We start from the raw sequence: 57671 nt of genomic DNA on the forward strand, positions 1-57671 counted from the left end.
GGACCTCACCCTTATCAGGGGTGCGCTCTAACCACCTGAGCTAATAGCCCATGTCCCGACCTGATGTTAGTTTGAAAGCCTTTTTGTTTGACCTCGAACGACCTGGGATATGAGAGTTATGATTGGTGCGTTTGGACTCAATTCATCTCTCAGGTCTCCCTAAAAAGGAGGTGATCCAGCCACACCTTCCGGTACGGCTACCTTGTTACGACTTCACCCCAGTCATCAGCCCTGCCTTCGGCATCCTCCTCCCCGAGGGGTTAGAGTAATGACTTCGGGCATGGCCAACTTCCATGGTGTGACGGGCGGTGTGTACAAGGCCCGGGAACGTATTCACCGCAGTATGCTGACCTGCGATTACTAGCGATTCCTCCTTCATGCTCTCGAGTTGCAGAGAGCAATCTGAACTGAGGATGGGTTTATGGGATTAGCTGGCTCTTGCGAGTTCGCTGCCCTTTGTCCCACCCATTGTAGTACGTGTGTAGCCCAGGACGTAAGGGGCATGATGACTTGACGTCATCCCCACCTTCCTCCGGTTTATCACCGGCAGTCTCCCTAGAGTGCCCAACTGAATGATGGCAACTAAGAACGAGGGTTGCGCTCGTTGCGGGACTTAACCCAACATCTCACGACACGAGCTGACGACAGCCATGCACCACCTGTGTTCGCGCTCCCGAAGGCACCCTCACCTTTCAGCGAGGTTCGCGACATGTCAAGCCCTGGTAAGGTTTTTCGCGTTGCATCGAATTAAACCACATACTCCACCGCTTGTGCGGGCCCCCGTCAATTCCTTTGAGTTTCACACTTGCGTGCGTACTCCCCAGGCGGGATACTTATCGCGTTAGCTGCGGCACTGTCTGGGTCGATACAGACAACACCTAGTATCCATCGTTTACGGCTAGGACTACTGGGGTATCTAATCCCATTCGCTCCCCTAGCTTTCGTCCCTGAGTGTCAGTTGCAGTCCAGTAGAGCGCTTTCGCCACTGGTGTTCTTCCCGATCTCTACGCATTTCACCGCTACACCGGGAATTCCCTCTACCCCTACTGCCCTCTAGTGGTGCAGTTTCCACGGCCTTTCTGGAGTTAAGCCCCAGTCTTTAACCGCCGACTTGCCCCACCACCTACGGACGCTTTACGCCCAATAATTCCGGATAACGCTTGCCTCCTCCGTATTACCGCGGCTGCTGGCACGGAGTTAGCCGAGGCTGATTCCTCAGGTACCGTCAGAACTTCTTCCCTGAGAAAAGGGGTTTACAACCCAAGAGCCTTCCTCCCCCACGCGGTCTTGCTCCGTCAGGCTTGCGCCCATTGCGGAAAATTCCCCACTGCTGCCTCCCGTAGGAGTCTGGGCCGTGTCTCAGTCCCAGTGTGGCTGCTCATCCTCTCAGACCAGCTACCGATCGCCGTCTTGGTAGGCCATTACCCCACCAACTAACTAATCGGCCGCGAGCTCATTCTCAGGCGATAAATCTTTTACCTTTCGGCACATTGGGTATTAGCAGCAGTTTCCCGCTGTTGTCCCCATCCTGAGTGCAGATTCTCACGTGTTACTCACCCGTCCGCCACTAAATCCCGAAGGATTCCGTTCGACTTGCATGTGTTAAGCAGACCGCCAGCGTTCATCCTGAGCCAGGATCAAACTCTCCATGTTGAAGAGGTTTGATGTGAGTTCTTTACCTCAAAAATTTTTGAGGGGAACTCGTGAAAAAAGGATTAACTTGACGAGATCCAACAAAATGTGATAGGCTTTCAAACTATTGAGTTATCGAGGTGCGGGGTGCCGTGGGTTGTTTTGTCCGTCAGGCACTTTACTAATCTAACAAACCTAAATCGGTTTGTCAACCCCTTTGACCAAATTTTTTTGAAAAAAATTTTTTTATCCCCCAAAACCCTTGTCTGGTAAGCTTTTAGAGGAAAATAAAAATATTCTGCTAGATCGAGGAAAGTTGCGCGATGAATTTTCAGTCAGTGATTGCGACGTTAAATCAGTTTTGGGCTGATCGCGGTTGTTTGATTGCCCAGCCTTATGATACGGAGAAGGGGGCGGGTACTATGAGTCCTCATACATTTTTACGGGCGATCGGGCCTGAACCTTGGTCGGTGGCTTATGTGGAGCCTTGTCGCCGCCCTACCGATGGCCGCTATGGGGAAAATCCGAATCGCTACCAACACTATTATCAGTACCAAGTTTTGGTGAAGCCGTCACCGAACAATATTCAAGATATTTATTTGGACTCCCTGAGAGCTTTGGGGATTAATCCTGACGATCACGATATTCGGTTTGTGGAGGATAACTGGGAATCTCCGACTTTGGGCGCCTGGGGCGTTGGCTGGGAAGTTTGGCTGGATGGGATGGAAATTACCCAGTTTACTTATTTCCAACAATGTGGGGGGATTGATTGCCGTCCCGTCTGCATTGAGATTACTTATGGATTGGAACGGTTGACGATGTATCTCCAAGAGGTGGAGGCTTTTACGAAAATCCGCTGGAATGACCAGGTGAGTTATGGGGATGTTCACCTGCAAGGGGAGATTGAGCAATGTACTTATAATTTTGAGGCGTCTAATCCAGAGTTGCTGTTTAAGCTGTTTGGCTTGTATGAGCAGGAAGCAGAACAGTTAACCAAACGAGGGCTGGTGCTACCAAGTTTGGATTATGTGCTGAAGTGTTCTCACTCTTTTAATCTGTTGGATGCGAGAGGGGTGATTTCGGTGACAGAACGAACTCGTTATATTGCCCGGATTCGCAATTTGGCTCGCCTGGTGGCTCAGTTGTATTTGGAGCAGCGGGAGCAGTTGGGTTTTCCTTTGGGAGGGGTGGCTGTGCTCAGTGAGAAATCTGCCGCCTGAAATTGAGGAGTTTTGGCAATAAAATAACGTAGGACTGAAATAACGTGGGTCGGGTCAACGGGGCAACCATGCCCACCCTAAATTTAGGAAGGAGGTAAAACTGTGAATCTGAGTGAATTGCTAGAACCGATCGCCTCTCAATTTAGAGCGATGGGAATGCCTGAACCTATTGTCCACTGGGGACATCCTTTGATGATGGGCATTGTGGTGGTTGTGATGGGAACTTTTGCTGGGATAACCGGATGGCGTGGGCGCCTATTGACGCAAACGGAACCGGATGCAGCGATTAAAAATCGTAGCGATCACAGCAAGATTGCTCCATTGATGTTTCTGTTTATGGCTTTAGGTTATACCGGAGGATTATTATCTCTGGTGATGCAACACCATAATGTTTTGGAAAGCCCCCATTTCTGGACAGGTTCACTGGTGCTAATTTTATTAGGCTTGAATGGTTTAATTTCTGCGACTAAGTTTGGGGGTAATCAAGCAGCACTGCGGACGGCTCATGCTTATTTGGGCAGTTTGGCGCTGGTGGTGATGTTTTTACACGCAGTCCTAGGATTACAGTTGGGTTTCTCTATATAATCGGGATAATCGGGGACACTGCCCCTACCGTATAAACAGTAGGGTGGGCAAAGTTTTGCCCACCCTACGAGGATTAACATTAGTAGGGTGGGTAAGATTTTGCCTACCCTACGGGGATTAACATTAAATTTCTCTATATAATCTCTATATAATCTCTATATAAATTAAGCAGCAATTCCTGATGACTTCTGTCAGTCTAATTGTTATTTGTTTGGCTTATATCGTAGGTTTGCTGATGACCGCAGTGCCTTACGGTGGTTATGGCGTACTGGGTTTGGGTGTGGCGATCGCTGCTATTGTTTCCCTCCCTCTGCCAGTTCGGTTCCGCAACTTAAGAAATAATGTCAAACCGGCAATTTGGTTAACGGCAGGAGTTATGGGATTGGTGGCTAGTTTTTATTTGCAATGGCGAACGCCAACTCCCGCCCCTGATGATATTAGTAAGTTTTTATCCCTGGTCAATCCAGAAAATCAAGAGCAAGTAGCCGCGCCTTTAGCTACGGTCTCCGGCAAAGTGCTCGCTACACCCAGCTTAACTCGAAGCGAAAAAGTCCGGTTGTGGCTGAAACCAACTCATTTGCAAATCGTTGTGGCGGAAAAAGAGATTAATGATGAGCAAAACGATGAGCAAAACTCTGACCTGGACTCCTACTGTTCGGTTGCGGAGGAAGTTTCTGTAGAAGAACCAGACACCAAGTTATTGAAATACGATTGCCAAGTCAGCGGCAAGTTATATGTCACGGTTCCGTTATTGCAAGGAACTGGGCGATATCCGGGACAACTGCTAACAGTTACAGGTCAATTATATGAACCAAAAGCAGCAGCGAATCCGGGGGCTTTTGATTTTAAAGCTTATTTGGCCAAAGAAGGCTGTTTTGCTGGGTTAGCAGGACGTTATATTACGGCATCCCCAGAAACTGGGTTGCGGGAAGAAACCCGGTTTCCACAGCCAAGTTGGGGACTGTGGCAAGTCCGCCGCCGCATTGTCAAGTCTCAAACCCGTTGGTTGGGAGTGCCACACGGCCTTTTGGTGAGTGCAATGGTGTTGGGCCGGTTGGCGGTTGATTTACCATTTGATATTCGTGATGAGTTTATTCAAGTAGGTTTGGCCCATGTTTTGGCGGCTTCAGGATTTCACGTTGCCATAATTTTGAGTTTGGTGCAAGTTCTGACCAGCGGTTTTTCCGATCGCCTGAAGTTAGGGAATGGGACAACGGTTTTAATTGCTTATGTCTGTCTAACCGGGGGGTCGGCTTCGGTTTGGCGAGCGGCTTTTATGGGGTTTGCGGCATTGTTGGCGCCGGTGATGCAGCGGAGAGTGAATTCTTTGGGCTGTTTGCTGTTGGCGGCTTTTGTTTTGCTGCTGATAAATCCGCTGTGGATTTGGGATTTAGGTTTTCAGTTAAGTTTTTTGGCGACTTTGGGTTTGTTGGTGACATCCCCTGCGGTGATGAAAAGGTTGGATTGGTTGCCAACAGCGATCGCGTCTTTAATTGCGGTTCCCATTGCGGCCACAATTTGGGTATTGCCGCTGTTGCTTTATGTTTTTTCCCAGATATCAACTTATAGCATTTTGGTGAATATCATCACCAGTTTTTTGATTTCTTGGATTACAATGGGTGGTTTTATTAGTGCGGTTTTGGGTGCAGTTTGGCCAATAGCCGGAAGTGCCGTGGCATGGCTGTTGTACTATCCCCTGGAACTGCTGATTTTGATTGTCCGATTTTTCAGCCAATTACCGGGAAGTTTAATTTCTACCGGCACCCTTTCCCTGGTGCAAATGTTGATTCTTTATGGGTTGATTATCTTTTTGTGGTTGGTTCCTTGGTGGCATAAAGGGCGCCGCTGGGTGTGGGCTTTTTTGTTTGCGATCGCCTTATTAGTCGTTCCGGTGTGGCATCGTCAAACCACGGTTTTTCAAGTGACAGCTTTGCAAACCAACGGTCAGCCAGTCCTAGTGATTCAAGATCAAGGTAAAGTGACTTTAATTAATAGTGGCGATCAAAATACTGCTCGATACACGATTTTACCGTTTTTGCGACAACAGGCGATTAATCAAATCGATTGGGGCATTGCTACCAGTAGCCCTGGATCCAGAAGTGGCTGGTATTTGATTATGCAGCAAGTGAAGATAAAAAATTTTGCTTCTCCAGGGACGCTTAACGCCACCTTGACCAGTGTGGTACAAGACCGTAATGTCTCTTATCAAGTTTTACCCGTAGGAAAAATTCTCCCCGCTGCGGGTTCGACATCGGTAAAATTACTCCAGGATCAACCAGCGGTGGTAGAATTGACCATTGGCAATCAAACTTGGTTATGGCTCGAAGAGTTAAATCAGTCGGAACAAAGCCAGTTGTTGCAGAATAAATCGTTACTCAGACCGGAGGCAAAACCTTTACAGGTACTCTGGTGGTCGGGACAACCCCTGAAAGCTGATTTGCTGATAGCCCTAAAACCAGAGGTGGCGATCGCGACTTCGGAAAATGTTGATGAAGAAACGGCAGCTATATTGACTGAAGTCAATACTCCAATTTACTCTACGGAGAGAGATGGGGCATTGCAGTGGACACCGGATCAGGGGTTCTTTGGAGTAAGTGAAGATATAGATCGATCAGATTCTTTGTTCTAAATTTGTTCTGAATTTGCAAAAATGCAGTACAATGAGTCATAATGGAATATGGAGAGGTGGCAGAGCGGTTGAATGCGGTGGACTCGAAATCCATTAAGGTGTCACATCCTTCGGGGGTTCGAATCCCCCCCTCTCCGTTTTTGATCAACCTTTATAGGCTAAGACTTATAGGGATTTACTCAACGTATATCTGATATCGAGTTACTCAGTTTTAACTCAATATCACTATACCACATCTGTAAAATGAGTCAGTTTTTCTTGATGTAGCAGTCTAAAACTCATTTGATAGGACGTAGCGACACATTATTAAAAATCCTACCTAGCAATTGGGGAAAGCTAAGTAGGATAAAGCATTATAAAAAACGGAGAGGGAGGGATTCGAACCCTCGTTAGAGTTACCCCTAAACAGCATTTCCAGTGCTGCGCCTTCAACCGCTCGGCCACCTCTCCAGGGGACATGAATATTTAATTTGTCTACCGAAAATCTATTGTAGCAGCACCTACCCAGATTTTGTCAAGGGCTGAGAGAAATTTTTTTTTCGCGATCGCCCCATCCTGGATTCCAGGGGTGAAAAACATGAAGTAGAGGTCGATAAAACATTGATAGATCAATGATCCAGATTTGTCGTAATCTGGAATGGCAGGATGTTCTTGCTTGTGATGCCTGCATTTAATCTTGACACAGCCTTTTTGATCATGACTCGTTCCTACACTGTCAAAATTCACTATCGCCAAACCGGACAACATTACACCGTTGAAGTTCCGGAAGATCGCTACATCCTCCACACGGCAGAAGACCAAAATGCCGATTTACCTTTTTCCTGTCGGAATGGCGCCTGCACCAGTTGCGCCGTGCGGATAATTTCTGGGGAAGTTTATCAGCCGGAAGCAATGGGTTTATCCCCTCACTTAAGACAGGAAGGCTATGCGCTTTTATGTGTCAGTTATCCTCGGTCTGATTTAGTGGTGGAAACCCAAGACGAGGATGAAGTCTATGAACTGCAATTTGGCCGTTACTTTGGTAAGGGTAAAGTCAGGGCTGGATTACCTTTAGATGAAGATTAGCTTCCCGGAAGCCAAGTCGTTTAGCGAATTTAAGTGACAGATGAATGGGGAAATTCATCAAGATTTTTTTATTTTGCCTTATGACCCCGATCCTCGTGGGCTGTTCGACAACGGCCAACCGCCAAAAAATTTTAGTCAAGGTGGAAAGGGTCGTTAGTGGCCAAACGGTGGAAATTTATAGAGACAATGAGACGAAAAGACTGCGGTTAATTGGGATTGATGCTCCCGCGTGGTTGCCAAAGTGCCAGCAAGCCCCTTGGGAGGCGGAGGCAAAAAAACAGCTACAAGAAAAGCTGGAAGGTGAGTCGGTCTGGCTGGAATTCGATCGGCAGACGGAAGACAATTACGATCGCTACTTGGGCTATCTTTGGCAAGAGGAACTGTTGATTAATGAGTGGCTGGTGCAACAAGGACTGGTTTTAGCCAGTAGCCCTCGTGAACCAAATACCAAATATTCCCAACGGCTGGCTTATGCTCAGGAATGGGCAAGAATCATGGAGTTGGGGATTTGGAACTGGGAAAACCCGATGCGTCAAACTCCACAGGAGTTTCGCAATTTGGATTGTGAATTATAGGCAATTAACCTTTTTTAACTTTAATTTTTAACCTTAAACGTTTAAACGGAAAATAATGACTGAGCCAACCCGCGAACAATTACAAAGTTTTCTCGATGTGGCGATTCTCGCCGCCCAAGCCGCTGGAACTGTGCTGCAATCTTATTGGGGCAATTTAGAGCAAATTAGAGAAAAAGGCCGTTCTGGAGATTTAGTCACGGAAGCGGATCAAGCCTCAGAAGCGGTGATTTTAGATGTGCTGCGCCGTCACTTGCCGGATCATGGGATTCTGGCAGAGGAAAGTGGCAGTCTGGGCAATGCCAACAGCCAATATTTATGGGCGATCGACCCTTTGGACGGAACGACGAATTATGCTCATCAATACCCGTTCTCTTCGGCGTCGATCGGACTATTAATTAATGGTGTTCCTCATGTGGGGGCAGTGTTTGATCCATTTCATCAAGAGTTGTATTGTGCTGCTAAAGGCTTGGGGGCTACTTGCAACGGTCGTCCGATTAAAGTGTCGCAAATCTCCGAGTTAGAAAAAAGTTTGCTGGTGACGGGGTTTGCCTACGATCGCCGGGAAACCACGGATAATAACTATGCTGAATTTTGTCATTTTACCCACTTGACTCAAGGGGTAAGACGGTCGGGATCCGCTTCCATTGATTTAGCTCATGTGGCTTGCGGTCGCTTGGATGGGTACTGGGAAAGGGGACTGTCTCCCTGGGATCTGACCGCTGGGGTGGTTCTGGTACAAGAAGCTGGGGGAAAAGTTACGGCTTATGATGGGGGTGATTTACAGATTTATACAGGCCGAATTCTCGCCAGTAATGGTTTGATCCATGAGAGGATGAGTCAGGAGTTGGAGCAGGTGCGGCAGCAACGAGAAGCATCCATCACTGGGACTTCGTGAACCAAAGAAGTAAACTAGAAGTGAGCCAAAGAAAGTTAGTAAAAACAGGAATATCTAACGATGTCTTTTAAAATTACCCAGGGCTTATTTCAATTTGATTTTACCGATCACTATGCCGTTTTGGGCGTTCCGGTGGATGCACAGCCCAATCCAATTCGTAAACGCTATATGCAAATAGCCCGACGCCTTCATCCAGATAGTTGTAAAGCCGAGACTCCCGAAGACCAAAAGTTAGCCAGTGATTTACTGGCTAAGTTGGTGAGTCCCGCTTATAACCAGTTGACCAAAGATCGCGATCGCGCTGAATATACGGTGATTCTGAAAACGATGGCTAAACGCCTGGTTCAAGAAAAGGATCAACTTAAAATCAATAGTGAATCTGCTAAAAAATTATTAACGTCACAAAATTTTGACGAAGACTATAAAAAAGCCTTAGAAGAACTCGCTAATCAAGAATATGAATCTTTTAGCAAAACCCTGGAAATGATTGGTCAAATTAGCGAGTTAAATTTAGTCTATCTGCTGAGAAAACAAAGTAGCGGTCAATCTTTAACCGGATCGCCACTGGCGGCTAAACCGGCGCCAAAGGCTGCGACTCCGACCACACCGACAGTCACTCCGACCGCAGCGGCAGTCACTCCAGTGGAGGAGAAAAAACCAGCGGCACCTAGTGTGGCAAAAAGTGCTTCAAAAATTGATAAATTGTACGATCGCGCTGGAGAATTTATGAAATTGGAGAATTTCACTGAGGCGGTGGTACAATTAAAAGAAGCCATCAAACTTGAACCAAAAAACAGTAAATGTCATGCTTTATTAGGCATGGTTTATTTGAAGCAAAATCAGGCAAGTATGGCTAAAGTTCACATTGGCCAAGCTTTGAAATTAAATCCTCAAGAACCAGTGGCTTTAAAAGCTAAAAAAGAACTAGAAAAACCAGCGGATCAAAGCAGCGGTAAATCAAAGGATAAAGCCGGTAAACAAGATAATTCCGGTGGCGGATTATTTGGTCTTTTTGGGAAGAAAAAATAATGATACATCAACCACCCAGCGGTGCGCGGGATCTACTGCCTCTAGATGTGGCGCAAAAACGTTGGATTGAAAAAAGATTGAGACCTGTGTTTCAACAATGGGGCTATCACCGGATTATTACTTCGACGGTGGAACGCTTGGATACGCTGATGGCTGGGGGTACGATTCAGCAGTCAACGGTGATTCAATTAGAAGACCGGGAAGATGATATCCCTTTGGGTTTACGTCCAGAGTTGACCGCTTCGATCGCCCGGGCAGCGGTGACTCGCATGGCCGAAAGCAGCTATCCCCTGCGGCTTTATTACAATGGCAACGTATTTCGGCGATCGCCCGAAGTCGGTCACGGGGGACAGCAAGAGTTCTTTCAAGCGGGGGTGGAATTACTCGGCGCCGGGGGATTACTGGCGGATGCGGAGATATTATTACTTCTGTTTAATTCTTTGCACAGTTTGGGCTTAAACCAGTGGCAAATTATTTTAGGTGAAGCGGGTTTAACTGCCTCATTGTTGTCACCGTTTCCCGAGCCCTTGCGCCGCAAAATTCGCGAGGCGATCGCCCATTTAGATCGCTTAACCTTGGAAACCCTGCCCATGTCCTCAGAACAGCGAGAACGGGCGTTATTGCTGTTCGATCTGCGGGGCAAACCGGAAGATGTGCTGCAAAAAGTGGCCAGTTTACCCCTCGATCCTGCCCAACAAACCAGCCTGGAAAACTTGAAATCCTTGGTGGATTTGCTCAAAGAATCTTCTAGCTGTAACCAAACCAGCGCCCCAGGAACGGATGCGTTAATTCTGGATTTAAGCTTAATTCGACCCTTTGACTATTACACGGGGATTATTTTTGAAGTGGTCAACAATACCCCCAGTGGACAACAAATCTTAGGGCAAGGGGGTCGCTACGACCAACTCTTAAGCCTCTATCACCCAGAAGGGACAATGATTCCGGGGATTGGATTTTGTTTCAATATTGAAGGACTGCACCGAGTCTTGCGGTCTACAGGTCAACTACCGCAACAAACACCCCCGACGCAATATCTGGTGGCGCCCAAAGTGCCTCAAGCCCAAGCAGCGGCTTTTACCTTCGCCCAAACCTTGCGGCAAAGCGGCGAAAACGGTCAAGTTGTCCGGGTGGAGATGAACCTGGAAGCTGGACAAACCGAGGAAACCGTGCGTGACTATGCCCGGAGTCGCCAGATCCGTCAAATTGCCTGGGTCAGTCCTGACTCCACCGCAGAACTGGAAACGGTATAACACAAAATCCGGTTTAATTTGTAGCTAAAACTGTAGCTAAAACTGTAGGTTGGGTTGAGGAACAAAACCCAACCTAAGAATACTTGCTACTACTCATTATTAGAAAGTTTCACGAGAGGAAACACAATGCCACATACGATTGTTACTAATACTTGCGAAGGAATTGCCGATTGTGTTGATGCTTGTCCCGTTGCCTGTATTCACGAAGGACCGGGAAAAAATAGCAAAGGAACTGACTGGTATTGGATTGATTTTGCCACTTGTATTGACTGTGGCATTTGTTTACAAGTCTGCCCCGTAGACGGCGCAATTATAGCGGAAGAACGCCCCGAATCACAGAAGACTCCAGGGTAAAGCTGCCGCAGAGGGGCAGGGGAGCAGAGGAGCCCGCCGTCGGCAGAGGGGCAGGGGGGATATGTAGAGACGCGATATATCGCGTCTCTATGTTTTTTGGCAAGATTTAAAGATTTTTTTTAGCATTTTTCAGATAAATCGAAAGATATAAGGGCGCAATATTTCGGGTAATTACAGCGGTTTTTAGATTGGTTTTTATACCATTTACAGTTCCTAGTCGGTTTTAACCGACTTGCGCTATGAGGCGGGGATTAAAATCCCCGCCTCATAGCGGGGTTACACAGAGACTTGTTGAGAATGGTGTAATATTTCAGTGAGAATTGGTGTAAATATTATCTTTTGCTCCGACTTCTCCGCACTACAGAACTACGAGGACGAGTGATTTTCGCGGGACGGGAGGATTGTTGGTTTCCGTTTTGGTTTCGGTTTTGGTTTCGGTGTGATAATTAATAGTAATATTGGGGCGGATTCGCAGTGTTTTCCGCCGATGGAAATTATCATCGTCATCATCGTCTCGGTTAATCGCAGCTTTCAGGGAATCAGAAGCCGTGGTGAGACTGTTCAGATCGGAAAGGGTTTCTAGTTTCTCTGCTTGAGTCGCCAACGCTTCAGCCTCTTCGATCCCCTTTCGTTGCGGCAACTCTACCCCGACCGCTATTCCACCTGTACCGAATGCGATCGCCACCAGACCAGCCCAAACCCCTCGATGAACCATAATCTTTTGCCAAAATAACTAATTATTAAGAAATAATAACATTTAATCCGGTAAATTCAGGGGCAGGCACGGGGGAGTAAATTCAGGGGCAGGCACGGGGACACTGCCCCTACTACTGTCTTAATTCTCAGAAACCCCAGAACCCAGTAACGGCAAAATATTGCCAGGGTTGTGGATTGAAATTACTCCCGCATTGAGGATTGCTTCGCGCATGGTTGCCACTATCCGCTAACCCAATTTTTTTGTTTTGTGAGCTTGTTTGGCAGTCAATGGCAAGGATGCCTTGGCGATCGCGCAACTGGGAAGGGGATGACCCTTGTGGGAAACTTATCGCTGGGGTGATAGAACTTCCTCCAACCACGGGCGAAAACTATCAATAATCAAGAAAAATCAAGAAAATCAAATCAAGAAAATCAAGAATTGCCCCCAATTACCAGGGACATTACCAGGGATTGCCAACCATGATAAAAGCAGACCAAAAATAGGGATGGGATAAATGTTCTGGGCGCAAATTCTTTAACTCTGGTGGCAGGACAATGCGAGAATTTGTCCCACGCAGTTCTCCGTTTTCAATATAAACTTTTCCCTGCAACATGGCGATTTGCGCTGCTCGCAATGCTTCGGCTTTAATTGGGGCTGTTTGTAAAGACTGATAAAACTCAGTCATCAAAGCTAAAGTGCCAATATCGCTGACATACCAAAGACTGGCTAACGCTGATTTTACCCCACTATTCACCGCTAAACCCGCAAAGCCTAATTCCACATCCTCATCCCCGATCGCCGTCTGGCAAGCACTCAGGACTAATAACTCTACCGGAGGCTGATTTAACTGGAGTTCTGCCATTTGATCTAAGGTCAATTTATCCTGCCAAAATTTAATATAAGAATTACTCGGATCTCCCGGTAAAAATTCCGCATGAGTAGCCAAGTGAATAATGGGAAATTGGTTGCTTTGATGCTGCGATCGCAAATTCGCGATCGTGAACTCTTCGTTTAAAAAATACTCCCCAAACCATAAATTTTGGGAAATCTGCTGTAACTCTAATGGCACCGCTGGCAACGGGGATAAATCTGCAAATTCTGAAGCCCCCATTGCCATCACTGGGGAATCTTTAATATCTTCATAAACGGTTTCCGTTAAATTAAACGCCGGAATCAATCCCAGACTATATTTTTCCACTAAAAACTGCTGCCCATCATGCAAAACCGCCCAAGGAAGAGTCCGCAAACCTGCCCCCACACAAAATACCAAAGTATTAATCCCTTGTGCTTGTAATTCTAACTCCACAGGAGCAATTATCCATTGATAAAGTTGTTGGGCTGATGCTAAATAAGTCCGGCTATTTCTTCTAATCGGATTAGTAATTTCTGACCGTAGCTGATTAGCTGTATTAACCAGCAATTCTTTTTGCGCTTCTGGGATACTTTGCCGAATCACTTGAAGATTCGGCAATACTAACAAAATCTCCAGTTGATTGGCGGTTGGCAACAAATAAATTAGGGCGGGAATTTGGCCAGTTTGCTCTCCCCGCACCGCCAGAGTATCCGCTATTTCATCAGCGTTCAGAGAAATCTCTGGTAATTCCTTTTGAAAATAATTGACATATTCATTCAACCACTGTTGCTCAATTGTTTGAACCGCATGAATAAAATCTCTTTCATCTAGGAGTTCTTCCATCGTGTGGGAATCATGGCCAGCGGCAATTTTTATGGGTTTTGTTTCTTCAAGCTTACCTGGAATATCGGCAAATACTACTGATTCTGTGTGGCCTAAACTGCCTGGAGCGATCGCGAAAAAAATGCCACTAACAAGGGCTAAATTTGCGATCGCAAATTTCCAGTTAGATACTTCTAACCAAGCTGGTGATAAAAATTGTGATAATAATCGATTATTTAGCATATTTTCTGTGTTTTTTGACTTAATAGCAAAAAATGAAAAGGGATGTTAGCCCTGGGGGTAAAATCAACCCTTTCACGGATTAAAAATCACCGTTTATTTTTGTTTAAAAGGGATTTTAATCCCTTTCTTGATCTTTTTTTGAATAACAAGTTAAATCTCCTTTATGTTTATCCACAATAATCTGCCGATTAATTTTTAATCCCAACCCGGTGCCTTTGCCTTTCGGTTTAGTGCTAAAGCCCGGTTCATAATGGCTTTAGACTTGTTCGCTCATGCCCAAGCCATTATCATAAATAAGAATCAGAGCAAATTTGTTGAGGTTAGACTTAGGGGCGATCGGGGCTAAATAACCGTGACCCAAGGCACCCGTTTCGGCTATCTGGGGTAAATTTTCCTCAAATAAGATTTCAGTTTACACTCTAATGATACTATCGTATAAAGTAGTTTTATCTGGGTTTTTGCGGTATTTTTGCTCTAGGGCATCAATGGAATTATGTAAGAGGTTAATAAATACTTGATTCACTTGTCCAGCATAGCATTCAATGGGGGGAAAATCTCCATATTCTTTAATAGCTTTAATCCCCGGTCGTCCAGCTTTGGCTTGCAAGCGATTTTGCAACAGCAGTAAGGTGCTATCGATTCCTTCTTGAATATCAAAGGCTTTTTTCTGAGACTGATCTACTTGGGAAAATGTTCTCAGGGAAAGCACAACTTGACGAATTCGGTCAGCCCCTAATTGCATAAACGATAAAATATTGGCAAAGTCTTGAGTAATAAAATAAAAGTCAATTTATTCTAACATTTCTTGAAGATCGGGATCCGAGAGACTCGTCTTTTTTTGGTAAATTTTAACCAATTCTATGATATCCTCGAAATATTGGCGAGCATAGCCGATATTACCATAAATAAAGCTGATAGAGTTATTCATTTCATGGGCTAGTCCAGCGACGACTTGCTCTAAAGAAAACATTTTTTCCGTATAAATTAATTGAGTTTGGGTTCGGTGCAGTTCTTCTAGGGTTTTTTCTAGTTCGATCGCTTGCTGCCTAGTTTGTTCTTCCGAGTGACGCAGTTCAGCTTCCATAAGTTTGCGATCGCTAATATCCAAACCCACAAACACGGCTTTTTGTCCTTGATGATATTTTTGCCCCACAATCAAATAATTGCGATAACCTTGAGCAAAAGAAATATTCACCTCTGTAGAGATAGTTGATTCAGATGTGGGATGTGGCAAAGAATTTTTGCACTAAGTCATAAAACTTAGTGCTATTTTCCATAAAGCCAATTTCTTGTCCGATAAAACTGTGTGATGGGAAATTAAAAGCGTTGGCTAAGTGCTGATTCACCCCAAGATAACGCAAATCCGCATTCACCCAAGAAACTAATCCAGGGACAGCATCTAACACGGCGTGAAGTTGCTCATTGGTCTCTTGTAAAGCTTGCGCCGCTTGTTTGCGATCGCTGATATCCCGGACAAATGCACAATAATATTTATCCCTTTGAAATGCCAGGTAATTGACTATAACTTCGACAAAGATAGTCGTACCCTGATTAGTATGATAGGTGGATTCAAAAGTTAACCGATGAGATTGCTTAAACGCTTGCCAATGTTGGGACTAAATCTGCGGGGAAAATCCCGGATCGATCTCGTAAATTGTTAAATCCAGCAGTTCTTCTTTGCGATAAACCAGCAAAAGACTAGCGGCTTCATTGGCATAACTTAACTGACCATTGGATTTAATCCAAAATATCGCATGAGCGGCTTAGTCCGTGGCAAATTGATGCAGAAATTCCGAATTTATAATTTATTTTGATTAGCGAGGATATGCTCTAGGCATTTATGTAAATTAATATTTTAAATATGATTAAATTTGTAAAAAATTTTGAAAAATATTTTTTATCAATTTTGATTGAATAACAAAAACTCAATTTATCTAAGGTGATCTGGCGGAAATAAAGAGATAAAGACGGAATATAAATTTAAAGTATTTATCAAATCAGCCAAGATATTTGAATATTAAAAAACAGCCACAAAGTCATCGAGTACAATTAATTAAATTTAATTGAAAAATAAAACCATAAGGCTAAATAATTATTATCATCAAAAAAAAAAATTTTTTTTTTGATTGACTAATTGGTAGTATAAAATATAATTAAGCTCAACCCCTTACTTCCCAGACAATGATCGTATTAGAGGCATTCACGTTTGCAACAGTGATGTGCGGTTTTTTCGGGATCATCCTGAAAAAGAACCTGATGATGAAGATCGTCTCAATGGATGTGATGAGTACCGGAGTGATTGGTTATTATGTGCTGATGGCATCGCGAGACGGCTTGGTGACACCCATTATTGGTAATGCCAAAAATAATGGGACTTACGCCGATCCAGTGCTGCAAGCGGTGATATTAACTGGGATTGTGATCGGCTTTTCGATTCAAGCGTTAATGCTGGTCGGCGTGATGAAGCTGGCTAAAAATAACCCCACCTTGGAAAGCAACGAAATCGAGAGAAATAATACCCCATGACTACCATCGCGCTGGCATCGTTCGCCCTTCCGTTGTTTATGGGGTTTAGCATTTATTTGCTCCCCAAATTTGACCGATACCTCGCCCTAGGAGTCGCGATTTTTTCTAGCGCCTACGGGTTTTACTTACTTTTGACCAAGTTGTCATTGGCTCCGCAATTACTGGATAATTTCGGGGTCACATTATTAGTTGATGAATTAAGCGGCTATTTTATTTTGACCAATGGGCTGGTGACAGCGGCAGTGGTTTGCTACTGTTGGCAGCAGAATAAAAGCGCTTTTTTTTATAGCCAAGCGATTGTTTTGCATGGCAGCGTCAATGCCACATTTATCTGTAACGATTTCATTAGTTTATATGTGGCTTTAGAGGTAATCGGTATTGCCTCTTGTCTTTTGGTTGCCTATGCTCGCACCGATCGCTCCATTTGGGTAGCTTTGCGCTATCTGTTTATCGGCAACACCGCGATGCTGTTTTATCTGGTGGGAGTAGCCCTGGTCTATCAAGCCCATCATTCTTTTGCCTTTACCGGGTTACGTGGGTCGCCCCCAGAAGCGATCGCCCTGATCTTAATGGCAATCCTGGCAAAAGCGGGAGTATTTATCCTGGGACTATGGCTGCCTTTAACCCACTCCGAAGCGGAAAGCCCCGTTTCTGCCTTACTGTCCGCCGTAGTCGTCAAAGCCGGGGTCTATCCCCTAGTGCGTTTTGCCCTGATGATGCCAGAAATCGATCCGCTCATTAGAATATTTGGGGTGGGCAGCGCAATTTTAGGCGTCATCTACGCCCTATTTGAGAAAGATACCAAGCGGACTCTGGCATTTAGCACCATTTCCCAACTAGGTTTTATCCTGGCGGCGCCCTTTGCCAGTGGTTTTTATGTGCTGAGTCACGGTCTGGTCAAATCCAGCTTGTTCTTGATCGCCGGTAAATTACCCAGCCGCAAATTCTCAGAACTCCAAAATCAAGGGATTTCACCAGCACTCTGGGTGCCCCTGGCGATCGCCGGTCTTTCCATCTCCGGTTTTCCCCTGTTAGCCGGCTTTGGGGCGAAAGTGGTAGCCATGAAAAATCTGTTGCCTTGGCAGGAGATCCCCATGAATGTGGCCGCCGTAGGCACGGCGATCTACTTTGCTAAGTTCATATTTCTGCCCCACCAAAGACAACTGGTGACAGATACAGGCCCGATCGCTCCCCAACTTTTGCACAAAGCCGAGGATCCGAAAGCCGGGAATCTCAAATCAAAGCAAGAATCGGAAATCCCCCTAGGATTCTGGTTCGCCATGCTCATTCTGATTGGCGGACTAATTTTAGGCAATGGTTTTGAATACAAAGCTTACACCTTGGCCAATATGGGCAAATCCTTAGTCACGGTCGGCATTGGCTGGGCGGCCTATTTAATCCTATTTAAACGAGTCGCGCTCAAACTGCCTCGGACTCTGGAGCAATTAGAGCATTTAGCCGGAGTAATGAGTCTGATGTTAATCGCTCTGTTTTGGATGGTTTTGGGAGTGGTAATGCCATGATTGGATATCTCGATATCATCTTGCGACTGACTATTTGGTTTTTGCTCACCGCCGATCTCAGTTCCGCCAATATCATTATTGGTGTCGCGCTCGCCCTGCTGTTACCACGCACGCACTTACACCCAGCCCCCTTGGGAGATTGGCTGCGGGCTCTTGGGGAGACATTGCGAGCCATTCCCCAGGCTTATATGGAGGCATTTGAAATGATCCTCCGCCCCCATAAGTACGAAGATATGACAATGGAACAAGTCAAACCAAACCGAACTCCCGGTCTGATCTTCCTAGATATCTTTTTAATTACCTTTACCCCGAAAACTATTGTTTTGAAATATCACCAAAATGGCTGGTATGAAGTGCATTGGGTGCGACGGAGGCCAAAATGATCGACCTGCTACTTTTGCTAATGATTTTAGCTCTGCTCATCCCGATCTATGAAGCTTGTCAAGATCATAATATCTGGCAAAAAATGCTGGCATTTGCCAGTAGTGCCACCAAGACTTCCATTATCATCTTAGTCATATCGGTGTTGCAGAATGATTGGATGATTGGTGTGGCCGGGGTGATCATTCTGAGTGTGGGTAATGCCGGGTTGATGCTGCTGGCTCAACTGCTCAAACGCATGAATGATGTTTTAATTGATTCAAGATTAAATCGATAAGCGATAAAAAGTTGAACCATGCTTGACCTGATTAGTTATGGCTTGATTGGTTTGGGAGTCTTCTTTTGGTTTTGGGGGACTTTTCCCCTAATCGGCGATCGCTCCGTATTGTTCAAACTCCATAGTCTTTCCATCGCCGATACCCTCGGATCTATGGCTATTGTGGTCGGACTACTACTGAAAATCCCCAGCGAATGGCCTTTACTACTCCTAGCCCTAATTTCTTTGGCAATTTGGAATACGGTACTGGGATATGTTTTGGCCTACTGTTCCTCCGATAACCATCCAGCACCTACTACAGGAGAAGATGATCGAGGGTAAAAATATAGCGGGTCAAAATACAAAGGGTCAAAATACAAAGGGTCAAAATACAAAGGGTCAAAATACAAAGGGTCAAAATACAAAGGGTGACGATTATGGAGCATGAAACTTATATCTATCTAATTACTGCTTTGATGCCTTTGACTGGTTGCATGGTAGTGTTTCAAGTCAATCCCTATCATGCTCTGGTGGTTCGCGGCATATTAGGTGGAGTATCCGCTTTAGTTTATGCCATGTTTGGGGCAGCAGATGTGGCTTTGACTGAAGCTTTAGTGGGAACAATGTTGGCAGTTACTCTTTATGCGGTGGCCGTGCGTTCTTCTCTGGTAATGCGTTTGGGGGTGCTTCAAGATGAATTAGCCAACGGGCAGGACTCTTTGGCCAAACTAATTGAAGAATTTCGGGCAATTTTTCGCCAACATTATATGCGTGTGGAACTCGTCCCTTATCAGGATCCAGAAGACTTACATCGGGCACTGATAGAAAAAGAAATTCATGCCACCTGTGTTCAACGATTAGAAGCCAAAGTAGAAGCCAAAGCAGAGGCAAAAGTAGAAGCCAAAGTAGAAGGAAAACTAGACCCAAAAGCAGATCAAGCAAAAAGTACAAATGCAGCGGAAACACCAGTCTATCAAACCACCATCCGACTGCAACGGCTGTATGAAATCATCCAAACTAAACTGGTTTCACCAACAACACTTTTAACCTATATTAATCCAGCAGAATCAGGGGAAAAACATTAATGAAATGGCTTTATATTGCCGCAGGGATCGCACTTTTTGTCAAAATGCTGTTGATCGACAATCCTTCTCCTAATTGGTCGGAGATTTCTGATTTGTCCATTGTGGAAGTGGTGGTTAAAGATACCGGCGTACCGAATGCGGTTTCTGGGATCATTTTTATGAATCGCCTGTATGACACCATCTTTGAAGTGGTCGTGTTTACGATCGCGATTATGGGTGCTAATTTTCTCCTCGCCAATGAACAACCTTTAGGTCACGTGAATCAATTCACCGATCAACCGTCCATTGTTTTAGCCCGTCTGGGTGCCACCATTTGCGCGTTCGTCGGCATTGAACTGGCCATTCGCGGCCACCTGAGTCCGGGGGGTGGTTTTGCTGCGGGAGTGGCCGGAGGAACGGCGATCGGGTTGATTGCCATTACCTCGTCCCCCGAATTGATGCAAAAAATCTATAAGCGTTGGAAAGCCGCTTTTTGGGAAAAAATTTCGGTTTTGATTTTTATTGTCTTGTCGGTCATTACTTTATCAGGAGTACAACTACCCCACGGAGAATTAGGTGCTTTGGTCAGTGGTGGAGCAATTCCCTTACTCAATATCATCGTCGCCCTCAAAGTGGCGTTGGGGTCTTGGGCTGCGGTCTTGATTTTTGTGCGTTATCGCGGATTATTGTAGCCTCGGTGAAAAATGCCTGGAAATGCCTGGAAAATTATTTCCGCCCAAAACTAGCACTTGATTGCGGCTGATTTCACCAATCTTTAGGGACGGCAGCGGCGGCATCGCTTCATCCAAAGTCGCCGCTAGTTTTGGCTTTGCACAGGCACCGTATGATTTAATCAGGAAGGGGGAAAGTTTTGTGTTTTAAATAATCAATAACAATCAATAACCAGCCGGAGATAAAGTTTTAACATTTCCAATGATTTTAAACAACATTTTTTCTGTGAAGGCGAGCCAAATAATGTCTTAAGCGAGTATTTTCTCCTTATAGTTGAGTCCTATAGCTATCCTAAATAATTTATGAAATATTATGCTTTCCTATCCCATGCATGAGCCGCCCCCGCCTTCGCGGTGGCAGGCGTCGGTTGGGGGTGAGGGCAAATTTTCTCCAATTAAAATAGGCAACGGATGGGGGCAGCGTCCCGGAGGCGATCGCTATTTGAAATTAAAATAGGCAACGGTAGTGAGGCGATCGTGATCGAGGTTAGAAACCGGGTTTCTTGAGTAAACCTCGGTGATCAAGCCAGCATATTGCTAGAAACCCGGTTTCTTGTCCCCTGGGCGATCGCGATCTTCGTTAGAAACCGGGTTTCTTGAGTAAACCTCGGTGATCAAGCCAGCATCTTGCTAGAAACCCGGTTTCTTGTCCCCTGGGCGATCGCGATCTTCGTTAGAAACCGGGTTTCTTGAGTAAACCTCGGTCATCAAGCCAGCATATTGCTAGAAACCCGGTTTCTTGTCCCCTGGGCGATCGCGATCTTCGTTAGAAACCGGGTTTCTTGAGTAAACCTCGGTGATCAAGCCAGCATATTGCTAGAAACCCGGTTTCTTGTCCCCTGGGCGATCGCTATTTGAAATTAAAATAGGCAACGGTAGTGAGGCGATCGCGATCTTCGTTAGAAACCGGGTTTCTTGAGTAAACCTCGGTCATCAAGCCAGCATATTGCTAGAAACCCGGTTTCTTGTCCCCTGGGCGATCGCGGTAAAATAGATATTTCTGTCATCAGCATCAAGCAATGGATTGTCCGATCTGCCAAACAACTAATATTGAAGAAACGCAAAAGGTTTGTCCTACTTGCGGCTACGATATCTCGCCCTATCCTCTCAGTCTAGTCGAAATTCCTCACACCTTGATTTCCAAGGAACAACAGCGCATCGCTTGGGCTAGGGAATTATGGAAACAGTTTCAAGCCCAAATTGCCCAGACCCAAGTTAAAATTGCTCGGACTGACGACGAGTTAGATCAAAGAGTTAAAGAAATTGAGCAGTTACAATTAATCGAAAATCAATCGCAATTCTCAGCCCCATTATCCGAGTCTATTCCCCCTGGTGTGGCGGCAAAGTTTTCTGAGTTAGAACAACGATTAGAAGCGATCGAATCTCAATTACCCGGTTTCTCAGCAAATCCTACATCTCAGCAGTCATCTGTAGGGGCGATATCCCCGTGTTCGCCCTCCGTGACCTCGTGTTCGCCTTTCGTTTCATCCCCCAGTCTGAACCTTGACCTGCCTTTAGAAACATTTTCCTTTGAAGTAGTGCAGGTCAACCCTGAAGGAGAAATCATCAGCCGTCAAAACCACCAAGCCCAATATTTCACCGAAAAACTGGGTAATAGTGGCGTCACCTTGGACATGGTTTATATCCCTGGGGGTGAATTTATCATGGGTTCATACGACAAACCAACATCAAAAAATCGAACAATACCACCACATCGGGTGACAGTACCCTCTTTTTTCATGGGCAAATATCCCGTCACCCAAACCCAGTGGAAAGCATTGATAGGAAATAACTCGTCAAAATTTAAAGGGGCAAATCGTCCGGTAGAACAAGCCCCCTGGCATCAGGCGAGGGAATTTTGCCATAAGTTATCGCAAATGACTGGAAGATACTATCGTTTGCCTTCGGAAGCAGAGTGGGAATATGCTTGTCGGGCTGGAACTACGACCCAGTTTTATTTTGGCGACACGATTACAACGCATTTAGCCAACTATAGCGGAAAAGAAACCACCGATGTCGGCAGTTTTCCTCCGAATGCTTTTGGACTATACGATATGCACGGTAATGTCTGGGAATGGTGCGCTGACTCTCACCATCCTGACTATGAGGGTGGGCCCACTGATGGCAGTGCTTGGATATCAGGGAATCAGAGTTACATGATGCGAGGCGGTGCCTGGAATAGCAATCCGTTATCGTGCGCTTCGGTTTCTCGGTATTGCTTAGGTCCACATTATAGGATAGATTTCCAGGAATATGGGTTCCGTGTTGTGTTCTCCTGTGCGAGCGTTTCTTGGTCGTGAGATATCTGATAAAATCCCTGGCTTTGTAGGCAGGGATAGTGAAGCGATCGCCTCTGTGTCTCTCTGTGTCTCTGTGGTGAAAACATCTGGCAGCGGATAGGGCGATCTATGATTATTTATAAAATTGGCAGCGGATGGGCGATCGCTATTTGAAATTAAAATAGGCAGTCGGTAGGGTGTGTTAGGCTGGGAAGTAATTTGAGAAAAAACAATTAACCTTTATTGCAGCCTAGACGCACCACAACAGCTTGGCAACGGATATAGGCGATCGCTATTTTCCATTAAAATAGGCAGCGGATAGAGGCGATCGCTATTTCAGTCAGTAGGGTGTGTTAGGCTGGCAAGTAATTTGAGAAAAAACAATTAACCTTGATTCCAGCCTAGACGCACCACAACAAGTTGGCAACGGATATAAATAGGCAGCAGATAGAGGCGATCGCTATTTGAAATTAAAATAGGCAACGGATAGAGGCGATCGCTATTTTCCATGAAAATAGGCAGCGGATAGGAGCGATCGCTATTTCAGGAAATTGGGCAACGGATCAAGTTTGTAGTTTTGACTTTAGTCTTTATTTATAAAATAGGCAACGGATTTCGTCAGAGAAAATGGTTGGTGGGCAGGGGTTCTTTACTGCGATCGCCATTTACTCTCAAGTCACCTGCCCACCCTACTAGCTTTAGTCTTTATTTATAAAATAGGCAACGGATTTCGTCAGAGAAGATGGTTGGTGGGCAGGGGTTCTTTACTGCGATCGCCATTTACTCTCAAGCAACCTGCCCACCCTACTAGCTCTGGCTTTATGGGGGCGATCGCGCTAAATTATAGAATTTTTTCGGCAATTTCAATAAATTTTTGACTTTGTAAAATTAATATTTTTACATCGTCTGCACTCAACTGAACATCATCATCAATACCGTAATCTCCTTGAGTTCTTTTGTCTTGGGCATCAATCAGATAGCGGTGAAATTCAGGCGGAACAATTCCTGTTTTGGCAATTTCCCGACCAAAGGCTCCAATCACAGCAGAGTGACTTGAAAAACTCAAGCCTTTTTCCCAAAGGAATGCTTCCGCAATATAAAACATCGTGTAATAAGCCCTGGAACCAGCAAAGTTATAGAGCTTGCGCTCGGCTAGAACTTGAGATGCCAGCAGACTTTCCTTGGCTTTCTGAATCAATTTTTGCTGTTCTATTTTCATAGGTATATTCCTTCTTTTTTTACATTGTGTATGAAGGGAGTATTGGTAGTCTCAAAGTTTTCTGCTGAAATAAAGTGTCGAGAAATTAATACATCATATTCTTGGCATATTTCATAAATTATATTGCTGGTTTTATCGATTTCTTGATACGGATTTATCTGCCGTTTTAAAATCACTAAAATATCAATGTCAGAAAATTCTTTAGCATCGCCTCTCGCTTGAGATCCATATAAAATAATTGCCTCAAGCTTGTCTTGATATAGGCCGAATAATGACTGCTTTAATTTTTGCAAAATTGGTTTAAGTTGTGAAGAATTCATAATTTTTGATTACAATTATCATTGTAAATCTAATAAAATTTGGTATCAATCGATTAAAACGAGACGGATTTTATCAGAGAAAATGTTTGGTGGGCAGGGGTTCTTTACTGCGATCGCCATTTACTCTCAAGCAACCTGCCCACCCTACTAGCGGGGCGATCGCTATGATTTAAGGAAGCCAATCTCGATCGATTAACTGTTCCAGGGTGTAAGGACAATCTTCAGGAAAGCTAACCATCATGCCGGTCTTTTTCCTAACATACTTTAACGCTTTTTGATAAACTTTTGACTGGTTTTCCTCTAAATGATTACGCAAATTTTGGGTTAAATATTCGTTAATTTGAGTTCTAAAACTGATAATTTCCGCTTGCCAATGATTAGCATTATACTCATATTCTGCTTGCCAATACTGCAAAAGGAGTAAATGCCGAATAATTTGTTCAAGGAAACTTTCAACAGTTAATCTATCTCGACGCCCCACAGATTCTAATTCCTCAATTAAATGCTCTAAATCGAGAGATTCTAGGTTTTTTGCCTTCAACAGTTTAAGGGTTTGCTCTAACCATTGCTCATTATCCGTCTCATAAAGAGAACTCAATTCGCTGATTTTAATCATTGCCTGATTCCAATTACTGACTCGTTACGCACTGATAACATGGTTATCGGTGATATATTTTATCAAAATTTCTCATGCCAACCGTCATCCGCTGCCCATCCCTTCAATGGCATGAGGGCGAAGCATTCGGATCGTAAGTTGCTGATTTATCCCATAAATTGTCTGTCCGAATGCTTCGCCCCTACGAAAATACATCCTAATCCGTGGCATGAGGGCGAAGCATTCGGATCGTAAGTTGCTGATTTATCCCATAGATTGTCTGTCCGAATGCTTCGCCCCTACGAAAATACATCCTATCCGCCGCCCATCCATATCCGTTGCCACCCTGTAAAATAATTCAGGCTAATGAAAACACAGGCTATCTGAATTATGTGGATTTCTATCAAGTGGTTACGGGAACTGGTGGATATTAACCAATCCCCAGAAGAATTAGCGGAAACCCTGACAATGGCGGGGTTTGAGGTGGAAGAAATCGAAAATCGTGCATCCTGGGCTGATGGGGTAGTGGTGGGAAAGGTGCTGAAACGCGATCGCCACCCAGACGCCGATAAACTCAGTGTTTGCACCGTAGACGTTGGGGCAGAGGAACCGTTAAATATTGTCTGCGGAGCACAGAATGTCCGGGCAGATATTTATGTCCCGGTGGCAACAGTGGGCACCTATTTGCCGAAAGTGAATCTAACCATCAAACCAGCCAAACTCCGGGGTGTGCCTTCGTCCGGGATGATTTGTTCTTTGGCGGAATTGGGTTTAGCCAAAGAGTCGGAAGGGATTCATATTTTTTCTGGGGATAACCTGCAAGTAGGCAGTGACGCCCGTCCGTTGTTAGGACTCGATGATGTGCTGCTGGACTTGACCGCCACCGCAAACCGGGCGGATGCCTTGAGTATGGTTGGGGTAGCGCGGGAAGTGGCCGCCCTGACCGGGGCAACGGTGCGCTTGCCAAAAGCGAAAACCGTTTCAGTGGTGAAACCCGCAGGGCCAAGTCTGAAGCTGAATATCCAAGAATCTCAAGGCTGTCCCGCGTATATTGGCACTTTGATTTCTGGGGTAAAAATTGGCCCGTCTCCCGCTTGGTTGCAGCAACGGCTGGAAGGGTCGCGCATTCGCCCGATTAATAATGTGGTGGATGTGACTAATTATGTGTTGCTGGAATGGGGACAACCCCTTCATGCTTTTGATGCGGATAAGTTGAAAGCGGTGGCAGGAGGCGATCGCCTTACGGTGGGGGTGCGTTTTGCCCAACCAGGGGAAACTATGAAAACCTTGGATAGCCAAAATCGCCAACTCCAAGCAGAAACTTTATTAATTACCGCCAACGATCGCCCCGTAGCCCTCGGTGGGGTGATGGGGGGAGAGTCCACGGAAGTGGATGGGGAAACCCAGAATATTCTATTAGAAGCGGCGCTATTTGATTCGGCCACAATTCGCAGATCCGCGCGATCGCAGGGACTCCGCAGCGAATCTTCCAATCGCTATGAACGGGGAGTTAACCAAGCGGGTGTAGAGGAAGCTTGCCGACGCGCGATCGCCCTGATTCTGGAATTAGCTGGGGGCGAGGCAATGGGTCAGGAGATGGTGGATAAGCGAACGGGCTTAACCCCTCAACCCATTGATTTACGGCTTGACCGTGTGAATCAAGTATTAGGCCCAACCAAAGCAGAATTGAACGCATTAAAAGGCACCGGCAGCCTCCAACCGAATGACATTGAACGCATTCTCAACGCTTTGGGCTGTCAAATTTCTCCTACCAAGCAAAAGAATGTGTGGAGTGTCACCGTACCTCCCTATCGGGCAAAAGATTTAGAACGGGAAATTGACCTAATCGAGGAAATTGCCCGATTATACGGTTACGATAACTTCTGCGAAACTTTGCCCAGCAAAACCGCAGCCGGTGGTTTGTCCGTGGAACAGCAAACCCTGCGGAATTTACGGGCAGCTTTTCGCGGCGCCGGGTTAACAGAATTGATGCATTATTCTTTGGTGAAACCAGGGGAAACCAATCAAATAGAATTAGCTAATCCTTTGTTTGCCGAATATTCCGCCCTGCGGACGCAAATGTTGTCCGGTTTAATTGATGCTTTCCAACAAAATCAAGACCAAGGTAATGGGGCACTAAACGGTTTTGAAATTGGTCAGATTTTCTGGAAAGAAGGGGAAGCCCTGAAGGAAAAAGAGGCGATCGCGGGTATCATGGGCGGCGATCCAACAGTCAATCGTTGGGTACGCAGTGGCAAAGAACAACGGATCACCTGGTATGAAGCCAAAGGATTACTAGATAGTATCTTTGAACGAATGGGAATTGGGGTGGAATATCGCCCCTGGGGTAAAGAAATCGCCAAGGGTCAAAGTGATGGAGAAGCTACGGCATTATGCGCTGAATTTGCCAGTGCCACATTGCATCCCGGACGCACTGCTTCCTTATGGTTATGGGGCAAATGTTTGGGAGTTTTTGGTCAATTGCATCCCCAATTACGCCAACAACGGGAATTAATTGATGAGGTCTATATCTTCCAATTAGACTTAGGATTATTGGTGCAAGCAGCCAGCAAAAATACCATTCAAAAATTTGCTGCTTATTCCACTTTCCCCGCTTCTGACCGCGATTTAGCCTTCTTCTCTCCGGTGGATTTGTCCGTGGCAGACCTGCAAAAGGTGATGTTAAAAGCCGGGGGCAAATTGTTAGAATCGGTGCAATTATTTGATGAGTATCAAGGCAAAAATGTGCCGGAAGGACAGCGGAGTTTAGCATTTCGTTTAGTCTATCGGGTGGGCGATCGTACCCTCACCGACCAAGACATCGAACCTATTCATAATAAAGTCCGCGATGCTTTGGTGAAACAATTTAACTTAACCCTGAGAAGTTAGCATAAAAGAAACCCGTTTTCTTGAAGAAACCGGGTTTCTGGAACGTTCTGTAACAACATTTTTATTTTAGGCAGGTGAGATGATGACTCTTCAAGAAATTATTGATTCCCTGGACAGTTTATCTGTTGAAGAACAGGATTATTTAGTTGAGTTAATTCGGCAGCGACACGAACAAAAGCCTGGTGCGGATTTTTGGGAAGGTTTCCAAAAATTTAGAGCCACTATTGAAAAGGAAGGAATCATCTTTGATGATGAAGATTTTGCTAATTTGCGCGATCGCACAAAACTGATTCCTTAAGGCGATCGCATATAATCACCTTTTTAATATTTTCCCAGGTTTAGGACACAGAGGACACAGCATGGCTGTGTCCCTACGGGGGGTTTTTGGGGAATGCGATCGCGTTTTCGCCCTTGGGGGAAAACGCGATCGCCTATTTACTGACTACTTTTTATCTGATGTTCAACATAAGAACGCAGCACAGCATTCATCAGAGATTGATAACCTTTTCCTTGGCTTTTGAACCAATCCAATACATCGGGATCGACCCTTAAAGAAATCGCTTGTTTGGTCAGAGGCTTCACCAGTTTTGCGTTTGACCAAAAATTCGCATCTAATTCAGGAATATCAGATGTATCAATGGCAGATTCTGGAATATTTTCTAATTCTTTAAGTCGCTTGGGTGAGATAGTCATAGTAAGTATTTTTCTCCTGACGAGTGGCTTTTCTGGCAGAGATGATGCGGATAACTCTATTTCTTTCAGTATGCAGTGACGATAACGACACCTTGTATGGCACCAATACTGATTTCTCGAATTTCTCCGTAGTCGAAACGCTCATCAATGGCGGTAAAAACGATTCCGTCAAAGATTTCTTGAGCTTCCTCAAAGCTAATGCCATGTTTTTTGAGATTTTGGGCGTTTTTATTTTCATCCCATTCAAACTGCATGATTATGTATATACAAAATGTATTTTTTTATTATGATGTAGCATAAATAAAGGCGATCGAGGCAATGGGGCGATCGCATATCATCGCATTCTTAATATTTTCCCAGGTTTAGGACACAAAGGACACAGCAATGCGGTGTCCCTACGGGGGGTTTTTGGGGGGTTTTTGGGCAATGCGATATAACAGATGAGCGATCGCTCATCAATCCGCCAAGCTGATTGCCAAAATTTTTTTCTATCTTTATAATAGAGTCAACCACAAAAGAACTAAGCAGAGAGTCTATGCCTACATATAACGAGGTACTTACTCAAGTTGAAAATCTAACGAGAGTCGAGAAAATCCGCTTATTAAAAGACCTCAATAATCTCCTGAATTTTGGAGGCGAATTAGACGGGGATAATCAGATAATTCCGCCGGATGAAATCGCAGAAAAATCAGCAGCGTGGCCAGATGATTTAGGCGAACAATCTTCGGTAATCGCTTCTCAAGAACTTAAATCAAAAATAGATCGCTTATCTCCTGAACGGCTGCTGGTTGCGGCTGATTTCTTAGCTTATTTAGCAGAACGGGAAAGCAACGATGCTACAGAAGAATTATTGAAAATTCCTGGTTTTCTAGAAGTCTTTAATCAAGCTAAAAAAAATGTAGTAGCAGGGAAGGTGACAACCGTTGACAAACTCAAACGAAAATACTGATGCAAACCTTGATTTTTATTCAGTTTTGCTAAGTTTTGATGCTCGGGATTTTTTTGAAGAATCTGATGCGCCTTTGCAACGCAAGCTAGACCGATGTTTTGAGAGATTGAAAGTCGATCCTCGCAGTCATCCTAACATTAAATCACTCAAAGGAGACTTAGCCGGATACTATCGCTATCGCGTTGGAGATTATCGAGTTGTCTATTGCATTGACGAGGGGACAAAGCAGGTAATTGTTACTGCGATCGCTCATCGCAGTGAGGTATATTAAAGCGATCGCATTTTCCGTCTTGGGATTAGGAAAAAAGGGCGATTCCGCTTTGATCGGAGGGCGAAGCATTCGCGCCGATAATTTTTCGGTTAAAAGTGAAGATATATCCGCGAATGCTTCGCCCAAGGCCATCGTGTTTTACAACCAACTCTTTAATCACTAGATGATGTACACATAAATAGCATTTGGCCATCGCCTCCCTTCTCCGCAGCCATACAACAAACTAATGTTTCATTACCGTGTTCAGGCTCGGTAGGAGGAGATATCTCTACTTGGTAGATAAAATGCTGGCTTTCCGGTTGTAAACCCAATAATTCTAGAGCATTGGTAAACCGATGATTTTCCGTATAAAATACTAGCTGTTTTTTCTGGCAATCATTAATATTAAGAATTGCTTCTACTTGTTTTGCTTTTTTTATTGAATTAAACATTGTCACTATAGAAATAGTGGAGAGAATGCCGATAATAATTATCACAAACAACAGTTCTACCAGAGTAAAACCTGAGTTCGGCTTGCGATCGAGAAAGCCAAAATAACTAAAAATGGATTTCATGGATGTTTATAATAAAAATTGAAATCAACTATTCAATTTAATTAACAAGACTTCGTGATAGCCACCAACCTATGTTCGTAGCCATCACGAAGTGTGCCTGATTAATAGTGGTGTATATCTTGAATGACTACCCAGAATCAGAATTTTAGTCACCATAAGAGGGTAGTAAAAAAATTACTGCCAAAACCATCGCCAACGGTAACAATCTGTCTGCCATACACCTGGTCGCGACGAACTAACAGCCTTGCCCCATACATTGTTATTACCGTACTTCCATTGACAGAGCTTATTCCGATCGACAGGAGGTGTCCCAGATGGTATTCCTCCTTTCTGCTGCCAATAATTCATATTATCTGCTGTAGTTAGACGACCTAAGCGTTCGTCTCTTGTAAACCACCAAGCATCGGCTGGCTGGGCGTGAGAAAAAAGAACTACACCAGCAACTAAGGCCGCTATTGGTATTTTCCTAAATTGTGCTGATTTTACCATGACTTATTCTCTCCTATTTTAACGCTTAAATTTCTCTGAGGAGGATTTATATACAATTATCTTCTTAAGTTTCGATAAATGGAACTGACACCGTGTCAGAATATGTAATCAATTTAATGTCATTCAATGTCAGGTGTGATGACATAAGTCATCTCTTGTCAGATTATTTGTGATAAAATCATAAAAAAATACCAATCACAGCAATGGACATCGATGTATTAAAGTTTACAGATAGTTTATTTTTTTCCGAGACGGGTCAACATATAAATCGTCTCCAAAAGGTGATTTTGACAGGAACACTGCATGGTCATAAATATAGCGAAATAGCCAAAGCGGAAAACTGTACCGAAGGTCATGTGAGAAATGTTGCGTCACAATTATGGCAAGTTCTCTCCAATGCTTTAGAGCAAGAAGTGAATAAATCTAATTTGTCTGATATATTACATCGTTATAATTTTTCGATTATTATTTCATCAGAATTTGTGAATATTAATCAGATGACTTTGTGCAATAATATACAGAAATTAGAAGTCATCAATAATTGCTCGCCCGTTCCCCCTTCCCCTCCAGCCCCAGCAAATCCTCCTCCACTATATATAGACTTAGGTGACGCCCCAGAAATCTTCACCTTTTACGATTCGCCTAGGGGTGATTTCGGTTCACGCACCACCGAACTCGCCACCCTAGAACAATGGATCTCAAACGACGGGTTTAACAGGGGCGATATTCTTCCTTCCCGCACAAAAATCGCCGCAATTTTAGGCATGAGTGGCATTGGCAAAACTGCCTTGGCTATCCGCTTAATAGACAGAATCAAAACCCAATTTAATTACGTTATCTATCGGAGTCTCCGGTTTTCACCCCCCCTGGAAACCATGCTGACAAACCTGCTACAAATTTTCTCCGAATCAGCAGAAAATTCCCCGCCCGTTTGGGGCAAGCAGGGAATCGCTAATAGTCAAATTTTTAACTACTTACGGCAGCATCGTTGCTTAATCGTATTCGATGACTTAGAAGCACTTTTTAGTGACGGTAAGCTTGCCGGACAATATAAACCAGGTCATGAAGATTATCAGCGATCTTTACAACAAGTTACCGAAGTAAATCATCATAGTTGTTTCATTTTAATTAGTTCCGAACAACCTAGAGAAATTGCCGAATTAGAAAAATCAAACTATCCGATTCATTCCTTAGTTTTAGGCGGTATAGGCATCGCGGCGAAAGATATTTTAACCGGGCATCAGTTATCCGATGAATCAATGTGGGAAACCCTGATTAATCTGTATCAAGGCAATCCTCTCTGGTTAAATATAACGGCGACTCTAATTGCCGAATTATTTGGCGGCAGTGTAGCTGATTTTTTGCAATACGATATGCCCATGTTAGATGAATCATTACGCTGGCGATTAGAGCAACAATTTCAGCGATTAACCGAGCCCGAAATTGCGGTAATTACTCAGCTTGCCTACTCAACAGAAGCCGTGGCATTATCGCAACTGTTAAACGAATTAACATTATCTCCTACCGAGTTAATCAATGCTGTGCGATCGCTGGTGAGGCGATTTATTGTGGAAACAGAAGAACGGGGCAAAATAACTTGTTTTACGTTAAATCCGGTGGTAGCGCAATATGTGAAAACTAGGCAATAGAATAGAGAAACCCGGTTTCTTGAAGAAACCGGGTTTCTAACTAACCGTCTAACTGCTGGGAAAGCAACTGATTGGTTAACTTCGGATCGGCCCGTCCGCCACTTTTCTTGATCACTTGACCGACAAAAAAGCCTTTTAGTTGCTTCTTGCCGCCACGATATTTTGCCAACTCATCAGGATGGGCGGCCAAAACTTCAGCAATCATGACTTCTAAAGCCCCGGTATCAGAAATTTGGATTAATCCCTTACTTTCCACCAGGGCTTTCGGAGAACCGCCAGCGGTGAGTAATTCTGGCAGAATATCCTTGGCAATTTTGCCGCTAATCGTGCCTGCTTGAATTAAAGAAATCAGTTCGCTGAGTTCCGCAGGCTTTAGGGCAATTTGATCGATAGTCAGTTTCTCGTTTTTCAAATAGCCGGTGATATCGCCCATAATCCAGTTAGCGGCTAGTTTGGCATCGGCACCAGCTTGTAAAGTGGCTTCAAAATATTCGGCAACGCTGCGATCGTCCGTCAGCACGCGAGTATCGTAAGCAGAAAGGCCGATATTATTCTCATAACGATGCCGTTTGGCCGCAGGAAGTTCGGGTAGTTGGGACTTCCACTCTTCTAACTGGTATGCAGGTATCTCGATTGGGCCGAGATCCGGTTCGGGGAAATAACGATAGTCACTAGAACCCTCTTTGGAACGCATACTAATCGTGCGTTGACTGCCTTCTTCCCAGAGACGGGTTTCTTGGAAAATCTTTTCCCCGGATTCTAGGGCTTCAATTTGCCGCTCAATTTCATAGTCGATCGCCCGTTGAATAGCGCTAAAGGAGTTCATATTCTTGATTTCTACCTTAACGCCAAACTCTTTTTGTCCCACGGGACGAATGGAAATATTCACATCACAGCGTAAAGAACCTTCCTGCATATTGCCATCGCTGACCCCCAGGTAGCGGACAATGCGCTGGAGTTCTTGGCCATATTCCGCTGCTTCAGCCCCGGAACGGATATCTGGTTCCGAGACAATTTCCATCAACGGCACCCCAGTGCGGTTGAAGTCTACCAAGGAGTGAGTCGAACCCGCGAGGCGATCGCTCCCTCCATGCACTAACTTACCCGCATCCTCTTCCATGTGTAAGCGAGTAATGCCGATTTTCTTGCGGGCAGCATTGCCGTCATCATCAATTAATTCAATTTCCAGATAACCATGTTCCGCGATCGGCAAGTCATACTGAGAAATTTGATAATTTTTCGGCAAATCGGGATAAAAATACTGTTTTCGGTCAAATTTACTGTACTTGGCAATCTGGCAGTTAAGAGCTAATCCGGTTTTCACCGCATATTCCAGCACTCGCTCATTGAGTACGGGCAACACTCCGGGCATTCCCATACACACGGGACAAACATTCGTGTTGGGAGGAGTGCCAAATTCCGTAGAACAATGACAAAAAATCTTAGTGTCAGACTTTACCTGGCAGTGAGTTTCCAGACCAATAATGGCTTCGTACTTCGTTTTAACTGGTGTAGCTGTGGTCATGGGCCAACAATTTGCGACTAAGCGATAATTCGCTTCTATTTTAGCGGTCTATTGCCCCGAAGCGTTGCGTTAATCGTTGACCAGGGGTGTGGGGAGCGGAGGAGCAGGGGAGCGGAGGAGCAGGGGTGGAAACAGTCAACAGTCTGTAGGGGCGAATGGCCATTCGCCCCTACCAGTCAACCATTAACAAACAACAAACAACAAACAACAATTTCCTAAAACAACAAACAACCAAAGAATCCCTACCCAAAGAATCCCTACCCAAAGAATCCCTACCCAAAGAATCCCTACCCAAAGAATCCCTACCCAACAACTAACAACCAACAAAAGAATCCCTACCCAACAACAAAAGAATCCCTAACAACCAACAAAAGAATCCCTACCCACCAACAACCAACAACAGTTCCCCACCTATTAATCCTAATAACAATACCGGCCATTTTTGGGCTTAGAATTTTCCTGTCCTTGCCGCAAAGCCCCCAACAAAGTAGACACAAAAACGCACCGTTTTTTCTTGCCACTATCCCGCAGCGCCACCGTGACTCTGCCTAACTGACCATTGGCATGACCTTTATGATTAAACTGTACTCGCCAAACTCCTGTGGCAGGATGCTTATACAAAGTCGTCTCCGCTGCATCAATTTTTACTGAGGGATTTAAATCATGCCAACCCGCATCCAATGGGTTTATCGTCACTGGATGAACCGCCCATTGTGCAGTATTATTTTGCTCTCGAAAACTGACTTGATAAATCACTTTTTGTTCGGTGGCTTTGCTCTTGGCTTGGAGCATTGCTGAATATAAGGTACTCTGAGCATTATTCACTCGAGTAGTATTTAGCAATGATAGCCAACTAGGAATCGCGATCGCGCCTAAAAGACTGATAATAAAAACCACCAGCAAAAGCTCTAGAAGCGTAAAGCCACTGGACGGAAGAAAATTATTCGCTCCATTTCTAGCATTGCTCGCATTTCTCCAAGAAGAAACCGGGTTTCTGCTATGAATATCAGCAGTTAACTGTGGGATGCGAAGAAGAAACCCGGTTTCTGTGATTCGCGAATCACCCCTACATCGATCTGGGCGATCGGTAAATCCTGAATCAGAAATTTTTCCGGCTTTTCTTAACCGGAAAACTTTCCCTAATCTTTCCCCCCTTTCAAAGGGGAGCGAGGGGGGATAATCCGCTAAATGCCGCAGTAAATGCAACTTTTCTGATGGTTTAGTTAAATCAGACATAATTACTTGACTCTGGATCAATCAAGGGAAAATGAACTTCCCCGTATTTTACTTGGACTCGATAGCCCAGAACACTTGGCTGAACATCATTTCCATTGCCCTCTTTACCATTCCAAGCCACTGTATTCGTTCCCACTGTTGCAATACCAATAACCAAAGAATCCCTACCCAAAGAATCCCTACCCAAAGAATCCCTACCCAAAGAATCCCTACCCAACAACCAATAACTAATAGCTAATTGTTACACTTATCTCCCTCAGCGGTTTTCAGCGCGCCCAAAGTAGTCTTGACAAAAACACATTTTTTCCGCCCACCGCCATTGCCAATAACTACAGTAATTTTTTTACCTTGATCAGTAACCTTGACTTCACCTTTGTAGTCAAATTGGACTGACCATGACTCGCCAATTTTATTCATATCTGTCAGTGCTGTATCGACTTGAACTCCTGGACTACTAATAGTTCGCCATATTGGGCTACCACTGGCTGAGTTCACTGACCACTGGATCGCAGGGTTACCATTGGCATTTTGGCCATTTTTAAACCGCGCTTCCCAAGTAGTCTTTCTCACCTTGGCTTTGCTTTGGGCATCCCGCATGGCTTGGAATACTTCTGATTGAGCATTACTAATTTTGTTATTGTTGACTAGGGAGATCCAACTGGGAATTCCCAGGGCAGCCAGAATTCCGATCATGACTACGACCACTAATAACTCTAATAGGGTAAAGCCAGATGTATTAGAGTGGTGCTTCAGCCAATTTTTCCTAGTTGGTAGATTAATCATAGTATTGGGTAGGGATTCTTTTGTTATTGGGTAGGGATTCTTTTGTTATTGGGTAGGGATTCTTTGGTTGTTTGTTGTTGGGTAGGGATTATGCATGTTGTTGGTTGTTGCCCGCCCTTTGAGGGGGGGTTGGGGGGGTTGTTTGTTGGACAAATGACCAAGGACAAATGGCCAAGAACAAATGACCAAGGACAAATAACAAATAACCAATAACCATATTAATTATTCTGAAGGCTCTGGTGGTGTTCGGTTTAATAAAGTACCCGCTTTGACTCGTCTGCTGATGCTTGGTAAATAAGCAGGGTTTTGTGACTTGGGTTCTTCTCCAGCGCGGGCGGCGGCATTGCCCCGCATAAAGATTACGGCATCTTGATAACCACCGGAACCACCGGGACTGGAAACACAAGCGTAGAAACCATCAGGGGTATTTGCAGCCGGACTGAGGCTATATGTAGTGTTCACATATTTATTTTGATCACAAATGGCCTGAGTTCCTCCGGTACTTTGATTCTTATCGTCATCGATTAAGTCTACGAGTACATCATCGTTGTATTGAGTAATTTTTTTGGGGGAACAAGGTGAGTTAGTACAAGGCCATTTTTGAAATGTTGTAGTTTCCGGGTCTTGGTTATTGATGAGATATTCAGCGGTTTTGGTTAAATTTTTTAAATCATCGGTTTTATATTTCCGCATTTGATAGCGGGTGATTCTGGCTGGGCCATCCCAAGTATCATTAGTGTCAGTTCGGAGTCCATAGACGACCAAGGTGTAGCTACTTCGACTATTTTTTATGCCATAACATTCTTCTTGTAAATTAATAGGCGTAGTAGGCATATTTAAACATGATACAGGCAATGCTTCATTGCTGTTAGTGGCAGTATTATAAGGAACGGCTTCTAATTTCCAAAAAGCCAGGACAGGAGTCAACCCAGAGGGAAATGTAATAATATTGCTTAATCCTGGGCAATATTCATCTCCATTGACGGGATTTCCATCAGACTGTCTCCCACCGCCTAAGCATGAGCTTTCATAAATATAAGCGGCTTGTTCAATTTCTGAAGCAATGTAATCGATCGCTTGGCCGATTTCGATTTGAGTTTGGGTTTTGGCGGTTTCTCTTTTTTCTGTTTCCAATAAGCTGACCACTAAGGAAAGCATGGCATAGACAACGACACTAGAAACCGTGATCGCCATTAATACTTCGAGCAGGGTAAATCCGCTATCTTTGGTTTGACTTAGATAGGATCGACATCTTTTGTAAATAATTTGAATATGATTTAATTTACTCATAATTCTTATCTTTGTTATTTGTTGTTAGTTGTTGGTTATTTGTTGTTGGTTATTTGTTGTTTGTCTTGCTCAATTATGAATAACAAATAACCAATAACCAGCAACCAGTAACTTACTTTAAAAGCGCTTTGTAAACTTCGGCAGACTCATCCAAATCACTCCGAACTATTGGAGTGTAAATGGCCACCAGGGGGGCAGCGCTGGAGGTGGTGATGGCGGAAAATCCGAGAGACATGGGTTCTTTGCTTAGGGCTTGTTTGCTATTTATGGCGGCAATGGGGTAAACCCGGACCCCCATCATCAAGCCAATGGGGGTTTGGCTTTTGCTGTCTGGTGAAATGTCCTTTAATGCTGTAGTTTTGGTACGGAATGTCTGCACAGCAAACTCCTCATTTTTCAGGGTGACTCGGCACCATTGATTAGAGTTGCTGGCCGTTGGTTTGGGGGTGCTGGCGGTGGTTTTACAGGCTGTATCCTCGGCAGTCGGTGCCCCGAATGCTGCGGCTTCCCCACCCCCCGCATTCGGCGGCAGCAAGGGGGTTAGTTGGGCGAGAGATAAATCCCCCCGTTCGAGAATCAGTCGGACGCGATCGATTTCTCCTTGGGCAATTTGCATGGCCTGTTGTACTCGGTATGCCCGGACACGAGTGGCCATGGCCAACATGATGGGTGAAGTGATGGCGGTAATGGACAGACCAAAGATCACAATTGCCGCCAAGCATTCCACGAGGGTAAGTCCTTTTTCAGAAGAAGCCGGGTTTCTTTTTCGCGATAAACAGATAACTTTTGAAACAAACAGCAGAAACCCGGTTTTTTTGATGGTTAAGCGGTGCATCTGGAAGCACATTTGGCCCTCCTATTAATTACAAGCAAAACCAAGGGCGGTTCTGAGTAGGCAAATGTATGGGTCATCCCCTTTCGGTTCCCGGTAAAATTCACTGCGTTCATTACCGGGAACGAGGATCCGTCGAGCAACCGGACCGGCGGGAAGGTACTGCAAACCCACATCGTAACCCCAAACCCGGTTAGGTCGGAGGTAATAGAAAATGCGTTCGTTGCTATCCGAGGCGATTCCCGGTTCCCAGGCGTCTTGATCAAATGGCCCTGTGGCATATTGACTAAAGTTTAATTGCATGAATGACCCACGAATTGTCAGGGTTTTATCTTGACTTCCTCCATCTACACGCCAGTTTTCCAGCATTCGGGGAAAGTTAATTAAACCGCCATTTCCTTGGTTAGTTTGTGCCGGAACCACGCCATTAACCATGGTGAGATTTGCTTTCGTGTCGATCGCTCTGCCTATGTAGCTGCTGGATGCATTAAAGTCACGAGCGCTAAAGGCATTATATTGCTGGTCATATGCTTTCTGATTTTTGATATAGGGGCCGGTGGTGCTTGTCACCCTGTCAGTAATTAAAACTTCACCATTCCAGTTAATCACAATGGGAGATTTTGGAGAATTGCTGGTGGTTGGATGAGCTTCCCAGGGATTTGATAACACCCAAGATTGGGTACTAATGGAAGTTTGTGGGAATAATTGCACTGTTGGGCGATTTTGGTTGGAGTATGAAGTCCGTTGGGGTGTATTGTTTAGGCAACCATACTTCTTCTGAGTATTAGCATCGTCAATGACAGTGGTCATCGGGTCAGTGTTTAAATACCCTTCTTGAATGCTGCCATCACAGAAGTTATTAGAAATGACAGTAATCGCATCTCCAAGAACTTCTGTCGGTCGCCAATAGTCCACCTCTGGGTTGGCAAAGTTGGAGTCTACGACACGTTTTGTTGACAGACCCGTCAACTCTGTAAGGGTGTCACTGCCGTTGGAGGTATGCAGGTTAAAATCACCCTGGATGTACACTGGGTTGTCGGAGACTAGAGTTAAGCCTCGGAGAATTGACTTATTCAGCGATCCACCGGGTTTACGTCGGAGGTCTTGGCCATTTTTCAAGCGGAAGCCATAAGGACGGCGATCCGGATCGGCGTAGTAGTCGATCGCCTTGGTACTCATGCCATTGGCGTCTAATGTCGGGTCTGTGGGAGTAGAAGCATTCATTTGCGATCCTCCTGGACGGGCGATCGCATCTTCCCGGACGGCATCTTCCCGGAACACATACATAATCCCACTCTTGGGGAGCCAAGTTTCAGTGTTGTCGTTCGGGGGCGAAACAGACCGCAACATATCCACGTCCAGGTTGAGTACCCGCACATTCATTTCTTCCCGACCATTGAATAAGGCAGAATCTTTAATCGCTACCCGGCGGTTTGTAGAGTTTGTACCGTTAACAATTTGAATCACTTCTCTCTGACTATTGTTTGGTGCTGCCTGACTCTCCTCAATCTCCGTGAAAGTTATGGTACTCTGAGGCAGAACCCAATCGGTCAGATCCGCCTTTTTCGGGTTAATCTTAATGGTAGCGATATCGGCATTATCTAAGGCTTTGTATCGGTCACTTCCACTATTAATAGTGGTGATGTCAGCATCCCTAATATAAGGTTCGTCATTTGGTTGTGCATGGTCGCCTGTTCCCGCGTGACCGTGGTTCACTTTCGGGAAAATATAGTACAGGGATGGGAATTTAGGATATTTGGAGCAAAGGCGAGAGAGGCCGATAAATTGCTTTTCTGTATCAGCAGTAGGAGTACCCAAACCAAAATAATTGTTACCTGAAGTCGCGCTAATATCACAAGCACTATTGATTTGAACTGTACTGTTCACCCAAGTAGCAATACCATCAGTGGGATTATAGGTGCTGCTATTATTAGGATGATTATCTGCACTAACGTTAAAGCCATAGGTGCGATCGCGTTCTACTTGCTCCTTAGTCATCACCAACCGAGCAAGTTTAATCACATCATCGGTAATGTTTAGCTTAGTTGGATCTTTATCTCTTTCTAGCGCTGCGATATAGGCATCTGGTGGTAGATTATAATTGATTGCCGCTGGCGAGGGAATAGCAGCAAGATCGATCACCTCACCATTCGTAGAATCCTGATCTTGTAACTTCCAAAGAGCCTCACCTAGCTTTGCTATACCGCCACCTAAACCAGAGGTTTTACTATTTGCATAATTATAACTTTGCAAATAATCAATGTTATAAGCCAACATTCCTAAATTTGCGGATGCGGTTTGCAGGGTGGTTAAATCCGCAAGGCTAATATTACCAGGCGTTCCCGCTTTGGGCAAAGTAATACTGGTATTTTGATCAAAAATTCGCCGGAGATTGGAAAAATTCCCCCACATAGTTAGCTGGGGTAAGGGATGCACTTTACCCGCCTCTTGTTTGGGTGGAAATGCTCCATCTGGGTCGCCCGCAAAATAGGCCAAATTTCTTAATGCTTTGCCCAAAGGGGCGGTAGACGACAGACTGGTGCTGGTGACAGTTGGCGGTGCAAATTCCCAGCCATTCGTGCCATATCCATTAAAAAAGTCGATCGCAATGGGTTTTTGTTCTGTTCCAGTCTTGTCTTTAAAAGCAATGGTTTCAAACTTCGCGCTTTCTTTGAGTGTATTCTCTGTTCCGGGGTGAACCGTCGTCGCCACCGCCGCCACCGGGTCATAACCTTTGCTTGTATCGGTGTAGTGATAGACCAAAGTAGATTGGACGGCTGCCAAGTTGTCATACTGCGTCCGACGTTGGCGCAGTTCATGCCGCCGACTATTCATATTTGTGTTGGCGATCGGATTCCTGGGCGGATTCAGGGGATCATCCCCACGTTTTTTATCTTCAGTCTCGGTAATTATGTCGTTTGGGGGACTTGACAAATCTTGTACCCAACCAAAAGCATTCCCCAACTCCAGGCGCTGTCCCACAATAATTCGAGTGCCTTGACCTCTGGCGCGGCGTTCCCAGTAGCCATCCAAGCCATAATCATCCGGTTGCAGCACAGGATCCGGTGGTTCATTGCGAATCACCTGCTCGACACTGGGAGTAACAGTATTGCAGCCGCTGCCACCCACAGCCTTACCCAGGACACATTCTGGAGTTGTCACCTTGCTGCTGTAGCCCACTTTTGGCCCATAGCGGTTATCGGCGCGATAAGTATCATCAATATACGGAGGCGCTTGACCACTTTGTAAAATCGAAACTCGTTTAGTGGCTAAATCACTATTGACCCAACTCGAATTTACCTGGTTTTCCCAAAATCCTTCGCCCCCCCGCGCCACTGACTTGTTTTGCAACAGAACTGCTTGAGGATTAATAGAAAGATCGATGGGACTGCCCGTGTACTTCGATGAGTCAGTGGCATTAGTCACGGGAGAGGGACTTGCATCAGGATAGAGTTCAAACTTGACTGCTCCACTAGACGTTTGATTTCTGGTCATTTCAGAATTGACCAAATGGCCACCAATGGTAATGTCTGAATTTTGCTTGGGATTGAGGAAACAAGATTCCTTCTCGCTAATTAACTTCCCGTTAAAATCTTTCTGACCCATGATATACAAACTGCCTTCCGTATGAATTGCGCCATTCCAATCAAAATTAGCCGCAGGGTTGATTTCGATATCAGTCCGGAACCAAGCCCCCCACTTATTCCCACGGTCGGCACTGCGGTCTTGCTGGTATTGGGCTGTAGAGATTACTGGATTACTCAGGTTGCCTTTGTTGTCAATGGGCAAACTAACGGCATAAACTTGAATATTTTTTTTCAGTACGGCATCACCGCCCCCCATTTGGAACCATCCCTCCGCATCGGTCTTGCTGGCACCGGTTGTTTCAGACTGGTATTTGGGCTGGCAAGAGGTACTACCGGAACTGGTCGCAGCAATTGGACCATTGCTGACCACAAATAATTTACTTCTGTCATTATCAGGATCATTATCAGGAATTACTTCATGAGTTGCGGGATTACTTTCTGCCAAGCGGTGATCTATTGTTTTGGTTTTATTGCCAACTTTCCGGGCGCTTCTGACCAAGATGGCATAAGCGGTTATGGTATCGTTGGTGCCATCCCCGTCACTGTCTGACTGAAATTTCCAAGCCGCAATCTTACCCCCATCCGGAGTTACGGTGATACCCAGGTTAGCCGGTGTTAGTCTGGTTTCTCCTGTCCAGGTGTAAGCAGCATCCCCTGCCAGCAATTCCTCCATTTCCGATTCTGAGGGAATACCTGATTTCTGACTATAGTACGCTCCTTCGGTTTCTGCTTCAGGAGCCAACAGCAGTTGGATCTTGGCTTTGGCTCGTTCGATCGCCGGGGTGGAGGTATTCTTGACTTGTTGCAACTGGTAATCCCCAATCACTTGCTCAGAGCGTTGAAATGCTCTAAACATCAAAGATGTCACCACCAACAACATCACCACAACCATCAGCATGGTGACGGGGAGGACAAAACCCGCTTGGGTGCGTTGACGATAAGCGACAAAAAAGTTGCGCCACAGACGATAAAAAGCTGGAACGCTCAAATAGCGCCCCAATTGACCAATGGTTTGCAGCAAATTAATAAAACTTTTGCCCAACTTATGCTGCATCAATCGGCGCCACCGTCGTGAAGAGTTTTGACGGTTTTGCCTTTCGGCTGAGGGCAGCAAAGATTGGTAGAAATTGCGGAAATTCTTTAAGTATTTGGTCAAATACCTAGTCAAATCATTTTCACCATCGCTTTTCTGACGGTGAACATATCCTTCAGATGTTGGCGGATTAATTTGGGATTTGCGACGATTAGAAAAATTAGTCAGGAGACCTGCGATTGTGGTTAGGAATTTGTTTCTCGCCATTGGTGCTGCTCCTCATGGTAGATGCAGACGGGGGTGCTTATTTTGGTTATAACGTTTAAGTGGAGTAAAACGCATCAGTAAATCTGCTGATTCTGGGCATTTTATGTGATTTTTGCGTGATTTTTGCCGATCGTCTTCAGCAGAAATATGGTTATTAGGGTGGGCAATGCCCACCCTACATCGGCATATTGATGCGAGTTTTAGCCTATATATTTTATATTTTAGCCTATATATTTTAGCCTATATTATTTTAGCCTATATATTTTGAGCTTACCCAGATTTTCATCAAAAGCGATCTGTTGTAAAAAAAATCTCCCAGGGTGACTGGGAGGGGAAGGGGAGAGGTCAAGAGAAGGGGACTTTACAGCTTGTTTAAGTCAATGCCTGCTTCTTTGGCAAAGGCTTGTAATCCTTTGCGGTCTAGGGTTTTGATGGCTGTGGTGGATAAGCGGAGTTTGATCCAACGGTTGCCTTGTGGCCACCAAATGCGCTTTTCTTGAAGGTTGACTTCTTGGCGCCGGTGGGTGCGTCGGTGTGAGTGGGATACCGACATGGCGTTGTTGGCTTTTTTGCCGGTTAGTTGGCATTTGCGTGACATGGCAATTCTCCGTGATGAGGTTAGACACAATCGACGATTATAACTTACTTTTTCGGAAAAATAATAATTTGTTTGTTATTTGTTATTAGTTGGTGGTTGGTGGTTGGTGGTTGGTGGTTGGTGGTTGATGGTTGGTGGTTGGTAAGGGCGAAGCATTCGCGCAGAGATATTGTCGTTTAAACCGGAATATTTCGGCGCGAATGCTTTGCCCCTACAGTCTGTTTAATTAACAATCAACAATCAACAATCAACAATCAACAATTGTTAAATTTTGGGCTAGGGCTAGGTTGAAATAGGTGGCGTTGTGGGTGTGACCCGCGATCGCGCTAAAGGGTTGGTTGGGTTCACCGAGATGATTGAGGATTAGGGTGGCGCCGGTAAAATCATCGTGTTGAGTGTAGTCGTTGACGGTGATTACGGTTTTTAGTCCAGAGGCGATCGCGGCTGCGAGACCTTGGGGAGAGTCTTCGATCGCCAGACAATCTTTTGGGGATAGATCCATTTGGTTTAAGACATATTGATAGATATCTGGGGCGGGTTTTTTGGCGGCAACAATATCTCCAGCAGCAATGATTTCAAACCAAGCCAGACTGTCTTTTCCCAAGTTGCTAACCAGCAGGGCTGCGGCGTTTTCCGGGGCTGAGGTGGTGGCGATCGCTAATCTAACCCCCGCGTCTCTGGCTTCAGTTAACAAACGGCGGACTCCGGGACGTAAAGAAATGCTGCCAGCGGCTAACAATTCCCCATAATATTGAGTTTTTCGGGCGTGGAGTTGGGCAATAAATCCGGGTAGGTCATCAGGGGGGGCAAAATCTGGGAGATATTCATCGATAAAATAGCGGATGCGTTCTTTGCCACCGGCAACCCTGAGTAATTTTCCATATAAATTAATCGACCATTCCCAATTTAAGCCCGCGTCAGCAAAGGCGCGATTAAATGCGACCCGATGACCATCTCGTTCGGTTTCGGCTAAGGTGCCATCGACATCAAAGATTAAAGCGAGTATTGGGGCTGGTGGTTGCATAATCTAGAATTGGTGATGATTGGTTGAATGGGATTAATGTGGCATAAAAGTGCTACTGGGAGCAATCGTCCTAGGGCTAGGATTCATCGGGTGCGACCTGAAAGGTCAATTGGTAAGTAGAGCCGACTCTACCAGGGGAGTCACACCCCCTGCCCTCGCGGAAAGTACCAAAAAAGGTATGGTCACGTCCTAGTAGGTAACGAAACAGACGGAGTGCAGACCCCGAACGTAACCGAAACTGGCAGCCTAAGCCGGTAAGGAGCAAGAGGGATTCTCTCAATGGTGAATGAAAATGAACTGCCATTTAAACTGCGTGATTCCTAAACGAGCCAAATAAGGCTGACAGGCTCGAACCAAAAGGTAAGTGAGCAGCCTCGATGATCCTATGTCATCAAGGCGTGTGACTAAAACTCTCACCGCAGGAAAGACAGCGCCTAACGAGAGAACGGACAACCAAAGGATACAACAGGGTAAGCCCTACAGAGTCTATGGGAAGGTCGAATCCCATAGTAAGCAGACCGCAAGGAAAGCAGAACTCTCTGGAGGGTAGAGGATGAGGCAAAAAGCGAAAGCATCCCTGTAATGGGGAGATAGGGGTTCAAAATTTGCCCCTGACCGAAAGGAACAGCAGACTTGCCTTGGGTCGTATGAGAAAGAGACCAGACAGTAAAAACCGTATCTGAGGACAAGTTAGATGTCGCAACCAAATGCAACAAACGGACTAAAGAAACCACTGGAAGACTGGAGCCAAATTAATTGGCAAAAAGCCAACAAGCTGGTTAGGAACTTACGTCAAAGAATCTTTCTCGCGAGAAAACTTGGTAACTTTCGTAAGTTGAGAAACCTACAAAAGTTGATGTTAAAAAGCCACGCAAACTTACTATTGTCAGTGCGAAAAATCACCCAAACCAATAAAGGAAAAGCAACGGCAGGAATTGACAAGAAAATAATCAATACCCCAGAGCAAAGGGTGAAACTGGTAAACAACTGGAAGGGCGGAACTCAAAGCCCAACTAAACGGGTAATGATACCAAAGTCAAACGGAAAGTTGCGACCGCTAGGAATCCCAACAATGCGTGACAGAATCGAACAGGCAATAGTAATGAACGCACTAGAACCCGAATGGGAACCCGTGTTTGAGCCAAACTCCTACGGATTCAGACCCGGAAGAAGCTGTCAAGATGCCATCGAACAAAGTTTTATTAGACTCTGTAAAGGCAGAGACACTTGGGTTTTTGAAGCTGACATCAAAGGATTCTTCGATAATATTGCCCATGAATCCATCTTGAAACAATTAGGAAACTTCCCTAAAAGGGATTTAATCCAAAGATGGTTAAAAGCTGGCTATGTTCTCAAAGGGGAATTCAACCCCACAAAGACGGGAACACCGCAAGGCGGGGTAATCTCACCCCTACTAGCCAACATTGGACTGCATGGTTTGGAACAACTCGTTAAAACCACCAATTCAAAATTAGGCATCGTGCGGTATGCAGACGACTTTATAGTTACTGCTAGAGACAAGGAAAGTCTTGAAAAAGCCCAGACCAGAATCCAGCAATGGTTATCAGAAATAGGACTTGAATTAAGCACGGAGAAAACGGTTATTACATCAATAGAAGACGGCTTTGACTTTCTCGGTTTCAACCATCGCCACTATAACGGCAAACTGCTTATCAAGCCATCCAAAAAGAAGGTTTTAGCCTTCTGTAAAAGGATAGGCAAGGAAATAAAGGCAATGAATGGTTGTGAACAAGAAGTAGTCATTAAAAAGCTAAATCCGATTCTCCGAGGTTTTGCTAACTACTACAAGGGGGTAGTGAGCAAAGTAACCTTCAGCTACATCTCATCAAGAGTGTGGTACTACCTTTGGAGTTGGGCGAAGCGTCGGCATCCCAACAAAAACACAAAATGGATTCGGAAACGTTACTTTAAGACCATAAAAGGCAATAAGTGGACGTTCGCCTGTACAAGTACAGACAAACGGCGAGGGAAAGAGGTTGAAACAATTCTCTACCCAATAGCTTACACTCCAATCGAGCGCCATGTAAAGGTCAAAGGGGAAGCGTCACCGGACGATCCGAGCCTCAAGGAATACTGGGAAAAACGTCACCATAAATATGGTAAGAGCTACTGGGAGAAAAACTCCCGGAATTATAACATCGCTCAAAACCAAAACTGGAAATGCCCTATCTGTGGCGAACCTTTATTCAACGGTGAGGAAATTGAAACCCATCATATAGTACCTGTTGCAGAAGGCGGACAAAACGACATTGAAAACCTTGTGCATTTACACCAAGCGTGTCATAAGCAGGTACACAGCAAATCCAAGTCCAATCGCTTGAAATAAGGCTTGAGCCGGATGATGCGAAAGTGTCAAGTCCGGTTCTTAGGGGAGGGGAGGGGAGTAATCCCTGAACCTTACCCGACTGGAGATTTGGTTAAGTTATTTGATTACGTTATTTGATGAAATTATTGAGAAAAAAATCGTTAATGTATGATAAACGATTTTCTAGCTCATCCATGAGGGACATCAGGACAGAGGCAGATTCCTTTTGAACAGATTTTTGCTCCAAGGTACTGGCGATTTCTTCCACGAATAAGCAGCCAATATTGCTACTCGCTCCTTTGATTGTATGAGCATGAGAGCGAATGGCGGTAAAATCCTGAGAGGCGATCGCGGAGTGGAGTTTTTCTTGCAATATTTCCATATCTTCTAGATAAGCTTGCAAAAGTTCTTCTTGAAATTGCCAATCCCCAGCGGAAATTTCCTCTAATCGGGCTAAGTTAATTAAATCTTTTATATCCCTGGTATTATTTAGCTTACTTTCAGTTTGGACGATCTTCTGCTTTTGGTTCTTTGAATTAGTGGCTAAAAATTCCGACCATCGCTTCAACATTGCGGCGAATTTAGCCAAATCTATAGGTTTGGCTAAATAGTCATCCATCCCTGCCGCCAAACATTTTTCGCGATCGCCTTTCATCGCATGGGCTGTCATCGCAATAATCACGGTATGCTCACCGTTGGCTTCTTTTTGCCGAATCAACTCTGTGGCTCGATATCCATCCAAAACAGGCATCTGACAATCCATTAGTACCAAATCATAACTCACGGTTTCTAATAAATCCAGTGCTTCTTGACCATTGGCAGCGATCGTTATATTGGTGTACCCCAAGCGTTTTAATTGATTTTGCAGGACTTTTTGATTAATGGCATTATCTTCAACCATTAATATTGTGGGAGAAAATTTTTCAGCAAATTGAGTTGAATTTTCGTTAAATTCTTCAGAAATGCCGGTAATATCTTCTCTAAGGATATCGCCTACTATATCTCCTACTAAATTAGCCCCTAAATCAGAGGATTGCGGGGTTGAAGATAGCGGAGATAAACCCAAGTCATATCGGCTATTTTTTTCTTCTATCTTTTCGAGATATTCTTCTCTATTACCTATTTGATCAGCGCTTTTATTTTCTAAGCTTTTATTTTCTAAGCTTTTATTTTCTAAGCTTTTATTTTCTAAGCTTTTATTTTCTAAGCTTTTATTCTCTAATAGTTTATTCTCTAAGTTTCTGGTAATTTCTGCCCCGGTTGTCTTTCCTGGAAATAGCTCATTTAAACACTCGCGTAGCCGAGATTCTTTTACGGGTTTGACTAAATATTTAGAAAATACAGATGCCTCAAGTCGCTCTTTAGCATTGGGCAAATTAACCGAAGTCATCATAATTAACTTAATCGGCGCAAAATCGGGATTGGCATGAATTAGACGCCCCAGGGTTTCTCCATCCATTGTGGGCATATGCATATCTAAAATTGCCACATCATAAAGCTGCTGTTTTTCTACAGAGAGTTCCAAAAGTTTCATCGCTTCCAATCCACTGTTGACTTCATCTACCTGCATACCCCACTCTTGGGCTTGACAGCGCAATATTTTGCGATTTGTATCATTATCATCTACCACCAATATTCTCAAACCATTTAAATTATTTTCTGGATAAATTGACGTTAAATTTTCTGCGGGATTAGATATTTTTTGTAGCCGGGCTGTAAACCAAAATGTTGAGCCATTTTCGGAACAAAATTTAGGAACAGTCACCATGTTTTCTGCACAGGATTTTTCCCAACAATGATGGAATTCAATCTGCTGCAAAATTTTCGGCGGTTCTGGGTAAAAATTGCCTAAACTGAATACGCCAATTGCCCCATCCATTAGCTTGACAAGTTGCTGACAAATTGCCAAACCTAAGCCGGTTCCTCCATATTCACGAGTGATGGAAGCATCTAGTTGAGAAAAGGACTGAAACAATTTTTTCTGCTTTTCTGGAGTAATGCCAATGCCTGTATCTTTGACACAGAACATCACCATTATATCCGTTTCGGTTTCTGCTTCTAAAAACGCTTGAACTATCACTTCACCGGATTGGGTAAATTTGACTGCATTACCGACTAAGTTCAGCAATATTTGCCGTAAGCGACCGGCATCGCCTCGCAGTTTTTTGGGGATTTTTCGACTGATCCAGCTTACAAGTTCTAATTGTTTTTTATAAGCAGAACCGGCGATTAGATCCGTAACTTCTTCTATGCATTGTTGGAGATTAAATTCAATAAATTCTATAGGCATTTGCCCAGCTTCTAGCTTGGAAAAGTCTAGAATGTCATTGATGATATTGAGTAAGTTTTCTGCACTAATAATAATGGTTTGAACAAAGTCTTGTTGCTCTGGATTTAGTTGACTTTGTTCTAATAAACCAGCCATGCCCAAAACTCCGTTCATTGGGGTGCGAATTTCATGGCTCATGTTGGCTAAAAATTCTGATTTCATTCGGGCATTATCTAAGGCAATTTCTCTGGCTTGCACTAATTCGTCAATTCGATTAGTGGCGATGACAATCCCACCGATTTCTCCTTCTGGATTGTACCAAGGATTGACGGCCAAGCGTAGATACATTTTTAGATAATTTTGCTGGTGAACGACTTCTTCAGGACTATTAATGATTTCTCCTTGTAATGCTCGCTGCTGAATTTGTTGCCAATGGACGGGCATATCTGGCAAGATTTGTTCTAGGGTCTGGCCAATGATTGATTGTCCGTGGAGATGATAATCGGCGAGCCATTGATTGCTATGGGCAATGACTTTTAATTCCCGATCGCACATCACCATTGCGACTGGGGCATTGGTAATAATTTGTTGGAGTTGTTGGTGTTCTTTTTCTAGGCGGGCAGCGGATTGTTTGCGATCGCTAATATCCTCAATAATTGCTAGATAATAGACCGGTGTTTCTTCTTCGTCCCGAATCACACAAGCGGTGAGATTAATCCAGACAATTTCCTGGTTTTTCTTTAGATAGCGCTTTTCTAAAGTGTAATAAGGAAGTTCTCCCCGGAACAATCGTTGGGCTAATTGAATATCGAGTTCCAGATCGTCTGGGTAGGTAATATCTGCAAATGTCAAGCGGATCAGTTCATCTTGGGGATAGCCCACCATGTCACATAAGCGTTCATTCACCTGAATAAATTGATCATCCAAGCCGATCAAAGCCATTCCTAGGGGGCCTTCCCGAAAAATTTTCCGGAATCGTTCATCGCTTTCTTGCAAAGTCTCTTCCATAAGTTTTCGGTTAGTAATATCTGTGGCGATGCCATCAATGCGAATAGCTTTGCCCTCATCGTTGTAAAAGATGCGAGCGCGATCGCGCAGCCAACGCACCTCCCCATTAGGCAGTAAAATCCGATATTCGACATCTTTACTGCCGGTTTTGAGTAACTCTTCCGATCCCTTGACGACTTCTGCTTGGTCTTTGGGGTGAATCAACTCTAACCATAACTGAGGGTTTTGCCAAAAGTCCGATGCGGGACGCCCATAAATCCCTTCCAGCGCCGGACTGAGATAGAGATATTCAAAGGTTTCCGTGGAAACAGACCAAACCACATCATCGAGAGAGGCCAAAATACCATCAAGTCGCGCTTGACTATCTCGAAGGGCTACGGTTGCTTTTGCCAGTTCAGTGGTGCGCTGTTCTACCCGTTGTTCCAGTTCTTGTCGAGATTTCTGTAGCTGTTGTTCGATGCGATGGAGATCGCTGATATCCGTAATGCTACCCAGATAACCCAATAATTCCCCGGATGGATTGCGTTGCGCCCCAATCCACCCTAAAACCCAGGTTTCTGTCCCATCTTCGTGCAAAAAGCGATATTCGGATCTAAAGACTTGATTGGTTTGGGCGGCGCGATCCCACTCCGCAAAAACCGCCTCGCGATCTTCTGGATGAATCGCATTAATCCATCCATCCCCCAATGCTTCCTGGCTGGTAATCCGGGCAATTTCGCACCAGCGATCGTTCACGGATAAGCATTGACCCTTGGCATTGGTGTGAAAAATTCCCACAGGTGCTACCTGGGCTAAGGTTTGATAATGCTGTTGAGTTTGCTGCAACGTCGCTTCCATCTTTTGACGTTGAGCAATTTCTACTTCTAAACTCAGTTTGGCGGCAGCCAGTTCGGCAGTTTGTGCAGCGATTCGGCTTTCTAACTGTACACTTTTAGTCAGTAGGTGTGATGAGCGATCGCTGCCCGGTAAGGGTTCTGATTCCCCTGTTTTCTCTATTCTCTCCCCTATAGCCTCTATTCTCTCCCCTATAGCCTCTATTCTCTCCCCTCTATCCTCTATTCTCTCCCCTCTATCCTCTTTTCTTTCCTCTCTATCCTCTATTCTTTCCTCTCTATCCTCTATTCTCTCCCCTCTATCCTCTTTTCTTTCCCCTCTATCCTCTTTTCTTTCCTCATCTTGCCCAGATTTGATGGGGTTACCCTTGACTGTTGCCAGCATCAAAGAAACGATGATTACCGTAGCAACCGCGATCGCCTCTATGACCAAAGGTTGGGAAATCACCCAGGATCCTTTAAGGGTGAAGGTAAAAAATACCTGATGATCCAATGCTGGATTGGGCAAAACTGGATTGGGCAATATTTGAATTGCCGCGTTCGTGAGGGTTTGTTCCCCTAGAATTGCCGCAGTCAGCAACCCAGCCCTTGTCCAAGGTATTTTTTCATCTCCAAGGGATAAACTTAAGGCGGATAGTCCGGTGGTTAAACCCAGACCCAAAAGTAAAAGCCAAAGATTACATTGATAAATAATGTTTGAATCAGCTAATGTCGCCGATAACCCCAAAATTAAATAGTGGGGAATGGCGATCGCACCGGTCCAAAAAATTCCCTGGTGGAATAACCGGATCGGTGATGATTCTATGGATGGATCCGCCAATGGAGATAAAGCCAGACCAGAAGCGGCGATCGCTACCCCCAGGGATAAAATAATCAGCCATAAATACTCCGATTCTCTCGGTGCTTGAATTCCCAATAACCCGGTCAAGGCGATCGCCCAAATGCCCAGCCCCATCGCCAAGCTAGGCAACCATCGCCCTGGAAGGAGTTTTCTCTGGCCTTGCAACGCTGTATAAGATGCCTGGGCGCCAATCAGAATTGACAGAATTATCAGAATCGACTGATCTCCTAATAATGTGTGGTGCCACCAATCATTCATAAGTATTATCTTTGAGGTTATCTTTGAGTGCTACAGATTAGTTTTTAAAATAAACTCTCAAATAAACTAACATAAATCTTCCCCGGACTAAACTCTGGACGAAGCAATCTTAATTTTTTCCTTAAGTTTTTGCTAATTTTTTGCAGGCTAATTTTTCGTTAATATCAGAAAATCTGAAAATCATAAAAATAACTTAAACGGATTTAAATTAGCAAAAAATTTGATTAATTTATGTTTTATCTGCTAATTTATCCTAAAAATAGACAAAATGTAATCAATCTTAATAAATCTTGATTAACCGAGCAAAAATGCCAAATATTTACCTAGATATAACTCTGAATACCATAAAAATTAACCCCTATAAAAATCCTGATAAAAGGGAAAAGCAAAAATTTATATAACCTTTTTGCCAAAAAATCTGCGATCTATAATACCAATTTTACGGAAAATGTTAAAATACTTGCATCTATTTGCACCTATTTGCAGCTATTTGCAGCTATTTTCACCGAGAACCGCCTAGGAGTTGCCAGAACTACCGGATTAAAGCTACTCTATAAGTAAGTTATCTCTCAATTCTCTGACAACCCTGTGTCTACGATCGCCATCTATCCGGGCAGCTTTGATCCGATTACATTAGGACACCTCGATCTGATAGAACGAGGATCCAAGCTTTTTGATCGACTGATTGTAGCTGTTTTGCTTAATCCGAAAAAAAACCCGATGTTTGCCGTGGAACAGCGCATCGAACAGATTCGCAAAAGCACCAAACATCTGAATAACTTGGAAGTAGACACTTTCAATGGTCTAACGGTCAACTATGCCAAAATGCGTCAAGCTAGAATTTTGCTGCGAGGTCTGCGAGTGCTCTCAGACTTCGAGATGGAACTACAGATGGCTCATATCAACAAAACCCTTGCATGGGAAATTGAGACCGTTTTTCTGGCTACCTCTAACGAGTATAGCTTTTTAAGTAGTAGCGTAGTCAAAGAGATCGCCAAATTTGGCGGCTCAATTAACCACCTTGTTCCTGAACATGTCGCGATCGATATCTATAAATGTTACGCCAAGACACAGATCGAATCAACGCCAAAACCCAGGGAATAACTTCTAACGAGGAATTATCCCCACAGGCACCAACTAATGCATCGACCAATTTCGATATTCAACGAGAACTCAATCACCTGGAGGACATTATTGTCTATAGTCCCCGGATTCCTTTTTCGGGACGCCTTTTTGTGGATGAAGACCAATTCCTCGATCAACTCGATTTCATCCGTCTGAATTTACCTACCGCATTTGCCGAAGCGGAAAACATTGTCCGTCAGAAAGAAGACATCCTGATGCAAGCAGAACAATATGCTCAGGAAATTATTGAAGCGGCAGAACAACGAGCGATGCAAATTCTCGATGAAATTGGCATCGTCCGTCAGGCAAAACAAGAAGCAGAAGCTCTGCGAAAACAAGTACAATCCGAGTGTGAGTCGGCCCAACAGCAGACTATTGCCGAAATCGAACAGTTGCGCCGACAAACCCAACAGGAAATAGAAGAAATGCGCCGTCAGGCGATCGCCGAATGTGAAGCGATTGAATCTGATGCCGATGAATATGCCGATAGCGTTTTGCAAAATCTCGAACATAATCTTACGGATATGCTGCGGGTGATCCAAAATGGTCGCCAACATTTACAAAGAGATGCTAAACCTCCGATGTCTTAATCCCGCAATTCATTAATTCATTTGTTGATGGTTGATGGGTAGGGATTCTATGGTTGATGGTTGACTTTTGACTGTTGATGGGTAGGGATTCCATGGTTGATGGTTGACTTTTGATTGGAAATTAATGGCCAACAAAAAGTAACTGGTTAAAACTTGGGAATTTCAGACTGATCGCCCCTTTGAAACTGCTCCCAGGAGGTTTTTAATGCTTTGGGGGCGGGAAATTTGCGATCGTAAGCTACAATCACATTCGTCAACAAACTCTCAGGAGCAATTAAAATATTTCCATGATAGGCTAATGCTTCTGAACTTCCCCCATCTAAATTCATGGCTTGATCGCAGCCGATCTCCTGCATCATAGTTGCTTCTTCTTGTAAGGATAACGGAACCAAAAATGCCACCAAAAAGAGTAACTTTTTCTGAGTTGAAAATCCAATCGCTGTCCGATAAGCAATATTCAACACACTAGGATCTCTAAACCCTTCACTTTTTGGTGCCAACCAAATCTTGCCATCTTTAAGCAATCTTGGCCCACTGGTAATCGAGAACCAATGTTCTTGCCATTGCGGTCTTCCTTCGATTCTCGCAGTCTTCATTTCTAGTTGATTCCCGGCTTTCACCCCCAAGGTGGTGCCATAATTTTCCCACGGTCGATATTTGAGAAATTTGCCTCCCGCTACCATATTTCCCATCACTTGTTTTTGGGCATCTATGCTAAAAAAAGTTCCATTGACCACCACCGCAGCGCGAGAACGAGCCACCATTGTTGCAAAGGGTTCATCGCCTTTTGTAGACCGAGAATTATTCGCTTGCGTGGCATTATTAGCTAAACCAATCGTCAGCAGATTTTCTGGATCGTTTAAATCAATGGTTACTTGGTAAAATGAAATATCTTTTAATGTTTTGTGTTCAAGGGCGATCGGTTGTTTTTTGTTCAAAGTGGTCATAGTGGCGATCGCTTTTGGCGGATCGGCAGCAATGACTGGGGCATCGGTTAACCCTGTTTTTGGCGGGGAAATCCCTGGAGTCACCGTTTCTATATCTGCTTGAGGTTCTGATAACAATTGACGGCGATTTAATCGGCGATTTAATAGGGAGATCGCTTTTGGGCAAAAAAATTGAAACCCATTGATCACAAAATCTTTAGAAACTGTCGCCATCCCCACGATCATAAAAAATAAAAAATTTCGGCGCAACATGGGGAACACTCCATGTTTTTTTTGGGGATTTTCCATCACTATCTCCTGACAATCTGAATGCTGCCCCCCTTGATAAGGAGGGATCAAGGGGGGCAGCAAGGGGGGATTACTTTCTATTTTATAAGCATAATGCCAAAAACCGGGTTTCTAGTCTGAGTGATAAAACAGGTTTTCTTCCCAGATACAGAAACCCGGTTTCTAGACCAGAAATTTTGGCCGACTACCATTAAGGATCGTATTAATATGTTTAATCTTTTCACCAAAGCCAAAAGTGGCTATTATTTTCCCCAACCTTGATTCACCAAGATTTGTGCGATCGCCTGTGCCGATTCTGGGGGCAATTAATCGGCAATTCCTCAATTACCCGGAATTTTCTTATCCTTCATATGGGCAATCAGGGCAATAAAAAATGGTAATTTGATTTTAATTCATCGAGAAAAAAATTATGGAATTCACGATTTTGACAATGCCGCTACTGCAAATGGCATCTGGCGATCGCTTAGGGCTACAAGTGTATCGCTTCACCGGCAGTCAGCCGGGGAAAAAAGCCTATATTCAAGCCAATTTACATGGGGCATAAATTTCCTGTAACGCCGTAATTCACGAGTTAATTCAATTCTTAATCAGCATAGATCAAAAGCAACTCATGGGAGAAATTTATTTAGTCCCCCTCTGTAATCCTCTGAGCATTAATCAGCGATATCATCACTTTTCTACCGGGCGATATAATCCTTATGATGGCCGAGACTGGAATCGAATTTTTTGGGACTATAAAAAAGAAAAAGAAAATATTTTCGCCTTTGCCCAATCGCAACTGAATCAGCACCCAGAAACCATTCGGCGACAATATTTACAAAAAATTCAACAGAGTTTTCCCCAACGACATCAACAAATTCAGTCTCCCTTGAGTGTGCCTTTTCGGATTCTTTATCGATATCAATTACAATCCTTATGTCTCGATGCCAATTACATCATTGACTGCCACAGTGCCACCGATCGAGCCTTAGATTACCTCTATTGTTTTTCCAGTCGAGAAGACAGTGCTAAAGGGTTTTTATTCCCTCATGCCGTCTTAATGAATGACTATGATTGGGATGCCTTTGATGAAGCCTTTCTCAAACCGTGGTTAGCCTTGGAAAAATGTTTAGCCGAATTAGGTCAGCCAATCCAGTTTGATGTCGAATCCTGGACATTAGAATTAGGAGGGGGTCAGCAAATCCAGCCAGAGTCCGTAGCTAATGGCGTCCGAGGAATTAAAAATTACTTAGCGGTCAAAAGGATGTTAGACATTCCGGGTTTTCCCCTCCCGGAAACCACTGCCCATCAAACCCAATTTCATCGCAAAAGTGAAATCCAGGAATATTATGCTGGATCTGGTGGATTGGTGCAAAATTTGGTGGAGTTGGGAACTGTAGTTAAAGCGGGACAGTTGCTTTATTCCCTACTTAGTTTTAATAAAGAAGGTCTGCCACCAGAGGCGATCGCTATTTATGCCCAAACTCCCGGCTTAGTCTTCAATACCACCACCAATCATGCCGTCAACCAAGGGGAATATATCTTATCGGGCCGGAATCACCGGAAAAAATCACCCAGTAACAAATCACCCGGTAACGGATAAAGGCGCGAAATTTCCCCCACAGAAGGAAATTCCACGCCTCTATCATAGCGGAGAGCGAAACCTAATCCGTGAAAACAGCCTAGGTGTTGGCCACTTCAGCGGTAGCCAAGTCTGTGCTGCCACGAGTGCGTCGTCGAGTCACACTATTAAACAGCATCACACCGATCGCCTTAATCAGATTACCTTCGAGTTCATTAAACATCTTCATGTTCATGCCAAAAGCATCGTTAGCTTCATCTACAATCCGATTGGCGCTGGCTTCATCAACCGGGAGGTCGTTCATCGCCTGACGATACTTATTCTTAAATTCCTTTTCATCCGCAATATCCGCAAACTCATAGAAAGCGGTCCCTTGTCCTTCCGACAGGTTCATGGCATTTTGAGCAATTTTCTTGAGAATTTGACCCCCAGAGAGATCACCCAAATACCGAGTATAGGAATGGGCGACCAAGAGTTCTGGTGCGGTTGCAGAGATTTCTCTAATTCTTTGCACATAAGTTTCACCGGCAGGAGACAGTACCACTTCATCGCGCCAGTTACTACCAAAGTAGTAGCTCAAATCTTGCTCTAAACTGCCTTTTCGGTTCAGTTCAGGGAAGTAAATCTGAGAAACAATTGGATGTGCTTTCTGTTTCTCCATCTCCTCTTCCATTGCCGAATAGACAAAGTAGAGGTTGGCGACTAACTTGCGGTAAGAATTTTTTTCTACAACGCCCTTTAAAAAGCACTTGATAAAACCAACGTTTTCGGCCATCGTGTGAGACTTCTTGGTTCCCTCACGCAATTTAGTCGCTAGATTACTGCTCATATCCAGATTTTTCAACACTTAAAAAATAAACGGCTGGCGGCTAGATTTATGAAAACCACTAACTCATAAGATTAAAATGATTTGCTGAGAAATTTCATTAAGAATTGTTACGCTTGAGCGGTGATACCTGGGGGATGCGATCGCCACCTCCATGAGTAATTTCACCTGACAACTCTTTGAGAGCAGGTAAAAATACTCAAAATAATCAAAATATTCCTTGATATTCCCTGATAAGTGATTATAAGTGATTACACTCAGTAGCCATCGCTCCACTGCCCTCACTTAAGTCCTGGATTTGGATGGGGTCGAATCCACGGACGAAGTTGAGGGCTGATCGAGCAGTTGAAACAAGTCACCTAACTCACAATCAAAATAATGACAGAG

General features: G+C 44.5%; 55 protein-coding genes, 3 tRNA genes, 1 rRNA gene and 2 pseudogenes (2 of these 61 only partly in view). 31 read left to right on the forward strand and 30 right to left on the reverse strand.

Annotation, left to right across the window (positions count from 1 at the left end; genetic code table 11):
- A tRNA-Ile gene (locus ABWT76_RS11440) sits at positions 1-50 on the reverse strand (it extends 24 nt beyond the left edge of the window).
- A gap of 113 nt (positions 51-163) precedes the next feature.
- Positions 164-1653, reverse strand: a 16S ribosomal RNA gene (locus tag ABWT76_RS11445).
- A gap of 302 nt (positions 1654-1955) precedes the next feature.
- Between ABWT76_RS11445 and glyQ the strand changes: the two genes are divergently transcribed.
- The 4 genes from glyQ to ABWT76_RS11465 all read left to right on the forward strand — a co-directional run bounded on the left by glyQ (position 1956) and on the right by ABWT76_RS11465 (position 6203).
- Complete coding sequence (gene glyQ / locus ABWT76_RS11450; protein ID WP_054468655.1) at positions 1956-2852, forward strand: glycine--tRNA ligase subunit alpha; 897 nt, start codon at positions 1956-1958, stop codon at positions 2850-2852.
- Between the two features lie 150 nt (positions 2853-3002).
- Positions 3003-3437, forward strand: coding sequence for a DUF4079 domain-containing protein (locus ABWT76_RS11455; RefSeq protein ID WP_054468666.1), 435 nt, complete (start codon positions 3003-3005; stop codon positions 3435-3437).
- Between the two features lie 181 nt (positions 3438-3618).
- On the forward strand, positions 3619-6066 hold the full coding sequence (locus ABWT76_RS11460; RefSeq protein WP_054468653.1) for a ComEC/Rec2 family competence protein: 2448 nt from the start codon (positions 3619-3621) through the stop codon (positions 6064-6066).
- Between the two features lie 50 nt (positions 6067-6116).
- Positions 6117-6203 (forward strand) — tRNA-Ser (locus ABWT76_RS11465).
- A 226-nt stretch (positions 6204-6429) separates the two neighbouring features.
- Here the strand turns inward: ABWT76_RS11465 and ABWT76_RS11470 are convergent.
- Positions 6430-6516 (reverse strand) — tRNA-Ser (locus ABWT76_RS11470).
- A gap of 246 nt (positions 6517-6762) precedes the next feature.
- On the opposite strand from ABWT76_RS11470, the gene ABWT76_RS11475 reads away from it, so the two are divergent.
- The 6 genes from ABWT76_RS11475 to ABWT76_RS11500 all read left to right on the forward strand — a co-directional run bounded on the left by ABWT76_RS11475 (position 6763) and on the right by ABWT76_RS11500 (position 11234).
- Positions 6763-7131, forward strand: coding sequence for a 2Fe-2S iron-sulfur cluster-binding protein (locus ABWT76_RS11475; RefSeq protein WP_054468664.1), 369 nt, complete (start codon positions 6763-6765; stop codon positions 7129-7131).
- Positions 7132-7211: 80 nt separating this feature from the next.
- Positions 7212-7706: a thermonuclease family protein gene (locus ABWT76_RS11480; protein WP_197285348.1), complete on the forward strand. Its 495-nt coding sequence runs from the start codon at positions 7212-7214 to the stop codon at positions 7704-7706.
- A gap of 55 nt (positions 7707-7761) precedes the next feature.
- Positions 7762-8601 carry an inositol monophosphatase family protein gene (locus ABWT76_RS11485; RefSeq protein WP_054468649.1) on the forward strand — a complete coding sequence of 280 codons (840 nt, stop codon included), beginning with the start codon at positions 7762-7764 and terminating at the stop codon, positions 8599-8601.
- A gap of 60 nt (positions 8602-8661) precedes the next feature.
- The gene (locus ABWT76_RS11490; RefSeq protein WP_054468647.1) at positions 8662-9630 is read left to right on the forward strand and encodes a J domain-containing protein; all 969 of its coding nucleotides are present in this window, start codon (positions 8662-8664) and stop codon (positions 9628-9630) included.
- The gene (locus ABWT76_RS11495) at positions 9630-10880 is read left to right on the forward strand and encodes an ATP phosphoribosyltransferase regulatory subunit (RefSeq protein ID WP_054468645.1); all 1251 of its coding nucleotides are present in this window, start codon (positions 9630-9632) and stop codon (positions 10878-10880) included. Before ABWT76_RS11490 ends, ABWT76_RS11495 begins: the two co-directional genes overlap by 1 nt.
- A 126-nt stretch (positions 10881-11006) precedes the next feature.
- Entirely contained in the window at positions 11007-11234 is a 228-nt protein-coding gene (locus ABWT76_RS11500; RefSeq protein ID WP_054468643.1) for a ferredoxin family protein, read from the forward strand.
- Positions 11235-11592: 358 nt separating this feature from the next.
- Here the strand turns inward: ABWT76_RS11500 and ABWT76_RS11505 are convergent, their stop codons facing one another.
- A complete protein-coding gene (locus ABWT76_RS11505; RefSeq protein ID WP_054468642.1) occupies positions 11593-11949 on the reverse strand; it encodes a hypothetical protein in 357 nt (118 codons plus the stop codon).
- Between the two features lie 80 nt (positions 11950-12029).
- Between ABWT76_RS11505 and ABWT76_RS11510 the strand changes: the two genes are divergently transcribed.
- On the forward strand, positions 12030-12146 hold the full coding sequence (locus ABWT76_RS11510) for a 4-Cys prefix domain-containing protein (RefSeq protein WP_354636404.1): 117 nt from the start codon (positions 12030-12032) through the stop codon (positions 12144-12146).
- A 245-nt stretch (positions 12147-12391) separates the two neighbouring features.
- Here the strand turns inward: ABWT76_RS11510 and ABWT76_RS11515 are convergent, their stop codons facing one another.
- From ABWT76_RS11515 to ABWT76_RS11535, 5 genes and pseudogenes are all read right to left on the reverse strand, one after another.
- Entirely contained in the window at positions 12392-13849 is a 1458-nt protein-coding gene (locus ABWT76_RS11515; protein WP_354636126.1) for a CHAT domain-containing protein, read from the reverse strand.
- Positions 13850-14261: 412 nt separating this feature from the next.
- The gene (locus ABWT76_RS11520) at positions 14262-14591 is read right to left on the reverse strand and encodes a HAMP domain-containing histidine kinase (protein WP_054468638.1); all 330 of its coding nucleotides are present in this window, start codon (positions 14589-14591) and stop codon (positions 14262-14264) included.
- Between the two features lie 48 nt (positions 14592-14639).
- Positions 14640-15083 (reverse strand): histidine kinase dimerization/phospho-acceptor domain-containing protein, encoded by a 444-nt coding sequence (locus tag ABWT76_RS11525; RefSeq protein ID WP_156331933.1) that lies wholly within the window; start codon positions 15081-15083, stop codon positions 14640-14642.
- Positions 15064-15255, reverse strand: coding sequence for a hypothetical protein (locus ABWT76_RS11530; RefSeq protein ID WP_054468635.1), 192 nt, complete (start codon positions 15253-15255; stop codon positions 15064-15066). Before ABWT76_RS11530 ends, ABWT76_RS11525 begins: the two co-directional genes overlap by 20 nt.
- Positions 15256-15294: 39 nt before the next feature.
- Positions 15295-15417 (reverse strand): annotated as a pseudogene (locus ABWT76_RS11535) (PAS domain S-box protein); the annotation flags it as partial.
- Between the two features lie 613 nt (positions 15418-16030).
- Between ABWT76_RS11535 and ABWT76_RS11540 the strand changes: the two are divergent.
- The 7 genes from ABWT76_RS11540 to ABWT76_RS11570 all read left to right on the forward strand — a co-directional run bounded on the left by ABWT76_RS11540 (position 16031) and on the right by ABWT76_RS11570 (position 20291).
- On the forward strand, positions 16031-16375 hold the full coding sequence (locus ABWT76_RS11540; protein WP_054468634.1) for an NADH-quinone oxidoreductase subunit K: 345 nt from the start codon (positions 16031-16033) through the stop codon (positions 16373-16375).
- Positions 16372-17898 (forward strand): cation:proton antiporter, encoded by a 1527-nt coding sequence (locus tag ABWT76_RS11545; RefSeq protein ID WP_354636127.1) that lies wholly within the window; start codon positions 16372-16374, stop codon positions 17896-17898. The genes ABWT76_RS11540 and ABWT76_RS11545 overlap by 4 nt, the downstream gene beginning before the upstream one ends.
- Entirely contained in the window at positions 17895-18281 is a 387-nt protein-coding gene (locus ABWT76_RS11550; protein WP_354636128.1) for a Na+/H+ antiporter subunit E, read from the forward strand. Before ABWT76_RS11545 ends, ABWT76_RS11550 begins: the two co-directional genes overlap by 4 nt.
- The gene (locus ABWT76_RS11555) at positions 18278-18556 is read left to right on the forward strand and encodes a hypothetical protein (RefSeq protein WP_375341524.1); all 279 of its coding nucleotides are present in this window, start codon (positions 18278-18280) and stop codon (positions 18554-18556) included. Before ABWT76_RS11550 ends, ABWT76_RS11555 begins: the two co-directional genes overlap by 4 nt.
- An 18-nt stretch (positions 18557-18574) precedes the next feature.
- Entirely contained in the window at positions 18575-18877 is a 303-nt protein-coding gene (locus ABWT76_RS11560; RefSeq protein WP_054468628.1) for a monovalent cation/H(+) antiporter subunit G, read from the forward strand.
- 95 nt (positions 18878-18972) lie between these two features.
- Positions 18973-19620 (forward strand): DUF4040 domain-containing protein, encoded by a 648-nt coding sequence (locus ABWT76_RS11565; protein ID WP_054468625.1) that lies wholly within the window; start codon positions 18973-18975, stop codon positions 19618-19620.
- The gene (locus tag ABWT76_RS11570; RefSeq protein ID WP_354636129.1) at positions 19620-20291 is read left to right on the forward strand and encodes a Na(+)/H(+) antiporter subunit B; all 672 of its coding nucleotides are present in this window, start codon (positions 19620-19622) and stop codon (positions 20289-20291) included. Before ABWT76_RS11565 ends, ABWT76_RS11570 begins: the two co-directional genes overlap by 1 nt.
- Positions 20292-20485: 194 nt before the next feature.
- Here the strand turns inward: ABWT76_RS11570 and ABWT76_RS30675 are convergent.
- Positions 20486-20598: pseudogene (locus tag ABWT76_RS30675) on the reverse strand (IS1 family transposase); the annotation flags it as partial.
- 751 nt (positions 20599-21349) lie between these two features.
- On the opposite strand from ABWT76_RS30675, the gene ABWT76_RS11575 reads away from it, so the two are divergent.
- Complete coding sequence (locus ABWT76_RS11575; protein WP_354636130.1) at positions 21350-22630, forward strand: SUMF1/EgtB/PvdO family nonheme iron enzyme; 1281 nt, start codon at positions 21350-21352, stop codon at positions 22628-22630.
- A gap of 363 nt (positions 22631-22993) precedes the next feature.
- On the opposite strand, the gene ABWT76_RS11580 is transcribed toward ABWT76_RS11575, so the two are convergent.
- Positions 22994-23119: a hypothetical protein gene (locus ABWT76_RS11580; RefSeq protein ID WP_354636131.1), complete on the reverse strand. Its 126-nt coding sequence runs from the start codon at positions 23117-23119 to the stop codon at positions 22994-22996.
- Between the two features lie 67 nt (positions 23120-23186).
- On the opposite strand from ABWT76_RS11580, the gene ABWT76_RS11585 reads away from it, so the two are divergent.
- Positions 23187-23324 carry a hypothetical protein gene (locus tag ABWT76_RS11585; protein WP_354636132.1) on the forward strand — a complete coding sequence of 46 codons (138 nt, stop codon included), beginning with the start codon at positions 23187-23189 and terminating at the stop codon, positions 23322-23324.
- A 126-nt stretch (positions 23325-23450) separates the two neighbouring features.
- On the opposite strand, the gene ABWT76_RS11590 is transcribed toward ABWT76_RS11585, so the two are convergent.
- Both ABWT76_RS11590 and ABWT76_RS11595 read right to left on the reverse strand, forming a co-directional pair.
- A complete protein-coding gene (locus tag ABWT76_RS11590) occupies positions 23451-23828 on the reverse strand; it encodes a HEPN domain-containing protein (protein WP_354636133.1) in 378 nt (125 codons plus the stop codon).
- Positions 23825-24148, reverse strand: coding sequence for a nucleotidyltransferase domain-containing protein (locus tag ABWT76_RS11595; protein ID WP_354636134.1), 324 nt, complete (start codon positions 24146-24148; stop codon positions 23825-23827). Before ABWT76_RS11595 ends, ABWT76_RS11590 begins: the two co-directional genes overlap by 4 nt.
- Before the next feature lie 5 nt (positions 24149-24153).
- Here ABWT76_RS11595 and ABWT76_RS11600 point away from each other — a divergent pair, with 5 nt between their 5' ends.
- Complete coding sequence (locus ABWT76_RS11600) at positions 24154-24321, forward strand: hypothetical protein (protein ID WP_354636135.1); 168 nt, start codon at positions 24154-24156, stop codon at positions 24319-24321.
- Here ABWT76_RS11600 and ABWT76_RS11605 read toward each other — a convergent pair.
- On the reverse strand, positions 24318-24764 hold the full coding sequence (locus tag ABWT76_RS11605) for a DUF29 domain-containing protein (protein ID WP_354636136.1): 447 nt from the start codon (positions 24762-24764) through the stop codon (positions 24318-24320). The genes ABWT76_RS11600 and ABWT76_RS11605 overlap by 4 nt on opposite strands.
- A gap of 369 nt (positions 24765-25133) precedes the next feature.
- Between ABWT76_RS11605 and pheT the strand changes: the two genes are divergently transcribed.
- Both pheT and ABWT76_RS11615 read left to right on the forward strand, forming a co-directional pair.
- Entirely contained in the window at positions 25134-27632 is a 2499-nt protein-coding gene (gene pheT, locus ABWT76_RS11610) for a phenylalanine--tRNA ligase subunit beta (protein WP_354636137.1), read from the forward strand.
- A gap of 79 nt (positions 27633-27711) precedes the next feature.
- Positions 27712-27930, forward strand: a complete 219-nt coding sequence (locus ABWT76_RS11615; protein WP_354636138.1) for a hypothetical protein — start codon at positions 27712-27714, stop codon at positions 27928-27930.
- A gap of 137 nt (positions 27931-28067) precedes the next feature.
- On the opposite strand, the gene ABWT76_RS11620 is transcribed toward ABWT76_RS11615, so the two are convergent.
- Both ABWT76_RS11620 and ABWT76_RS11625 read right to left on the reverse strand, forming a co-directional pair.
- On the reverse strand, positions 28068-28325 hold the full coding sequence (locus ABWT76_RS11620) for a BrnA antitoxin family protein (protein ID WP_190880243.1): 258 nt from the start codon (positions 28323-28325) through the stop codon (positions 28068-28070).
- Positions 28326-28390: 65 nt separating this feature from the next.
- Positions 28391-28579 (reverse strand): BrnT family toxin, encoded by a 189-nt coding sequence (locus tag ABWT76_RS11625; RefSeq protein WP_242050070.1) that lies wholly within the window; start codon positions 28577-28579, stop codon positions 28391-28393.
- Between the two features lie 281 nt (positions 28580-28860).
- Between ABWT76_RS11625 and ABWT76_RS11630 the strand changes: the two genes are divergently transcribed.
- Positions 28861-29274 carry a hypothetical protein gene (locus ABWT76_RS11630; RefSeq protein ID WP_354636139.1) on the forward strand — a complete coding sequence of 138 codons (414 nt, stop codon included), beginning with the start codon at positions 28861-28863 and terminating at the stop codon, positions 29272-29274.
- Positions 29249-29545, forward strand: coding sequence for a type II toxin-antitoxin system RelE/ParE family toxin (locus ABWT76_RS11635; protein ID WP_354636140.1), 297 nt, complete (start codon positions 29249-29251; stop codon positions 29543-29545). The genes ABWT76_RS11630 and ABWT76_RS11635 overlap by 26 nt, the downstream gene beginning before the upstream one ends.
- Positions 29546-29697: 152 nt before the next feature.
- Here the strand turns inward: ABWT76_RS11635 and ABWT76_RS11640 are convergent, their stop codons facing one another.
- Positions 29698-30099, reverse strand: coding sequence for a prepilin-type N-terminal cleavage/methylation domain-containing protein (locus ABWT76_RS11640; RefSeq protein WP_190880239.1), 402 nt, complete (start codon positions 30097-30099; stop codon positions 29698-29700).
- A gap of 692 nt (positions 30100-30791) precedes the next feature.
- Here ABWT76_RS11640 and ABWT76_RS11645 point away from each other — a divergent pair.
- On the forward strand, positions 30792-32237 hold the full coding sequence (locus ABWT76_RS11645) for an NB-ARC domain-containing protein (RefSeq protein ID WP_354636141.1): 1446 nt from the start codon (positions 30792-30794) through the stop codon (positions 32235-32237).
- A gap of 40 nt (positions 32238-32277) precedes the next feature.
- On the opposite strand, the gene gatB is transcribed toward ABWT76_RS11645, so the two are convergent.
- The 9 genes from gatB to ABWT76_RS11690 all read right to left on the reverse strand — a co-directional run bounded on the left by gatB (position 32278) and on the right by ABWT76_RS11690 (position 44412).
- The gene (gene gatB, locus ABWT76_RS11650; RefSeq protein ID WP_054468605.1) at positions 32278-33762 is read right to left on the reverse strand and encodes an Asp-tRNA(Asn)/Glu-tRNA(Gln) amidotransferase subunit GatB; all 1485 of its coding nucleotides are present in this window, start codon (positions 33760-33762) and stop codon (positions 32278-32280) included.
- Positions 33763-34182: 420 nt separating this feature from the next.
- Positions 34183-34998: a prepilin-type N-terminal cleavage/methylation domain-containing protein gene (locus tag ABWT76_RS11655; protein ID WP_054468603.1), complete on the reverse strand. Its 816-nt coding sequence runs from the start codon at positions 34996-34998 to the stop codon at positions 34183-34185.
- The gene (locus ABWT76_RS11660) at positions 34991-35155 is read right to left on the reverse strand and encodes a hypothetical protein (protein WP_190883080.1); all 165 of its coding nucleotides are present in this window, start codon (positions 35153-35155) and stop codon (positions 34991-34993) included. The genes ABWT76_RS11655 and ABWT76_RS11660 overlap by 8 nt, the downstream gene beginning before the upstream one ends.
- A gap of 77 nt (positions 35156-35232) precedes the next feature.
- Positions 35233-35781 (reverse strand): Tfp pilus assembly protein FimT/FimU, encoded by a 549-nt coding sequence (locus ABWT76_RS11665; protein ID WP_190880231.1) that lies wholly within the window; start codon positions 35779-35781, stop codon positions 35233-35235.
- A gap of 222 nt (positions 35782-36003) precedes the next feature.
- Complete coding sequence (locus ABWT76_RS11670; RefSeq protein ID WP_190880229.1) at positions 36004-37071, reverse strand: prepilin-type N-terminal cleavage/methylation domain-containing protein; 1068 nt, start codon at positions 37069-37071, stop codon at positions 36004-36006.
- Between the two features lie 112 nt (positions 37072-37183).
- Positions 37184-37918: a prepilin-type N-terminal cleavage/methylation domain-containing protein gene (locus tag ABWT76_RS11675; RefSeq protein WP_156331930.1), complete on the reverse strand. Its 735-nt coding sequence runs from the start codon at positions 37916-37918 to the stop codon at positions 37184-37186.
- 12 nt (positions 37919-37930) lie between these two features.
- Entirely contained in the window at positions 37931-42790 is a 4860-nt protein-coding gene (gene hpsA, locus ABWT76_RS11680) for a hormogonium polysaccharide biosynthesis protein HpsA (RefSeq protein WP_354636142.1), read from the reverse strand.
- Between the two features lie 361 nt (positions 42791-43151).
- Positions 43152-43388 carry a 50S ribosomal protein L28 gene (gene rpmB / locus ABWT76_RS11685; protein WP_054468591.1) on the reverse strand — a complete coding sequence of 79 codons (237 nt, stop codon included), beginning with the start codon at positions 43386-43388 and terminating at the stop codon, positions 43152-43154.
- A 247-nt stretch (positions 43389-43635) separates the two neighbouring features.
- The gene (locus ABWT76_RS11690; RefSeq protein ID WP_054468589.1) at positions 43636-44412 is read right to left on the reverse strand and encodes an HAD family hydrolase; all 777 of its coding nucleotides are present in this window, start codon (positions 44410-44412) and stop codon (positions 43636-43638) included.
- Positions 44413-45106: 694 nt separating this feature from the next.
- Between ABWT76_RS11690 and ltrA the strand changes: the two genes are divergently transcribed.
- Complete coding sequence (gene ltrA / locus ABWT76_RS11695) at positions 45107-46759, forward strand: group II intron reverse transcriptase/maturase (RefSeq protein WP_354635912.1); 1653 nt, start codon at positions 45107-45109, stop codon at positions 46757-46759.
- A 109-nt stretch (positions 46760-46868) separates the two neighbouring features.
- Here the strand turns inward: ltrA and ABWT76_RS11700 are convergent, their stop codons facing one another.
- A complete protein-coding gene (locus ABWT76_RS11700) occupies positions 46869-51947 on the reverse strand; it encodes a PAS domain S-box protein (RefSeq protein WP_354636143.1) in 5079 nt (1692 codons plus the stop codon).
- A gap of 588 nt (positions 51948-52535) precedes the next feature.
- Here ABWT76_RS11700 and coaD point away from each other — a divergent pair.
- Together coaD and ABWT76_RS11710 are read left to right on the forward strand one after the other, a co-directional pair.
- The gene (coaD, locus tag ABWT76_RS11705; protein WP_190880225.1) at positions 52536-53051 is read left to right on the forward strand and encodes a pantetheine-phosphate adenylyltransferase; all 516 of its coding nucleotides are present in this window, start codon (positions 52536-52538) and stop codon (positions 53049-53051) included.
- Positions 53003-53662: an ATP synthase F0 subunit B gene (locus tag ABWT76_RS11710; protein ID WP_054468585.1), complete on the forward strand. Its 660-nt coding sequence runs from the start codon at positions 53003-53005 to the stop codon at positions 53660-53662. Before coaD ends, ABWT76_RS11710 begins: the two co-directional genes overlap by 49 nt.
- A 146-nt stretch (positions 53663-53808) precedes the next feature.
- Here the strand turns inward: ABWT76_RS11710 and ABWT76_RS11715 are convergent, their stop codons facing one another.
- Entirely contained in the window at positions 53809-54897 is a 1089-nt protein-coding gene (locus ABWT76_RS11715; protein WP_199317462.1) for a phosphodiester glycosidase family protein, read from the reverse strand.
- Positions 54898-55306: 409 nt separating this feature from the next.
- On the opposite strand from ABWT76_RS11715, the gene ABWT76_RS11720 reads away from it, so the two are divergent.
- Complete coding sequence (locus ABWT76_RS11720; RefSeq protein WP_313890664.1) at positions 55307-55441, forward strand: hypothetical protein; 135 nt, start codon at positions 55307-55309, stop codon at positions 55439-55441.
- Positions 55442-55483: 42 nt separating this feature from the next.
- A complete protein-coding gene (locus tag ABWT76_RS11725; RefSeq protein ID WP_354636406.1) occupies positions 55484-56479 on the forward strand; it encodes a succinylglutamate desuccinylase/aspartoacylase family protein in 996 nt (331 codons plus the stop codon).
- A 79-nt stretch (positions 56480-56558) separates the two neighbouring features.
- On the opposite strand, the gene ABWT76_RS11730 is transcribed toward ABWT76_RS11725, so the two are convergent.
- Both ABWT76_RS11730 and ABWT76_RS11735 read right to left on the reverse strand, forming a co-directional pair.
- A complete protein-coding gene (locus tag ABWT76_RS11730; protein WP_054468657.1) occupies positions 56559-57287 on the reverse strand; it encodes a heme oxygenase (biliverdin-producing) in 729 nt (242 codons plus the stop codon).
- Positions 57288-57569: 282 nt separating this feature from the next.
- Positions 57570-57671, reverse strand: the 3' portion of a protein-coding gene (locus ABWT76_RS11735; RefSeq protein WP_054468583.1) for a helix-turn-helix transcriptional regulator. 150 nt of this gene lie beyond the right edge of the window; the window shows 102 of its 252 coding nt (coding positions 151-252); its start codon lies off the right edge, out of view; the stop codon is at positions 57570-57572.

Source organism: Planktothricoides raciborskii GIHE-MW2, assembly GCF_040564635.1.
GTDB lineage: Bacteria > Cyanobacteriota > Cyanobacteriia > Cyanobacteriales > Laspinemataceae > Planktothricoides > Planktothricoides raciborskii.

Bases quoted from the DNA above. Each gene is read 5' to 3' on its own strand.
- glyQ (WP_054468655.1), top strand. From the start codon at position 1,956: ATGAATTTTCAGTCAGTGATTGCGACGTTAAATCAGTTTTGGGCTGAT.
- ABWT76_RS11455 (WP_054468666.1), top strand. From the start codon at position 3,003: ATGGGAATGCCTGAACCTATTGTCCACTGGGGACATCCTTTGATGATG.
- ABWT76_RS11460 (WP_054468653.1), top strand. From the start codon at position 3,619: ATGACTTCTGTCAGTCTAATTGTTATTTGTTTGGCTTATATCGTAGGT.
- ABWT76_RS11475 (WP_054468664.1), top strand. From the start codon at position 6,763: ATGACTCGTTCCTACACTGTCAAAATTCACTATCGCCAAACCGGACAA.
- ABWT76_RS11480 (WP_197285348.1), top strand. From the start codon at position 7,212: ATGACCCCGATCCTCGTGGGCTGTTCGACAACGGCCAACCGCCAAAAA.
- ABWT76_RS11485 (WP_054468649.1), top strand. From the start codon at position 7,762: ATGACTGAGCCAACCCGCGAACAATTACAAAGTTTTCTCGATGTGGCG.
- ABWT76_RS11490 (WP_054468647.1), top strand. From the start codon at position 8,662: ATGTCTTTTAAAATTACCCAGGGCTTATTTCAATTTGATTTTACCGAT.
- ABWT76_RS11495 (WP_054468645.1), top strand. From the start codon at position 9,630: ATGATACATCAACCACCCAGCGGTGCGCGGGATCTACTGCCTCTAGAT.
- ABWT76_RS11500 (WP_054468643.1), top strand. From the start codon at position 11,007: ATGCCACATACGATTGTTACTAATACTTGCGAAGGAATTGCCGATTGT.
- ABWT76_RS11505 (WP_054468642.1), bottom strand. From the start codon at position 11,949: ATGGTTCATCGAGGGGTTTGGGCTGGTCTGGTGGCGATCGCATTCGGT.
- ABWT76_RS11515 (WP_354636126.1), bottom strand. From the start codon at position 13,849: ATGCTAAATAATCGATTATTATCACAATTTTTATCACCAGCTTGGTTA.
- ABWT76_RS11520 (WP_054468638.1), bottom strand. From the start codon at position 14,591: ATGCAATTAGGGGCTGACCGAATTCGTCAAGTTGTGCTTTCCCTGAGA.
- ABWT76_RS11540 (WP_054468634.1), top strand. From the start codon at position 16,031: ATGATCGTATTAGAGGCATTCACGTTTGCAACAGTGATGTGCGGTTTT.
- ABWT76_RS11545 (WP_354636127.1), top strand. From the start codon at position 16,372: ATGACTACCATCGCGCTGGCATCGTTCGCCCTTCCGTTGTTTATGGGG.
- ABWT76_RS11550 (WP_354636128.1), top strand. From the start codon at position 17,895: ATGATTGGATATCTCGATATCATCTTGCGACTGACTATTTGGTTTTTG.
- ABWT76_RS11555 (WP_375341524.1), top strand. From the start codon at position 18,278: ATGATCGACCTGCTACTTTTGCTAATGATTTTAGCTCTGCTCATCCCG.
- ABWT76_RS11560 (WP_054468628.1), top strand. From the start codon at position 18,575: ATGCTTGACCTGATTAGTTATGGCTTGATTGGTTTGGGAGTCTTCTTT.
- ABWT76_RS11565 (WP_054468625.1), top strand. From the start codon at position 18,973: ATGGAGCATGAAACTTATATCTATCTAATTACTGCTTTGATGCCTTTG.
- ABWT76_RS11570 (WP_354636129.1), top strand. From the start codon at position 19,620: ATGAAATGGCTTTATATTGCCGCAGGGATCGCACTTTTTGTCAAAATG.
- ABWT76_RS11575 (WP_354636130.1), top strand. From the start codon at position 21,350: ATGGATTGTCCGATCTGCCAAACAACTAATATTGAAGAAACGCAAAAG.
- ABWT76_RS11580 (WP_354636131.1), bottom strand. From the start codon at position 23,119: ATGGAAAATAGCGATCGCCTCTATCCGTTGCCTATTTTAATTTCAAAT.
- ABWT76_RS11590 (WP_354636133.1), bottom strand. From the start codon at position 23,828: ATGAAAATAGAACAGCAAAAATTGATTCAGAAAGCCAAGGAAAGTCTG.
- ABWT76_RS11595 (WP_354636134.1), bottom strand. From the start codon at position 24,148: ATGAATTCTTCACAACTTAAACCAATTTTGCAAAAATTAAAGCAGTCA.
- ABWT76_RS11605 (WP_354636136.1), bottom strand. From the start codon at position 24,764: ATGATTAAAATCAGCGAATTGAGTTCTCTTTATGAGACGGATAATGAG.
- pheT (WP_354636137.1), top strand. From the start codon at position 25,134: ATGTGGATTTCTATCAAGTGGTTACGGGAACTGGTGGATATTAACCAA.
- ABWT76_RS11615 (WP_354636138.1), top strand. From the start codon at position 27,712: ATGATGACTCTTCAAGAAATTATTGATTCCCTGGACAGTTTATCTGTT.
- ABWT76_RS11620 (WP_190880243.1), bottom strand. From the start codon at position 28,325: ATGACTATCTCACCCAAGCGACTTAAAGAATTAGAAAATATTCCAGAA.
- ABWT76_RS11625 (WP_242050070.1), bottom strand. From the start codon at position 28,579: ATGCAGTTTGAATGGGATGAAAATAAAAACGCCCAAAATCTCAAAAAA.
- ABWT76_RS11630 (WP_354636139.1), top strand. From the start codon at position 28,861: ATGCCTACATATAACGAGGTACTTACTCAAGTTGAAAATCTAACGAGA.
- ABWT76_RS11640 (WP_190880239.1), bottom strand. From the start codon at position 30,099: ATGAAATCCATTTTTAGTTATTTTGGCTTTCTCGATCGCAAGCCGAAC.
- ABWT76_RS11645 (WP_354636141.1), top strand. From the start codon at position 30,792: ATGGACATCGATGTATTAAAGTTTACAGATAGTTTATTTTTTTCCGAG.
- gatB (WP_054468605.1), bottom strand. From the start codon at position 33,762: ATGACCACAGCTACACCAGTTAAAACGAAGTACGAAGCCATTATTGGT.
- ABWT76_RS11655 (WP_054468603.1), bottom strand. From the start codon at position 34,998: ATGTCTGATTTAACTAAACCATCAGAAAAGTTGCATTTACTGCGGCAT.
- ABWT76_RS11665 (WP_190880231.1), bottom strand. From the start codon at position 35,781: ATGATTAATCTACCAACTAGGAAAAATTGGCTGAAGCACCACTCTAAT.
- ABWT76_RS11670 (WP_190880229.1), bottom strand. From the start codon at position 37,071: ATGAGTAAATTAAATCATATTCAAATTATTTACAAAAGATGTCGATCC.
- ABWT76_RS11675 (WP_156331930.1), bottom strand. From the start codon at position 37,918: ATGTGCTTCCAGATGCACCGCTTAACCATCAAAAAAACCGGGTTTCTG.
- hpsA (WP_354636142.1), bottom strand. From the start codon at position 42,790: ATGGCGAGAAACAAATTCCTAACCACAATCGCAGGTCTCCTGACTAAT.
- rpmB (WP_054468591.1), bottom strand. From the start codon at position 43,388: ATGTCACGCAAATGCCAACTAACCGGCAAAAAAGCCAACAACGCCATG.
- ABWT76_RS11690 (WP_054468589.1), bottom strand. From the start codon at position 44,412: ATGCAACCACCAGCCCCAATACTCGCTTTAATCTTTGATGTCGATGGC.
- ltrA (WP_354635912.1), top strand. From the start codon at position 45,107: ATGTCGCAACCAAATGCAACAAACGGACTAAAGAAACCACTGGAAGAC.
- ABWT76_RS11700 (WP_354636143.1), bottom strand. From the start codon at position 51,947: ATGAATGATTGGTGGCACCACACATTATTAGGAGATCAGTCGATTCTG.
- ABWT76_RS11710 (WP_054468585.1), top strand. From the start codon at position 53,003: ATGTTACGCCAAGACACAGATCGAATCAACGCCAAAACCCAGGGAATA.
- ABWT76_RS11715 (WP_199317462.1), bottom strand. From the start codon at position 54,897: ATGGAAAATCCCCAAAAAAAACATGGAGTGTTCCCCATGTTGCGCCGA.
- ABWT76_RS11720 (WP_313890664.1), top strand. From the start codon at position 55,307: ATGGAATTCACGATTTTGACAATGCCGCTACTGCAAATGGCATCTGGC.
- ABWT76_RS11730 (WP_054468657.1), bottom strand. From the start codon at position 57,287: ATGAGCAGTAATCTAGCGACTAAATTGCGTGAGGGAACCAAGAAGTCT.